Genomic DNA, 57,671 nt, shown 5'->3' on the forward strand with positions numbered 1-57,671 from the left:
CATTTTCTCATTCAATTTTTAAATTCTTAAAATTGAATCCAATCTACTTATTTACAGTTTTTTACTATTTTCTTTGCCTATTTTGCAAACACCTATTTAAACTCTATTTTTAGAATTTTTAGCAAATGCTAATTGAGTATATAACATATTGAGCAATTTTTAAAACTTAATTTTTCATATTTAGGACTTAACTTTAAAGAAGCATAAAAAAAACAGCCCCTGAGAGAGGCTGTTCTATATTTAAAATCAAACATTGATTACCTAGATCAAACAATAGATCATTATTTTTTAAGCTCTGTTATTTCTTATTCTACAAAAGAACCTTTAAGTTTAATCTCTTGATTATGGGCTTTAGCTCTTAAGAAAATTAGTCGACTGTCTTTTTTTAGAGACAGCGAAATTTCTTCTCCTGCTTCTACAAGCAGTCCCTCTCCTGATTCTAAATTATATTCTCCTTCTATCTTGCCTTTTATCAGATAAAGTACTGCAACCTCACCAGAATTCAGATTACGCTGAAAAGCTGTGTCTTTTTTTACTTTGAGATCCAAATATTTGATTTTGGTATTTAATTTTAAATCGGAATTATCTCCTGCAATTTCTCTAATAATCAGATCATCAGTTTCTTCTTCCCGGATCTTATCTGCTTTAATAAACTGATAACTGGGATCTGACTTCTTGCTGTCTTCAGGAAGATTTATCCAGAGCTGAATGCCTCTGCTCAATCCTTCCTCACCAGGTTTTTCAGAATGAGTAATTCCTTTACCGGCATTAAAAGCCTGAATCCCACCTGGACCAACTGTTGCCTTATTATTCAGATTATCCTCATGCGTGAAATGACCTTCAAGCATATAGGTTATTGCTTCAAAACCGCGGTGTTCGTGAGGAGCGAATTCGTTTGGAGGTTCGACAAAAAATTCATCAAGTAAAACAAAAGGATCATGAAACCCATTGTGATTTCTATTTGGAAAAAGTCTTTTTACCTCTGCCCCTGAGCCTTCCGCCTTTAAAACCGCTGAAACTTTTTTTGCTTTCATTTTTTCCCTCCTCGTATAATATACTTAGTGATATTGAATATTTATCACTAATTTAATTAAAATTTAATTGTTTTTATTAAATTTAGATTTAGTCCCTGATATAATGATATTAAAAGATATCCAGGGTAGATTTAGATCCTCCTTGTAGCATGTTTTTGCATGACTACTGGCTAAGTTTGATCCCCTGAAGCTGATATGAACTCCTAACACGTATGTTGTGTCCCATCTGTTTTCTGCTGCTTTAGCAGGCAGCTGCCTCGTATAATATACTTAGTGATATTGAATATTTATCACTAATTTAATTAAAATTTAATTGTTTTTATTAAATTTAGATTTAGTCCCTGATATAATGATATTAAAAGATATCCAGGGTAGATTTAGATCCTCCTTGTAGCATGTTTTTGCATGACTACTGGCTAAGTTTGATCCCCTGAAGCTGATATGAACTCCTAACACGTATGTTGTGTCCCATCTGTTTTCTGCTGCTTTAGCAGGCAGCTGCCTCTGTACTCAAAACTTACTGGTGAACACTAATGGCGAGGCTGTCGAGCTCTCAGTTTTTCAGGGACTAAATCTGGTTATCTTTTTTAGACTCCCAAACCAAAGGAGGTGATTCATATTAATAAAATGTTTGTCGGTATTGATGTTGCCAAAGATTCTCTTGTAGCCTGTGCAATGGATGATCAGGGTGAAGATGTTTTCCACTCCTATTCAGTTGAAAACAACAGACCAGGTTGTTTAAAACTGATTAATCTAATTGCTGATAATGCCAACCTGCTCCAACCAGATATTATTAAAATTGGCATGGAAGCTACTAATGTCTTCTGGGAACACTGTTACCGACTCATTAAAAACCATGAACAGTTAAAATCCAATTTCAATCTTCAAATTTATACAGTCAACCCTAAAGTGATTAGTAATTTTAAAAAATCATATACTGATCTGCCTAAAAATGATAATGTTGATGCCTGGGTAATTGCTGATAGAATACGCTTTGGTAGAGTTAAAAATTCATCTTCTCCCGAAGCTCTTTACAGACCTTTAAGACAGATTACACGCTACAAATTCAACCTGGCTCAGCATGTTAAAGCTGAAAAGGCAAGGGCCTTAAATCTAGTCTTCCTTAAGTTTTCAGACTTCAGTCAAAAATCGCCCTTTGGTACATTTACAAAGGCTTCTATGGCTTTGCTAGAAAACTATACTCTTAAGGAAATTGTTAATACTGAGGTCCAGAAACTAGCTGAATTTCTTTATGAAAACAGCAATAACAGGTTAGGTGGTTCTACCCCAATCGAAAAAATACTCACTGCACTCAAAAAAGCTGCTCGTAATTCATATCGTTTAAAACCCGACTTAGATCAGGCAATCACTCAAACACTTTCCATGACATTTGATAATATTAGATTTTTTCAAAGACAGAATAAAAAACTTAACAAAGTCCTTACCAGACAGCTTAAAGCAATACCTCAAACCCTGACTACAGTAGATGGAATTGGACCAGTTTATGCAGCCGGGATAATCTCTGAAATCGGTGACATTAATCGTTTTGATAAAGAAACTAATCTCGCCTCATATGCCGGTCTTACATGGACCGAGCATCAATCTGGCTCTTTTACTGCTGAGGAAACTCATCTAACTAAAAAGGGTAATAAATATCTTAGATATTACCTGGTAGAAGCTTCTAATTCATTGAGAGTACACAATGATAGGTACAAAAGCTACTACTACAAAAAGTATAATGAAGTTCCAAAGCACAAGCACAAAAGAGCCCTCGTGCTTACAGCACGTAAATTTGTACGTCTCGTTTTTGCTCTGCTAAGCAAAGGCGAAATATATCAACCACGGAGGTAGATAATTATTGCAAATTAGTCTGTTTACTTTATTTTCTATCAAAACTATTATTTAGTCATGGGCTGAATTGGTAAAAATTACTATTCAGGCTAGGCGGATAGGTCTATGCTTAATTTAACTTTTTTGAGTCAAATAAATTAAATTATTTCTTATTTTACCCTTGACATCTTACCGTATTACTTATAATCTGTTTTTCGCCATCTTTTTAAATAATCTATCTGTATCTTCTTTAGTACATAATTCAGTTCCTGGAGTCATTACTGCTGCAGAACCTGCTGCCAGCCCATAGTGGAAAGAATTTTTTAAACTATCACCTCTGGCAAGACTCAATACTAATCCTGCTACCATGCTGTCTCCAGCTCCTACCTTGCTTTTAATGGGCACAGTCGGCGGCCGCATAAATTCTGCTTTCTGATCTGTAACCAGCAGAGCTCCACCGGCACCAATTGAAATCACAATCGCCTGGCATGACTTATTCTCAACCAGTTTTAGAGCTTCCTCTTTTATTTCCTCTTCATTTTTTAATTCTCTTCCAATAAAATCCTGAAACTCTCCCAGATTTGGTTTAATTAAAAAGACACCCTCTTTGATCACTGATTTTAGTGGTGGTCCTGAAACATCAACAATCACTTTCGAATTTTTCTTTTTAGCAAGCTGCGCCATTTCTGCATAAATATTATTACTTACCCCTTCTGGAATACTGCCGCTAATAACCAGATAGTCAGGAAAAGGTTCTAATTCAGCTAATACTTCAAATATTTTTTTATATTCCTGCTCATTAATCTCAGGACCGGGCATCCCAAATCTATACTGGAGACTGGATGTTTTTTCAGTAATTATTAGATTTTCTCTGGTTTCTGCTTCAATTTCTATCGCTTTTTTATTAAGTTCTTCTTCTCCCAGCAGTTTATCCAATTTTTTGCCAGTAAAACCACCAGAAGTATAGAGCAATAAGGAACTTCCTCCGAGTTTTTTAATGGCTCTGGAAACATTAATTCCTCCTCCACCTGGTTCAAAAACAGGTTTATCACAGTACAGTTTATCTTCTGCTTTAACATGGTCAACACTCGAATTTTTATCAATAGTTGGATTCAAAGTAAAAGTAACTATGTTTTTCATATTTTCTCCTTTCTCTAACAGTGATTTTAAGGGCATAGTAGTGTATATAAATATTATTCTTTAAATATTAAATTCTTCCTTTAATTATCTATTATATTATTGCAAAAAAAAAGACCAATATTGCTATCGGCCGTAAATTTGTTAAGATACATATTTCATTTCTTTTCTTTTTTTAACTTTTTCTAATTCTTTTTCTGCCTTTAAAAATTCTTTTAAATAATCTTCTACGACTTCTAAATGCTTTTTTTCTTTAAGCAGATCATCTATTAGTTTCTGTATAGTCTCTAAGCTATCTATATGTTTTAATGAAAGTTTAGTTGCCAATTTTTTATCATTAAATAGTTTGCTGCAGTTTACGAACCTTATCAACTCATCCTTTGAGATCTGACCAGGATTACCACCATCCAGTTCCAGACATTCTCTGGCTTCAACTATTTCGGAAAGACTGTACTTTTCTTTAAGTTTTAAGGCAGTTAAAATTTCTGTGGTGACAATATCAGGGTATAAAGCCTTTCCATCGTTAATTTCCATCTGAGAAATAACGCCTTCTCTAACCCAATCATGCAGGGTTAAATTAGTGTAAATTAAGGGCATCTCTTCGCCTCTAACTTTTTCCACCAGATTTCTAGCATTGCTTAAGGATATCATAATAATCAAACCCTTTCTGTGCTCTTAACACAAAGTCTAAAAACCTCTTTAACTAACTTTTTTGGTCTCTAAAAAAATCCTGCAGATGTCCTTCGGTAACCCTCCATTTTCTGGCAACCTTTTTTGCTTTTAATTCTTTTTTGTTAATCAAATTTAAAACAGTATTTCGGGAGATCTTTAGCATACTGGCTACCTCATCTGTTGTATAAACTTTCATCTAAATCTCTCCTTTCATTACAATTAAAGTATACCATAGAGGCTTGCTTAAATCAAATTTTGAGACCCTTTGAATATGCTTTGAGATATTATCTGATATATATTTAAAAGAAGTTCATTTAATATTCATCATTTCTTATATAAAGTTTTAAACTCTTAAGATAATCAACATCATATCACAGCTTTGATCACAGGTAATATCCATATTTTTACACTCGTTTATTAACTTATAAATTATTATTAATTAATTCACTGCTCAATATGATTATTTTTTCTTCAAATAATATTATAACAAAATTTAATCAAAACTTTAATCAAAACTTTAATCAAAAAACCTATTCTATAATAAAAAATTTAAAAAATCATCACTTTTGTTGCTCATTATTATTTAAATACTATAATTTGAATTTCTTATCTCCAGGATTTATAATAATAGTAATTGAAAGAGGTGATAAACTAATGTATATTAACTTTTTAATTTCTCTGGCTGCATTTACCACCATTTATTTTGTTCTGCTCTATTCAACCAGGTTTATTTTAAAAGATTTAAGTCAAAAACGATATCAACAGATCAGAAGCAAACTTAAAATACCTTTATTTTATTTGTTTCTAAATATAGCACTTTTAATTCCTTTTTATTATCTTGAACAGAGAAATGAAATTTTAAATTTTTTAAATCATTTTTTCAGAATCACAATTATCTTTTTAAGCAGCTGGTTTCTGATGCGGCTAATGCACCTGATCAGACTTTATCTTGACGACACTCATAAAATTGATGCCAGCAATAATTTACGCGCCAGAAAAATACATACTCAATACAGGATTCTGGAGCGGGTAATTAAAGTTTTAATTATTTTTATTGCAGTTTCAGCAGCCTTAATGACTTTTGATTCGATCAGGCAGGTTGGAATCAGTCTTTTTGCCTCTGCTGGAGTTGCCAGTATTATAATCGGTTTTTCCGCTCAAAAAATTATAGCTTCCATTATTGCCGGGATTCAGCTTGCAATTGCTCAGCCAATTAGAGTCCAGGATGTTGTAATCGTTAATGGAGAATGGGGTTGGATCGAAGAAATAAATTTAACTTATGTAGTAGTTAAGGTCTGGGACCGCAGAAGATTAGTAGTGCCTACAACTTATTTTATTGATAATATTTTTCAGAACTGGACCCGAAAGTCTTCCTTTATTCTGGGAACGGTCTTTTTATATACAGATTATACAATTTCAGTTGATGCAGTCAGAGAAGAACTGGATCGACTCTTAGAAGATAATAAACTCTGGGATGGCAAAGTAAAAGTAGTTCAAGTCACAGATGCCAGTGAAAAATCAATGGAACTCAGAATTTTAGTCAGCGCAGATGATTCACCAACAGCCTGGGAATTAAGAGTTTATTTAAGAGAAAAGCTGATCAAATTTATCCAGGAAAATTATCCCCAGAGCCTGCCCAGAACCAGAGTTGAATTTCCAGAAAATCAGCAGCATAATCCAGAAAACAATAAATAAAAAAGAAACCCATACAGGGTATTTTGTATGGGTACACTTTATAATTTAACACTACGCTATTATTTTTGAAAGAGATAGTGGCTGATAAACCACTCATTACCAGCATCAAAGCCAAAAAATTCTGCTGAAGAAATAAAAAACACACGCCAGTAATTCCACCACTTCTCTGCTTGACCAACTCCATAATTAGATTCTAAAATTGGATAAATTTCTTCTTTTTTCTGATCCATAATTTTCAGCCAGACCTCCAGGGTCTTCTGATAATGACTCCCGGAAATAGCCCACTGCTGCTGCAGATTTAAATTACCACTAAAATAATGGAGTAGATCTTGACTGGGCATTGTACCCCCACTGAAAAAATACCGGGCCATCCAGTCTGTATCCTGATTATCCTGATATGTAAAAGGATAATACTGATGAGAAAAAATATGCACAAATAATTTTCCTTCTGCACTTAAAAAACTGCTCAATTTCTGCATCAATTTCTGATAATTCCGCAGATGTTCAAACATTTCTACAGAAACTATCCTTTCAAATTTTGCCTCCGTTTTGAAATCACTGATATCTGCTTTAACCGCTCTCAGATTCTCAATCTTATTCTGAGCTGCCAGCTGATTAATATACTCAATCTGTAAGCTGGAATTAGAAATTGAAATTATTCTGGAATCCGGGAACTTTTTCGCCAGATAAAAAGAAAGTGATCCCCAGCCAGATCCAAGGTCTAAAATATTTTGCCCATTTTCTATTTCAGCTCTATGGGCAGTTAATTCCAGCATCTCAGCTTCTGCCTGATCCAACCTCTGCTGCAGATCGCCCTGCTTTTTTAACTTTTTATAATTAAAGTCATCTGACCAGAAGCAACAGCTATATTTTAAATTCCTCCCTAAAATTTTTTCGAAAAATTGAGGTGGCAGCTCATAATGCTGTTCATTTGCAGCTTCTGTTTCAACAGCAATTGGCTGTTTTTTCAGATTTTCAATAAATTTGCTGAGATATTCAAATCTTCCTTCAATTGATAAACGCTTCTGCTTTTTTATTCTTTTATTTATCTGCCGCCTGATCCCTTTTCTCAACAAAAAATCAGGGACCGTTCCCTGTGCCAGTAATTTATCTAAATTCAAAATATCACCTCATTTAAGATTGCAAATTTTTCAATCAAGCCTTAACTCAAATATTAGAATTTATATTAATTTAAACTCCATTACTGCTGAGATTTTTTATTTAAAATATATCCGGCAATACCGCTGACAATTAGAGCCAGGATCATTGCGGGAATAAAGTTTAGATCGAAATATCTGATTATAAACACAAGAACCAGACCTATACCAAAATAAATAAAATTTTTCTTAGTTTTATCAGTCATATTATCATCCTTTATGAGTTAATATTTTCTAATATTTTATCTAAAAATTCCTGTCCATAGCGAGAAAATTTTACTTCTCCAACTCCACTTACCTTTAGCATTTCTGCTCTACTCTGAGGCAGAATCCTGCACATATCTTTTAAAGTGCTGTCATGAAAAATAATATAGGGTGGAACACCTTCTTTTTGCGAAATTTCTTTTCTTAATTCTTTTAAAATAATAAAAAGTTTGCTGTCCTCACTAACTTTCTGCTGTTCTTTTTCCATCCTTTTTTCAACATTAAGTTCACCATTCATAATTTGATAGGACTTTTTATTCAATTTTAATAGTGGATATTTAGCACCTGATTGACTTAAATAGTCATCAGCAATCAGCAAATTAATTAAATTCTTAATTTCTTTAATCGTATAATCAGACATAATGTTATAGGTAGAAAGCGAATCAAAATTGGATTCTAAAATCTTCTGACTTTTAGATCCAGCCAGAACTTTTGCAGTAACAGTAATTCCCCAGCGCTGATCAAGCCTGTAAACACAGGATAATATTTTTTGGGCTTCTACTGTAATGTCCTTTAACTCCCGGTCATCATTACAATTACTGCAGTTATCACAGTTCTGCGAAACTTCACTGTCTCCAAAATAGTTTAAAATATATGAGCGCAGACATTTACTGGTGTGACAGTAATCCACCAGCTGCTGTAATTTATTAAGATGTTCTTCTTTCCGCTCAGAAGAGGACTCTACCTGCTCAATTAAAAATTTCTGAATATGTTTATCTCCAGGGGAATAAAGCAGAATACAATCTGCAGGCTCCCCATCTCTACCGGCACGTCCTGCTTCCTGATAATATGATTCCATATTTTTGGGCATATTATAATGAATAACAAAACGTACATTGGATTTATCAATCCCCATCCCAAAGGCATTGGTAGCCACTACAATCTTAATCTTATCATAAATAAAATCTTCCTGAGCAGCTGTCCGCTCTTTCTCTGAGAGACCTGCATGATAACGACCGGCCTCATAATTTAAATCCGAAAGCAGCTCATAAATTCTATTGACCTCTTTTCTGGTTGCAGCATAAATTATCCCCGGCTGTTCTGAATTAACTTTAAGATAATCTTTTAAAAACTGATCTTTATCTATCCCTTTCCTCAGTTTGAAGCTCAGATTTGGCCTGTCAAAACCGGTAGAATAAATTTTAGGAGTTTTCATTTTAAGCTGAGTACTGATATCATTTTTCACTGCGGGAGTTGCTGTAGCAGTAAAAGCTGTCACAATAGGTCTGGGATTCAATTGCTCTACAATCCGGGAGATATTTAAATAACTGGGTCTAAAATCATGTCCCCACTGAGATACACAGTGGGCTTCATCAACTGCAATCATTGCAATCTTAAGCTGCTGTAAAAGATTAAGAAAACGAGAGGAGTTTAATCTTTCCGGAGCAATATAAAGCAGCTTATACTCACCGGAGGCTGTCCTGGCAAGTCTCTCCCGCAATTCCTGGTTACCGATAGAACTGTTGATATAGGTAGCTTTAATGCCCATTTCCTTTAGAGCATCTACCTGGTCCTTCATCAGTGAAATCAGAGGAGAAATAACTAATGTCACTCCCTCAAATATCAGAGCGGGTATCTGATAGCAGAGGGATTTTCCCGATCCAGTCGGCATCACTGCAACCGTATCCTTACCCTGTAAAATACTTTCTATAAGTTCTTTTTGTCCTTTTCTAAAAGAACTAAAGCCATAATATTTTTCTAAAATATTTTCAATATCTGCAAGCATAAAAAATCCTTCCTGCTTATCTAATTGATTGGTCAAATTTTTATTAATTCACAAAGATCTTAACTAGATAAATTTTAATCCTTTATAAAAATCTCGTAATCTCGGCCTGATACAGTTAATCCCGAAAAATGATAATCATTAACAGCATTATTAATAATTAAATGGTAGCGGCCGCGTCTGGCATGATAAATGTCATCGGTTAAATCAATAATTTCTAATGGCTGCTGGTTAGAATTTTTTCTTAAATTAATCAATTGATCAAGTTTTTCTTTTAGCCCATATTTAAAATAATCATTCCAGTAAATAACGGCCGGATTATCCTGAAAAAGAATATAGGCATAGCCCAGTTCTTTATTTGTGATAATTGCATCTCGATTAAAATCTCTTTCGTCTCTTTCCAGATCATGATTGGAAAGAAAATTAACCTTATTCTTACTGGAAACAGCTTCTAAACTGCGAATAGGAAACAGAGGGTCCATGCACATTTCTTTAATACTGTAATAAAGAGGGAAATTGAATAAATTTAAATTACTGTAGCCGATAAATTCCTTTAAAATCCGATCATCACCTTCCCAATATTCTCCAACCATAAAGGTGCTATCTCTAAATTCATCTGCAAATTTTTTAGTAAAATCCCAGCGCATATCTTTCAGATTGTCAAGGCGAAAGCTATCAAATCCAATTTCATTTTTGAGCCATTTAGCCCAGTTAATCAATTGATTTTTCATGTAGCCGTCCTCAGAATAATAACAGATAGTTTCGCCAAAACTGCTGCGGCAGCTGCAGTCCCCACATTCATGACAAAAATTCTTGTGATTTTTAGGAAATGTTTTTTCTTCAAATCTAGTGTAAGTTATTTCTTTAAAATGCGGATTCCATTCTTTATCCCCACCCAGCATATGTCCCAGGACCAGGTCTGCCATCACTTCAATTTTATTTTCATGTAATTTATTGATTAACTCTTTTAAAGTATTCTTATTCCCAAATTTAGAATCCAGATTATAGTGTTCTTTAAGATCATAGCCCATTGAGTTTTTACCATTCATCCCTCTGGAAGGAGGTGGCAGCCAGACTGTGTCAAAACCTTTAACTGCTATATCCTCAACAATAGATGCTATTTCTTCCCACCAGTCATCCAGACAATTCCAATAAAACGCCTGTAAAATCAGCATTTTCTTTATCTCCTACTTTATTTGAGTTTGTTTTTATAATAATTCTCATTAGTGTTAAATAATTATAACATAGATTCCTAAATAAAAACAGCAAAACCCCAATCGAGAATAGTCTCAATTAGGGTTATTATGACAGCTGATTAAATTTAAAAATCCTGTAATTAGAACAAGTCAAGCTATATTAATTTTGTAATTTTTAAAAACTGCATTAAGTTCTGCCATTTTTTTCTCAGAAGGCGGCTCAACAGCAGCCAGCTTATATTCAAGCCCTAAATTTTCCCATTTATGTTTTCCAAGTTCGTGGTAGGGCAGCAGTTCAATTTTTTCTAAATATTTTTTCCGCTGTAGATATTTTGCAAACTCCTTCATCTTTTCCAGATCATCAGTAATTCCCGGAACAATAACCTGTCTTACCCAGTAAGGCTGTTTTTCTTTTTCCAGCAGCTCCACCAGATTTAGAGTTTTCTGGTTGCTGACTCCGGTTAAATCTCTGTGGACCAGATCATCCATTGTTTTAATATCCAGCAGCACCAGGTCCAGATATGGAAGCAGTTTTTTGAATTTAGCCGACTCTACAAATCCAGATGTATCAACTGCAGTGTGCAGTCCTTCTGCTTTTGCTTTTTTGAGTAAATCCAGAGTAAAATCAAGCTGCATTGTTGGTTCTCCCCCGGAAATTGTAATTCCTCCACCGGAACGTTCAATATATGGTTTTATTTTTTTTATTTTTTTCATTAATGATTCAGTTGTTACCTTTTTACCCTCTTTTAATTTCCAGGTGTCAGGGTTATGACAGTACTGACAGCGCAGAGGACAGCCCTGAGTGAAAACAACAAAGCGAATCCCGGGGCCATCAACAGTGCCCATACTTTCGGTAGAATGAATATATCCTTCAGCCATAATGACCTCCTTAGATGAGAGGGTACCGAGTGCTTGGAAATAATTTACAAGTACCCGGTACCAACCATTTAAATACTTTTATGGAAAGTTCTTGCTATTACTTCCTGCTGCTGTTCTGGTGTTAATTTAATAAAGTTAACAGCATAACCGGAAACTCTAATTGTCAGCTGAGGATATTCTTCGGGATGCTCAACTGCATCAAGCAGAGTTTCTCTTCGTAAGACATTGACATTTAAGTGATGTGCACCCTGATCAAAATAACCGTCCAGAATTGAGGTTAAATTGTTCTGCTGGGCAGTTTCTGTTTTACCCAGTGCTTCTGGCACAATAGAAAATGTATTAGAAATTCCATCCTGGCAGTATTCGTATGGTATCTTTGCAACCGAATTAAGTGATGCTAAAGCACCTGAGGTATCTCTGCCGTGCATTGGATTAGCTCCAGGAGCAAAGGCTTCTCCAGCTTCGCGACCATCTGGAGTAGCTCCAGTTTTCTTACCATAGACTACATTTGAGGTAATAGTTAGCACCGACATAGAGTGAACTGCGTCTCTATAAAGCTGATGCTGTTTAAGTTTATTAATAAATAGTTTAACTACCTCTACAGCCAGCTGATCAACACGATCATCATCATTACCGTATTTAGGATAATCACCATTGATTTCAAAATCAATAATCATCCCATCTTCATCTCTGATCGGCTTAACCTCTGCATATTTAATAGCACTCAGGGAGTCGGCAATAATTGAAAGTCCTGCCACTCCAAAACCCATTATTCGCTGAACTTCTGTATCATGGAGTGCCATCTGTACTGCCTCATAGGCATATTTATCGTGCATATAATGAATAATATTTAGAGCATCTACATATTTTTCGCTCAACCAGTCAAGAAAGCGGTCAAAATTATCCATGACCTTATCGTATTCTAAAACATCACCTTCATAGGGTTTAAATTCAGGTCCAACCTGAGCACCTGTTTTCTCATCTTTACCACCATTTAAAGAATAAAGAAGTGTTTTAGGCAGATTACATCTGGCACCAAAATACTGGATATCCTTACCTGGTGTCATTGCTGATACACAGCAGGCAATTCCGTAATCGTCAGAAAAGTTAAGGCGCATCAAATCATCATTTTCATACTGCAGAGAGCTTGTATCTTTTGAAACTTTTGTGCAGTAATATTTAAATCTTTCCGGCAGTTTTTCAGACCAGAGTATAGTCAGGTTTGGTTCTGGAGCCGGACCTAGATTATATAAAGTGTTTAAAATTCTGTAGCTGGTCTTAGTTACCAGGGGTCTGGTATCGATTCCAATTCCCCCAAGCACAATTGTTACCCAGAGTGGATCACCACTGAAGAGCTCATTATATTCTGGAGTTCTCAGCTGTCTGGCCAGCCTCAATTTAATTACAAAATCATCGATGATTTCCTGTGCCTCTTTTTCTGTCAGTAATCCTGCTTCTATATCTCTTTCAAAATAAATATCAAAGAACTCTGCTACCCGACCAAAAGACATTGCTGCCCCGTTATTTTCCTGAATCGCAGCCAGATAAGCAAGATAGGTCCACTGAACAGCCTCTTCTGCATTATTAGCTGGACGAGAAAGATCACAGCCGTAAGTTTCTCCGAGTCCCTTTAACTTTTTGAGCGCTCTAATCTGTTCACTTACCTCTTCCCGCAGTCGAATTGTTTCCTCAGTCATCGGACTTTTCAAATTAGATTTATCTTCTTTTTTTGCTTTAATCAATCTATCTACACCGTAAAGTGCTACTCTTCTGTAATCACCAATAATTCTTCCCCTACCATAAGCATCAGGTAAACCGGTAATTACACCAGAGCGTCTAATCTCTCTAATTTCTGGAGTGTAGGCATCATAAACTCCATCATTATGTGTTTTTCTATATTTAGTAAATATCTCATCTATTTCGGGATCGACTTTTTCGCCGTAAGCTTCTGCTGCCTGACGGGCCATCCTAATCCCACCATAGGTATTTAATGTTCTTTTTAAAGGTTGATCAGTCTGCAGACCAACTATTATTTCTTTATCCCGGTCTATATAACCGGCATCATAAGCGTTGATATCTGCAACAGTTTCGGTATCAATAGCAAGCACACCATCATTTTCTCTTTCTTTTTTCAATAAATCGGAAGTCTGCCGCCAGAGGTCCTCTGTCCTTACAGTCGGACCTTCTAAAAAGTCAGCTCCACCTGTATAAGGTGTATAATTCTGCTGCACAAAATTTCTGACATCAATTTCTTCTTCCCATCTTTGACCCTTTAATTCTAAAGTATCAAATTCCATCAAAAATCCTCCTCTTTTAGTCTTATAATCTTATTGGCTGCTTAAAAGATTTTTATAATTTTCCTCTTGAATATTTGATTATTGTAACAGTCTATAATGTAAATTATATTTAATCTTTTAAACGGAATTTCATATTTATTTTAGCAGAAATTATTACCATCGTCAAATCTTGAGTGTTTTACTATGTTTTGAAATTACCGCTTTATTGTAAATTAGATTACATTTACTCCATTTAAGACTAAAATATGCAGCTAAACAAAAAAATCGCCCCCCAGATAAAGATTTAACTCTATATCCAGGCGGGCGATTTATTAAAGATTATATTCCCCTATGGTTAGCTCCATATTTATCCGCCAGTCATATAATCCATCTATTCAAATTTTTAAACTACATTTATAGTTTAGCAGATTCATTTTAAAGTGTCAAATCAATTTGCAGCTACCGTTTACCTGTCTTTTTTGTAAAAAATAATTTAAATTTCGGCTGCCACCCGGCAGGGAGCTGCTTCTGCTCTGACCTTAAGTGGAAATACAAAAAGTTTAAATGATTCTAAACCCAGCAGTTTTTCTAAATTACAGAGATTTTCTAAAATAAAAATATCATTTTCAAATAATTTTTGATGAATTTTAAAGGGGCTGTAATCTGGTGATGGCATATCAAATCCCAGGAGTTTAACTTCTTTAGCTATCAATAAATCTGCCAGTTCTTCCGAAATAACAGGATGCTGTCTATAATACTTCTGATTTCCATACTCCTCTGCAAAACCTGTATAAATAATTACTATATCATTTTTCTCTATTAATTTCTGATAGTCAGGCTTAACTTTTATAATTTTTTGTCCGGCTGCATAGATCAATTTCGTCTGTCCGGAAAGGTTGTTAAGGGAAATGTCAGCGGCATTCCTTACATCTTCCAGCATATGGGCAGGTAAATCTAGATGAGTTCCTGTATGCATTCCCATTTTTAAATTGTGATTACAGTAACCATCCCGCATTATTTTTTTATTATTTATTAATTCAACTTCCCGATCCCCGGGGTAAATCGGCATACCCTGATAAATCTCATAACTTAAATCAATTAGTTCTGACACAATGCACCTCCTTTAAATTTGCTTCAGAATAGCTAAATTCACTTTCTTAATGTCGCCTTTAGTCGGTCAGGATTAGAGATAATTTCTATCACATCATTAATATCTCTACTGATTAATTCAGCCCCTAAAAGAGCCCTTTTTGCCGTACCTTCTGGACCAATCACTGCAATCCCGAGTTCTGCATTTTTCAGCATCTGCGCATCATTATTTCCATTTCCTACAGCAATTACTTTTTTGCGGCCTAATTTTTCTACAAAATCAGCTTTAAACTTACTGCAGTCACAGTCATTAACAACTACCAGCTCTGCCTTTAATTCTTGCAGCAGCTGCTCTGCAGTCCCAAATGTATCAGCAGTTAAAATATATATTTCAAAATCCTCTGCCAGGCTGTTAATCCCCTCTTTTACCCCCTCAATCAATTCGCCGTCACAGGCAATAGTTCCATTGAGATCAAAAACTATTTTTTCTACATTAAAATTTTTACATCCTGGTATATTTATATTCAGCATATCTCCCTCCCCTTTCTCATCAGTAAATCTAAATGCTGGCAGCTGCAATCAATCTTAGTTGGAATTTGTTTGTTTTTAATCAATGAAAATCTTTTGTGCTTGCTCTTTATATACTCTGAAATCACTGCTGCTGTATAAGACAAATCTTATAATTTTAATATTCTCTAATTCTTCCGCTGTAATTTTTATTGTTTCAAGACTAACTGCTGCAGCTTTCTCAATTGGATATCCAAAAGCTCCGGTGGAAATAGCAGGAAAAGCGATACTTTTAATTTGATATTCTTCAGCTAATTTTAATGAGTTTTGATAACATTTTTCCAGGAGTGCAGCTTCCGGTTTATCCCTTCCATAAACTGGACCTAAAGTGTGAATAACATATTGATTGGGCAGATTAAAAGCCTCAGTAATTACTGCCTCACCAGGCTCAATTGGGGCCAGCGGTCTGCAGGCTTTTTCCAGCTCTGAGCCAGCTTTTCTATGGATAGCACCTGCAACTCCACCACCAATTTTTAACTCAGCGTTTGCGGCATTAACCACAGCCTCGATATCCTTTTGAGCTGCTATATCTCCCTGAGTCAATTCTAATTGCAGATCACTTATCTGTAATCTCATTAAAAGCCCCCCTTTTTTTGCTTATCTTTCTTAGTTATTTTAGTTTTGTCCTCTCCTCTCCAAATTTGGATCCTGAAAAAATATCTATTTCTATTTGTTTAATTCTTTAACTCTTGCTATTTTCCTTTTTTTAAGCCTTAATTAAAAGAGAATTAAGGCAATTAAATTTTCAAAAAATTATTAAGATAAAAAATATATTTTTTGATTCAATTAATGAGTTTAAGCAAGTTAAAAGAAGTACATTGGAGTATGAAGCTTTTAAATAGTTTTAAATACCTTTAAAGTCAATAATTGAATCTCTATATCTTGACACTGCTTCTATTCTTTCCTATAATCCATGTTGGAATTGAGAAAGAAAGATTAAAATTAATTCTTTTTTAGGAGGTAATAATCTAGAATGATTGATGAGAATTTAACTAAGGAAATTCAGGATTGGATGCAGAAAGAAGTTGAAAAAAGAAATGCAGATGGTGCTGTTGTTGGATTAAGCGGAGGCATTGACTCCTCTGTCGTTGGAGCTCTGTCTAAAAAAGCTTTTGGTGACAATGTACTGGGAGTTATGCTGCCTGCAAATGGAACAGTAACTAAAGATGTAGAATATTCCGAAATGCTTGCGGATAAATTCGATATTGAAACTCTAAAAGTAAATATGAAAGAAATTAATGAACCTCTGGAAAAAAGACTGCAGAGTATAGATATTGAAGGAAATGAACAGGAACACTGGCCTCAAACTAAGATTCCTACCCCAAATCCGGCAGAACAAAATATTCAAACTAGACTTAGAATGATGACTCTCTACTACATTGCGGAGAAAAAGAATTATGTGGTAATGGGAACCAGCAACAAAAGTGAAATTTTGACCGGATATTATACCCTGCATGGTGATGGTGCAACAGATATGAGACCAATTGGAGACTTAAATAAAACTCAGGTCTGGGAACTGGCAGAGGTTCTGGGGATTCCAGAAGAAATCATCAATCGACCTCCAACTGGCGGCTGCCGTGGAGATGAAAGTGATCGTGATGAAAAAGAATTTGGAATCAGCTATCAGGACTTCGATAAAATTTATGAATCAATTAATAATAATGATGACCTCTCTAAATTTGAAGAGGGAGATGTAAAACGTGTTAAAGAACTGATCGATGCTGCTCAAGAAAAAGATCATATTCCTACTTTTAAGATTGCGGAATAGCATATAATTAAAATCAAATTATTATCTATAAAAAAAACTGACAGGTAAACAATACCTGTCAGTTTTTTTCGTCTTAAGGCATATTATATTGATTCTAATAGGGTTTAGACATACTTCTACATCAACCAGACAATTCCCGGCAGCTGTAATTTAGAATTGATCTTCAAATTCTTCGTAACCCTCTTCTGCCAGATCTTCAGCTGGAATAAACCTGAGTGCAGCTGAGTTAATACAGTAGCGTAATCCTGTTGGTTCAGGACCATCCTCAAATACATGGCCTAAATGAGAATCTGCTTCTTTACTTCTGACCTCTATTCTGGTCATCCAGAGCGTTTTGTCTTCAACTTTTACAATATTTTCTTCGACAAGGGGCCTGGTAAAGCTTGGCCAACCTGAGCCAGACTCAAATTTATCTTTTGAAGAAAAAAGTGGTTCTCCTGAAACAACATCCACATAAATGCCCGCTTCTTTGTTATCCCAGTACTTATTATTAAAAGCAGGTTCTGTAGCATCCAGCTGAGTCACCTTATACTGCAGATCAGTTAATTTCTCTCGTAATTCTGCATCAATAGTCTCTTCATTGATCTGAACATTGTCAGCATCCTCAGTCTTACAGAAAGTTACACATTCTTCCGGATCAATATTATTTAACTTCAGTAATTTTTCCTGGAGTTCGGTTGTCAGTCCTAATTTCCCTATATTTTTTATAATATTATCCCGTTCACCACTGCCTGCAAGATAACCATTTGCTTTGGTTACAGCCGGGGAATTAATAAATTCCTTCATCGACATTTGATCTAAATAATGATTCTTAAAATCTCGCTGCTGCTGAAGTCTATATTTCTGGTGATAGTCTTCAGCCAGATAGAAATGCTCCAGTTCTTTGATCACAGTCTGAATTTCTCTCCCACTTTCAACCTCCAGTTCCTGGCTGACTTCTAAAGCGGTTTCCTGCTGCTTCTTGTTTTGATAAAGAATCAAAGAAGCATACTGTTTGGAATAGGCTGGTGAATAGGGATCATGGATCTCAAAAAAGATTTTTACCAGCTCTCTATAAGAAATTACTTCCGGATTATAATCGATCTCTATTGTTTCAGTGTGATCTCCTATCATCTGATAGGTCGGTCTTTCGGTTGTTCCACCTGCATAACCAACACGGGTCCTGATAACCCCTTCCAGAGCGCCGAAAGATGCATCCGGCCCCCAAAAACACCCGAGTGCAAATGTAGCCGTCTCACTATCTATTTTTTCTAATTCCTGATCCAGTAAGATATCTGCTGCCAGAGCACTGCTGCCAGAGCTGAAAATAGCAAATATTACAATCAGGGCTATCAAAATATAATCCATCTTATCTACCTCCCACTTATTTTAAACACTTAATATTCAAAAGTCCTTACTAAATATATAATAATATTAATTACTAATAAAAGATAGTAAATAGATTACCCAGATAAATTTGATTTTAAGTCTCAAAATAGTTATCATATAACTGGTGTGTAAAATTTATCGAACATAAATATAAATATAAGGATTTGATAAAAAATGACTAAAAAAGATATTCAAAAACCTGATTCAAGGATTGCTGTTATTACTCTAATAACAGTTATTGTAGTTATCTTATTTTCTATTCGAACTGCCTTAGTCCTCGAAACTGCTCTGGTCCTGGGAGCAATGACTGCTGCTTTATTTGCCCTCTATCTGGGATTAAGCTGGAAAGAAATTGAGAGCGGAATGATCAATGGAATTAAAAATGCTCTCGGAGCCTCTTTAATTCTAATTATTATTGGAATGGTGATTGGAAGCTGGATATTATCAGGAACTATCCAGACTATGGTTTATTATGGTCTTGAACTTTTAAGTCCCAGTATATTTTTACCAGCTGCTTTTTTACTGGCTGCAGTTACTTCAATTTTAATTGGAAGTTCTTTTGGAACAATTGCCACCATGGGAATTGTTCTCCTGGGTGTGGCAGAAGGACTGGGTGTACCAAAGGCGATTACTGTTGGGGCAATAGTTTCGGGAGCGATGCTCGGCGATAAAATTTCGCCGATGTCAGATTCGACTAATTTAACTGCTGCAATGAGCAGTACCGATCTTTTTGAGCATATTAAATCAATGCTCTACATATCTCTGCCGGCTGCTTTAATCAGCCTGCTTTTATATACAGTCATCGGCTCCTTTTATTTAGAAAGTGGTGTAGATCTGGCTAATGTTAATCAAATTTTGAGTAATTTAGAGCAGAACTTTAATATAACTTCCTGGACTCTGGTCCCACCGATTCTGATGCTGCTGCTCTCATTATTTAAGGTACCGGCAATTGCGTCTCTTTCGCTTAGCTTTATCACTGCGTCCATTTTTGCAGTCTTAACTCAGGGAGCCTCTTTTGCTGAAATCTTAAATGCAGCAGCTAATGGTTATCAGGCTGATACCGGACTGGAACTCTTAGATAGCCTTTTAACTCAGGGCGGAATCAATAATATGATGAGTACAGTTGCCATTATTATGGCTGGTACTGCAATGGGAGGAATTTTAGAAAAAGCAAGAATTTTAGAAGTTATTTTAGATTCGATGCTTGCTTTTATAAAAAAGCCCAGAGATTTAATCTTAATTTCTTTAAGCTCAGCCTATATTATGCTTTTAGCAACCGGAGAAATGTTTGTCTCAATTGTTATTCCTGGCCGGACCCTGGCTCCTGCTTATCAGAAAATGAAAATTAAAACCAGTGTACTTTCTAGATCATTAGAAACCGCTTCTACCCTCGGCTGTTCAATTCTACCCTGGGGTGTTGTTTCGGTTTATATTCAAAATGTAATGGATATTGGTTTTGGTTATATCCCCTATACATTTTTATCATTTCTGGCTCCAATTATTGCAGTTATTTATGCATTCAGCGGCAGCTTCATTTTTAAAAGTGAATAAATCGAAATAGTTTATAACAGGAGATAAGATAATAATTTGATCTAATAAGAAATTAAGCGCTGTTCCTGAAGCTGGAGCAGCGCTTTTAGTTAAACTCTTATTTGATTTCAATTTATTTTAAATTTTTAGATTTATTATTATTTATCTTTTCCTTTTTAACCACCTTCAATCACCTTAAAATAAGAGTGAGGCAATTGGATTCTGATCACTTGTACTGTAAACTTCTTTAGTTTTTAAATTGACTGCGCTTAAAATTCCACCTTTACCGGCTCCAGTATCTACCAGAATTTTATTGTTTCCAAATCTTACTTCAGCAACTGGAGTATGACCGGCAACTACAGTTCTATTTTCTTTAAAGTCCTCACTTTTCGCTCCCAAAAATGGCTGTCTGATCCAGACGAGATCGTGTTTTGTCTGTTCTTCCAGACTTTTTGAGGGATTAATTCCAGCATGAACAAAAATATAGTCTTCAGTGGCGTGATAATATGGTAGTGAATCAAAATATTGAGCAGCTTTTTTTAGTTCAGAACGATCTGGAAAACCAGACTCTGTTTTTTGACCTCCATTATGATACCAGAGGTCAATGTTATTGTTATTTAAAACAGCATCAATCATCATTTCCTCGTGATTACCTCTTAAAAAAATATTTTTCCCGTTATCCAGTTTTTTGATATATTTATAAACCTGATAGGAATCAGCACCTCGGTCTACATAATCCCCTACGAAAATCAATTTATCCTGGGCAGAATCATAATTAATTTTTTCCATAATTTTCTCCAGTTCATCTATTTCTCCATGAATATCACCAATTACATATTCAGCCATTTTAGCCACCTCCTATTCAATACTTTTAAATTTATTATATCATAAATCTACTAATACCTTTAATTTTACTGAGTATTCGATTTCTGCTGTTTTAATTTAGTTAGCATTTTTTCGGTCTTCTCATAGTGAGAACCACACCAGTATATTTTGTCACACCGGGGACAGTATTTAAAATCATCAAAATATTTTTTTGTTTTAGGCTCCAGTCTCTCTATAATTTTTTCTTTATCAATATCCACTAATTTAGTGTTGCAGTTAACACAGCGGCTTTCTTGGCCCTGATAATATTGAGCAAGCTGAAAGCGGTCAAAAACTTCTTTTAACTGTTTTTTTGGGTCATCACTCCAGATGAATTTAGCCCACTTTACTCGTTTCCGCATCAATAGCCCTCGATCTCTGCTTAAAATAATTCTTTTTTCGCTGACTGCCTGATCAACAATTTCCCGATCTTGATAATCATTTCTGTAGGCTGTGTCAAAACCAAAACGACGAAGATAGCGAGCCAGCCGCCCCAGGTGAACATCTAAAATAAATTTTGGTTTTTCTGAATATTCATTTAATAATTTTACTTCTTCTGGCAGTTTAAAAGTATAAAGATGAGGATAGATTGAAAAAAAATCACCGGACTGAACCAGATATGAAAAGTCAACTGCTCTAGAATTATTCAAAATCAGAGCCACTTCCGGATGGGGGACACCGATACTTTCAATTCTATCTTTAATTGTCTGCCTGCCCCGATAATGGTGTATATAATAGCGTTCATCTATTAATTTTAGATTTTTTTGTGACTCAATTTTAATAAAATCATTTAAGTAAGAATAAATTCTAAATTTAATTTTTTTGATTATAATCACATCCTCCAACAGCTAATTATTCCAGCTGTTTTTCCGTTTGAAATTAAAATTTAAATTTTGTTTAATTTTTTTCTTATTATGATACATTTTTCGATCGGCTGCATTAATCATGGCTTCTAGAGTTTTATAATTCTGGCTGTTATAGATATAACCAAAGGCAATGCTAAAATATTTTTCCGGATGTTTTTTTGCCTTTCTCTTTATTCTTTTAATAATCTGAGAACATTCTTTTTTATTGGTGTCTGGTAAAATTATTGCAAATTCATCTCCACCAATCCTGGAAATTATATCTTTTTCGCGGGTGACTGACTTCAGCAAATCTGCAGTTTCTTTTATATATTGATCCCCTTTTTTATGGCCGTAATTATCATTAATTATTTTCAAATTATTAATATCAGCAATAATCACAGAAAGATTATAACGGCTGGGGTTATTTAATTCTTCCAGTTTATTTTCAAAATATCTTCTGTTATATAAACCCGTCATCTCATCATGAAAACTTAAAAATTTAACTTTTTCATTCTGCTTTTTGAAGTTCATAATCTGCTGAGCACTGGAAAATGCTCCAGCAAGAACCTGATAAAGTATAAAAATTTTGACAATAATGTGGTATTCTAAAAACAAAAATATCGTATAGAAGAATGTCTGACCCATCCAGATAAAAAGAGGTTTTTTATCAAATGTAATTTTAAGCATCATTTCCATAATAAAAAATAAAATAACTAAATAAAATAAACCAAAAATATAGTCATCCAGGCTTTCAACTTCTCCAAATATAAATTTTGCAATTAGAATTAAAAGCAGGATTAAATAGTAAAGATGAATTGTAAGCATTAATTTTTTATTGGGTTGTTCTTCAATTTTTAAATCCATAAGATCATCCTTCAAAATCATTATAGTGATATACCTTTATTAATATAATCATTCAAGATTAAACTGCAAAATCCTCTAAAAATTCTCTAATTTTTGCCAGAATAGCAATAATTATATATAATAATCTTATAGTTGAAGATTAGAAATTAAAATTATTAATAAGGAGCAATAAAAATGGGTGTAAGTAAAAAAGAAATTCTAGAAGAATTACAGTCAATATTTTTAAATAAAACCTTTGATGCTCTGCTGCCACCTCTAATCTATGCTGTCAGCAATTCTCTTTTTGAACTTGTTCCGGCAGTTATTCTGGCTGTGACAGCAGCCATATTTAACTTTGGCAGACGGGTGATCAAAAAAGAAAATTGGAAATATGCTCTCGGAGGCCTGGCTGGGGTAATTTTTGCTTCCTCACTTGCTTATTTAAGCGAAAATGCCAGTAATTATTTTATTCCGGCCCTGAGCTCTTCTGCTTTTTTGCTGCTGGCTGCAGTCATTTCTCTGCTGATCGGTAAACCTCTGGCAGCCTGGGCCAGTCATTTAAGCCACGGCTGGCCCTTAAAATGGTTCTGGCGGGATGATATTAAACCTGCTTACCGGGAGGTTACAATTTTCTGGGCTTTTTACTTTGCTCTGCGGCTTATTATTCAGCTCAACTTATTTTACAATCAGGCTGTTTTAAATTTAGCCTTGGTAAATATTATTCTGAGCTGGCCTGTTATCATAGTAGTATTGGTGATCAGTTATATTTATGGAATCTGGCGTTTAAATAAGCTGGGAGGGCCAGGAGTTGAAGAATTTAAAAATGACAAAAAACCGCCCTGGAATGGTCAAAAGAGGGGCTTTTGATTTAATTATTTGCTGTATTTTTGCTTAATAAAATTAAACAAATTTAAATATAGACCGACAGATCCCGGTAGATGTAGATTAAAAATAAAGGACCTGTATAATTTAAATAGAATATTATTTATAGTGATATTTTTATAGGAGGAGGTAATTAGTTTGGAGACATGGCGTTTGCTTACAAATAGGAGCAGTAATGCTTTTTATAATATGGCAGTTGATGAAGCTATAATGATTTTACACAGTAAAAATAAGGTTCCACCTACTCTGCGCTTTTACAGCTGGAAACCAGCAGCTCTTTCTCTCGGCTATTTTCAAAAGGCTAAAGAAGAAATAAATTATCCAAAGTGTCAGGAAGAAGAAATTGATCTTGTCCGGCGTTTAACTGGGGGAAGAGCCATTCTCCATGATCAGGAATTAACCTACAGTTTAATTATTAGAGAAGATTTTAATCTGCTGGCTGATTCTATAGAAAAAAGTTATCAGCAGATCAGCAGTGGTCTGGTCAGAGGACTGCAGCAGCTGCTGGGTATCCCGGCTGAACTAAAAGCTGTGGAGCGAGGTAAAAAAGCACCTGTTGGCCATTCAGCTGCTTGTTTTGATGCACCTTCCTGGTATGAAGTGATTTTAAATAACAAAAAACTTATCGGCAGTGCTCAGCGGAGAAAAGATGGTACAATCCTGCAGCACGGGTCTCTGCCGCTTGCAATCAATGCAGAAAAAATTTTTAAACTTCTAAATTACAGTTCTGAACAGCAGCGAAAAAAAGCGAGCAGAATTTTTACTTTAAAATCAACATCTCTTAGAAAAGCAGGTTATAATTTTTCGCATTCTGAATTAGAAAATGCTATAGCTGCCGGCCTGTCTCAGTCTCTGGGAATAGAATTAACAGAAGGCAAATTAACAGCGGCAGAGATAAAACTTGCTCAAAAACTGGTTTTAGAAAAATATCAAACTCAAGACTGGAATTTTAAACGATAAATATTAAAAATATATTTTTATACATAATTATAGAAAAAAGGAGTTTTAGAATGACTAATAAAAATAATAATTCTCGCAAAAGACTGCCAGCCTGGCTGCGCCAGAAGGATCCACTGCAGAAAGGTATGCTGGCTACCAGAAATATGCTTAAAGATTTAGAAGTAAATACTGTCTGTAAAAACGCCCGCTGTCCCAATATCGGGGAATGCTACAGCAAAAAAACTGCCACCTTTATGATTCTGGGGCAATACTGTACCCGCAGCTGCCGGTTCTGTTCGGTATCCCATCAGCATAAACCAGAAAAGATAGATCCAGCTGAAGCCGAAAGAGTTGCAGAAGCAGTGGAAAAACTGAAATTAAAACATGCAGTTATTACATCTGTGACCCGGGATGATCTAAAAGATGGAGGAGCGGAACAGTTTGTAAGCGTGATCAAAGCCATCAGAAAAAGAACACCTGAAGTTTCAATCGAAGTTTTAACTCCTGACTTTAATGAATACCAGCCGGCAGTCGATAAGATTATTAAGGCCAAACCGGAAATATTTAATCATAACATTGAGACTGTAGCTTCTCTTTATGATCAGGTTCGACCTCAGGCTGATTATCAGCAGTCACTGAGAGTTTTAAAGAAGGTTGCAGAGGCAGACAAAAATATTTTAGTTAAATCAGGAGTAATGCTCGGTTTGGGAGAAAGTGAAACAGAACTAATTCAACTCTGGGATGATTTATTGACAGCCGGAGTAGAAATTTTAACTATGGGTCAGTACCTCCAGCCATCAAATGAAAATATTGAAGTGGCAGAATATATCAAACCGGAGAAGTTTGCCGAGCTAAAAGAAAAAGCTCTGGCCCGCGGTTTTAAAGCGGTCTCCTCCGGTCCTCATGTTAGAAGTTCTTATTTAGCTGAAGAAGTCTATCAACAGTTAAATTAATTATACTTTTCTCTAATAATACCATCTTTATACGCCTCAAGCAGCTGCATTAAATATTCCACATCTTCACTTAATTTTTTACCAATATCAGTATCAGCTATTTTTTGGGGCTGCTTAAATTTCAATACTTCGGTAGCCGAAATTGTGTCCCTGCTGTCTTTATGCAGGGCATTTTTTTTGCTGATAAACGGTTCATGTGAGATTAATCGCATCTTTGTATTGCTGTAAGTCAGAGTATAGCCTGCTATTCCCGTTTTTTCATGATAGGCGGCAGAAATACCCCCATCAATAACCAGCAGTCTACCATTACCTTTAACTGGACTCTCTCCCTTTTTTTCAGCTACAGGTGTATGACCATTAATAATATGACCTGTTTCTGGATCAAGTCCGAATTCAACCAGAATTTTTTTGCAGATATACTCATTTTCTCTGGCTTGATAATAGGGATTCATATTTTCTTGGTAGAGTTTATCCTCTTCCTCATCAGTAAAATATCGCAAAAAGGTAGTCATTCTATCCTTTCCAAAAAGTGGTGATAATTCTCCCCGCCAGAGATACCAGAGCCAGTCTTTAAACTCAGCCTCCGCTTCCTGATTAGAATAACTGCGGCGAATAATATCATCAAAAAAGTCCATCAGTTTTTTGCCGCTGTATTTTTCTCCATCAACTTCAACCTCAGAAAAATCTCCATTTTCAGCCATTGGTACACAGCCGTGAAATAAAAGATTACCATTATACTTTTTATACATGCTGCCGTTGTTGTATAAAAATCTAACATCTTCCTGTAATTTATCATTATTTTTAAAAGAATAACTCAGCTGTTTAATTACCTCTTCTTCCCATTCACTCAAGCTATAAGGGTCTTCGGGAGAAATTGTAGGTAAATTTTTATCTGTCAGCTGATACTTTTTTTCTCCTAAATTTAAAACTCCCTTTTCATAGTCAATTTTTTCTAAATAAAGGGCCTCATTCATTTCAAATTCAGGCCTCTTTTTAATCAACTGCCCCTCCAATTTAAATTGAATGACCGCAATAGCTTTATGCATCTGGGACATAATCTTAATTTCATTTTCATCTAATTCTCTGTTGATCAAGCGAGGCTGATATATTTCTTCCTCCAAATTTTGATAATGATTCATTGCAAATCTGGCCAGAGGCCGCATATTAATTCCATAACCTTCTTCTAAAAATTCTAGATTCCCATAGCGAAGAGCAACTCTTAAAGCAGTGGCAATCAACGCCTGCTGTCCTAAAGATGCTCCCATCCACAAAATATCGTGATTGCCCCACTGGACATCAACATTATGATGCTCCTTTAAAAAATCCATAATTACATCCGGAGTCGGACCACGATCAAAGATGTCCCCTATAATATGTAGTTTATCAACAGCAAAAGTCTGAATCAGCTCTGACAGCGCAATAATAAACTCTCTTGCCTGACCGACCTCAATAATTGTTGTTAAAATTTTTGCTTTGTAGTCCTTTTTATTGGGATCACCTTCTTTAATATGCAGCAGTTCTTCGATAATATAAGCAAATTTTTCCGGAAGTGCTTTTCTCACTTTGGATCTGGTGTAAATTGAAGATACTTCCTGAGAAATCTGCACCATATAATCAAGTGCTTCTTTGTACCATTCCGGAGGGATTCCTCCTCTTTCTTCCAATTCTTTCATTTTTGTTTTTGGATAAAAAATTAAAGTTGCCAGTTCTCTTTTTTCAGTGTCAGTTAACTTATCTTCAAATATTTGATCAATCTTATACTCAATCACTCCTGAAGCAGTTTTAAGCATATATTTAAATGCTTCGGCTTCTCCATGTAAATCAGTTAAAAAGTGTTCTGTACTCTTCGGTAAGTTCAAAATAGCTTTCAAGTTTATAATTTCTGTACTTACAGCAGGAATATTTGGAAACTGTTCTGATAGTAGTTTTAAATATTTCAGATCTTTCATCTATTACTCCTTTCTTAAGTGTTAGAAATTACTTTTTCATAGGCCAGCCGCTTACTGCCATCACTGGTGTAAATAATTCCGCAGTATTTAAAACTCTCTTTTTCTATGGCCCGGTGCATGGCAAAATTATCAGGATGAGTGTCAATGCGAATACTCTCTGCATTTTCTCTCCTGGCCAGTTTATATGTTTTTTTAAAGATCTCAGCCATGATAGCCTGACCCTTATATTCTGCTGCAACTGCGGCCCGGTGAATAACTCCATACTTTCCCTCAGTAATCCAATCTCCATTCTCAATATAATCATAGGTTGGATCTTTAGCAAAAATAATCGCGGCTGTGGCAACAATTTTATTTCCCTGCTGGATTAAATATGAATTGCCCTGCTTAATATCTTCTTTTATCGTTTCTTGATTGGGATAATTATTCTGCCACTGATCAATTCCCTGTTTACTTAAATAGTTCTGGGCAGCAGTAATAATTTTTATAATTTCTGGAATATCCCTAGTTTCAGCTTTTCTAAAATTCATTTAGCGAAATACCCCTTTCAATATTTTTTGAAACTTTAATTATAATAATCTACACTATTATTTATCTTATATAATAGATTACTCTTAGTTAAAATTATACTTTTCTTCTTCAGCCAGCCACTTAATAATATTTTCTTTAGTATCCGGTCTGGCAAAATAGTAGCCCTGAGCATAATCGCAATTAAGTCCAGTTAAGAAATCAAGCTGTTCTTTAGTCTCAACTCCCTCTGCAACTACCTTTAAGTCAAGCGCATGAGCCATATTTATAATTGAGTTGATAATATTTTCTGTTGCTTTTTCCTCCCCAATATTTTTAATAAAGTAACGATCAATTTTGAGATAATCTACAGGCAGCTCTTTTAAATATTTTAAGGATGAATAGCCTTTACCAAAGTCATCAAGATATATTTTAATTCCTTTTTGTTTTAGCCGCTGCAATTTTTTTATGTTTTCCTTAATTTCCAAAATAAGATCAGTCTCTGTAATCTCAAGGCTCAAACGTTCCGGATTTATCTTAAATAACTCTAAATTTTTGATTAAGCTCTCAGCAAAATTCGGATGCTGCAGATTACGAGCAGAAATGTTGATTGCAATCGAATAATTTTCCTTTTCCTTATTTTGATTAAATTGGTCAATATCACTTAAAACCTGCTTAATCACCCATTCTGTCAGCGGTTCTATCAAACTGCTCTGTTCTACAATTGGAATGAATTTTCCCGGTGACATAAAACCTTTTTGTGGATGATTCCACCTGATTAGAGCCTCTAAGGTTTCCACATTGTTGTTAAGCAGATTAATTTTAGGCTGATAATATATTTCAAAATCATTATTAATAATTGATTGATTTATATCGGCCAGGATCTGGATATTATTATCTTTAAAATTGCTATCTTCCTGCTGATACTGCCAGAACTGAAGTTTTTTACTATTTGCTTTTTTTAAGGCAACAAATGCTTGATCCAGCAGTTCATCTGCTATCTGGCTCTGTTCTGGATAATTACTAATCCCGAGGCTAATATCATTAAATATAGAAAGATGATTAAATTTAACCGCATGGTCCATGTACTCAACAAATTTATTGAGATAAATTAACAGTTCTTCGTTTTCTTCTTTTTTTAAAATTATCCCGTATTTATTTTCATTAATATAATAGATTTTATTTTTGAGATTCTTAAAATTTTTAATATACTGCAGCAGTTCTTTAATATAATTGCTAAAATTCATGAAACCGATAACTTTATAAATATCAATAAAATTATTAATGCTTAAGATAATTAAATAAAAATCATTTTCTGCAGCAATTTCTGTTTCCATAGCCTGCTTTAATTTTATTTTATTTGGAAGTCCGGTTTCTGGATCATAATAGGCAATCTGATTAACCTTTTCCAGCTGACTTTCCAGCAGAGAAAATAAATAACCAGAAAAAGCACCGATAATAATCAACATACTCATACGGAAGCTCCAATTTTCCAGACCCTGACTGACCATAGTATCTGTATTTAAAGGCATAAATGGACCCAGGAACAGCCCGCCTGTAACAGCAGTAATTACTCCTCCCTTTATTTTATAAAAATAAGCAGCTAAAATAATAGGGACATAAATTAGATGGGCATAACTAAATCTGGTTCCACCAGTATAATAAACAATCAAGGCAATTAGTAAGACCAGCAGCAAAATAACACAAATTAAAAGTAAAGTTTTGTCCTCATATAATTTTAATTTTTGGTATATTTTCTGTCTTTTAATTGGCCCGGCTCCCTTCTGTAAACATGATTAAATTCCTTTTGTTTGACTCTACTTAAATAATTCTCTGTCTTAACTTTTTAACCTGCAAAATTTTGCTGTTTTTTTATATTAATTACACTATAATGATAATTTATTATTATCAAGTATCACTTCTCTGATCTCTTCTCTCAGAAATCATCAAATCAGCCTCTGCAATCCAGTCATCACTTAAATATTTACGTCCAACCCAGATTGCTCTCCCAAAAAAGTCAGCCGGTAGAGCTATTAAAATACCAAGTAATCCCAGGTCAAAGAAAACCCCCAGTAAATAACTTAAACCAAGCTTTAATAAAGTTTGAGAAAGCAAATTGCCGTATAATGCTGATTTAGTATTTCCGGCCCCATTTAAGTGACCAGCCAGCACCCCATAAATTGTAATTAAAGGCCCTCCAATACTTAATGCTTTCAAAAAGCGGACTGCAATCTGCAGTGTTTCCGGATTATCTCCAAATAGTCTAACTAAATAAGGAGATGTAAGAAAGATTAAAAGCGAAAAACTACCAATAGAAACCAGGGTCAAAATAAGCATTGCCTCTACTGTTTTTTTGCTTGCTTCAACTTTAGCAGCTCCAATCTTTTGACCGCTCAAAATTGCAGTCACTGTATAATATGAGCGATGCATCGGAGCAATTAACTGCTGAAAAATCCGTCTTGCAATATGATAGGCGGCAGCTACTTCTGTTCCAAAAAGAAGTAAAATGGAGTTAAAAGGGAAGGTAATTAAGCTCTGATAAAGCCCTTCGGTAATTTTGGGAGCACTTACTTTAAATAATTGTTTGATCAGGATAAAATCCCAGTATTTAATTGGATTTTTTAGGTTAAATTCGCTTTTTGAACTTAAAAATATCAGGATAAAGATGACCGCTGAGAGAGTTTTAGCAGTAAAGGTTCCAATACCAACTCCAGGGACACCGATTTCTGGTAAAAAACCAATCCCTAAAGCCAGCCCCACAGAAACCAAAATATTAATTATATTGGAAATAACTTCTACAACCATCGGAGTCCTGGTATCTCCACTTCCCTGCAGAGCCCGGGCCGCAATTATAGAAATAATTCTAAAAGGAGCAGCTGCAAAAATTATCATCAGATACTGTGCTCCTAATTCTATAACTTCCGGAGCAGCTCCAAGCAGAGCAATCATCTGCTCAGCAAAGAAAAGAGCTATAAAAATAAAGGGTATTCCAATAATCAGAGAAACAAAAATAACCTGTGATAAAATTAAATCTTTATTAGCCTTTGCTGCAGCTGTGTTAGTACCGCTTTCCTGGGAAATCAGAGAAATACTCCCACTTCCCAACCCGAGACCAATTCTTAAAATTATACTTTCCCAGACATCTCCCAGTCCAACAGCTGTAACTGCTGCCGGACCAAAATAGCCCATTAAGATCATATCTGTAGTTCTCATTGCTGTCACAAATATATGGTTAAGCATTACCGGCCAGGCAAGGATAAAAGCTTCCTTCCACAGCGGTAAATAAGAAATAAAAATTGCCATCATTACACTCCTAAAATTGATCAATTTAAAATTCTAATATGTATTTAAATATATTCCTAATTTTTTGGGATGATAAAAACCAGCTAAAAAACAGGGCCAAAAACAGGTTAACAAAAAGACTAAAACCAGGATTTAAGAAATAAAATAAATCAAATTTATCCAGGATAATTATTATAAAACCATGTAATAAAAAGGGATAAATACTTCTTGCTCCTCTGCTAGAAATTAATGTTCTTTGAGCAGGGATAATTTTAAAAAACAAAAATAGATTAATTAGAGCAGCATTTAAAAACAAAAATCTGTTTAATAATGCCTGGCTTAGACCCGACCCAAGTCTAAAATAACTAACAGCTCCATATAAGATTTCCAGATTAAGATTATTCAAAAATAAATAAATAAAGATAAGTTCTGCTGTATAAATAAAAAACATAAGTTTGCGGCTAATATAGTTATCTAAATTTTTATATCTAACAGCTATAGAATATTTTTTGAAATAATAACCCAGAATAAAAAAAGGGAAAAATACAACTGTTCTTGATCCCGAAAAAATGCGGCCAAATTCAGCTGTAAAGCCGATTAATAAAGCTGCAGCGACGGCTGCTAAAAAAGTGAAAACTGCAGGAATTTTAAACTTTTCTATAATAAAAATCAGAACTCTCCAGAAAAATAAGGAAAGCAAAAACCATAAAATCCAGAACGGTCTTTTAAAATTCAAAATTAAACTATAGTTATTTAATAGTGAATTAAAAGCCAAATAAAGAAATTGAAAAATAAAATAAGGAATTAACAGCCTTTTGATATTTTTAATTAAGTAGTATTTAAATTCAACATTTACATTACTAAAATAGCCGGCAATGAAGATAAATGCCGGCATGTGAAAACTGTAAATAAAGATATATAAAACCTCTGCCAGAGTATTTTCCTGCAGTAATGGTTCAAAAAAATGGCCTATTAAAACTAGAGTAATTAATATAAATTTTGCATTATCAAAAAAATAGAGTCTTTTTTCAGCCATCAAATTCACCTAATTTTTAAAGTTTTAGAATTTCAGCAACTTTTTCTTTAACAGTATTTTTATCACAGCTGTGCTGATGTCTGCTTTCCATATCTTCTAAGCCCCTTAAACCTCTGTGAACTTCAGCTGCGGTTAGATTATTTAATTCTTCTATAATTCGATATTCATCCTCTTCAATTTTTTCTTCTTTTAATGATTCAAGTACTGCCCGGCTAAACTTATAGGGATTGGCAGTAGAAGCAATAACTGCTATTTTTTGGTCCTTACTTTGCTGACGGTACTTATTTAAAGAGTCAACCCCTACTGCTGTATGAGGATCAAGTAAGTAATTAAAATTATTAAAGGTTGATTTAATTACCTCTCTTGCTTCTTTCTCAGTGCTAAAATGACCACTAAAAAGATTTTGAATTTTTGTTTTGGTCTGCTGATCAACTTCAAATTTATTTTTAGTTTTAAGTTTTTGATACCATTCATTAATTTTGCTGCTGTTATGATCAGTAATTTCAAACAAAAAACGTTCCAGATTTGAAGAAATTAGAATATCCATTGAAGGACTGATTGTTTTCTTAAATTCGCGTTCAATATCATAAATTCCAGTTTCTAAAAAGTCAGCCAGAACTTTATTATCATTGGAAGCACAGATAAATTTGTTGACCGGAAGCCCTATTTGATAGGCATAATACGCCGCCAGAATATTACCGAAATTACCAGTTGGTACAGCAATATTAATTTTATCTCCTGTCTTAATTCCGCCATCCTTAATAATCTCAAAATATGCTTTAAAATAGTAAACTATCTGAGGCAGAAGTCTACCCCAGTTTATAGAATTGGCAGAAGAAAATTGAAAATTATTTGCTTCCAATTTTGCTCTAAATTCTTTATCAGCAAATATGTTTTTAACTGCAGTCTGGCAGTCATCAAAATTGCCTTCTAACGATACAACTTCTGTATTGCTGCCACCGGTGGTTTTCATCTGATCTTCCTGGACTCTGCTGACTCCGTCTTCAGGATAAAATACTATAATTTTTATTCCTTCTACATCTTTAAATCCTTCCAGAGCTGCTTTACCAGTATCTCCAGAAGTTGCAACTAAAATCACAATCTCCTTCTCTACTTCCAGCTTCTTAACTGCCCTCACTAGAAGCTGGGGCAGTATCTGTAGTGCCATATCTTTAAAGGCAGCAGTTGGACCGTGCCATAATTCCAGAATATAGGTATTTTGATCCAGTTTAACCAGCGGCGTTTTTTCTGCCAGGGGAAAACTTTCTTTCTGATAGGCAGCTTTTACAGATTCTTCAATCTCTACTTCAGTAAAATCACTTAAAAACTTATTAAAGATCCAGACTGCCAGTTCCTGATAACTTTGATCCTTCATCTCCATAATTTCTGTTAATTCTAGTTTCGGTATCTCTTCAGGTACAAATAATCCACCTTCGGGCACCATTCCCAGACTTATTGCTTCAGCCGAACTTACATTTTTATAATTTCCTCTAGTACTAATATACTCCATACTCTCTACCTCCACTAAATTATATTCTTAAATTTGATTTACTAATTAATAACTATCTGATGACAAATAACTCTTATTCTTAATTAATAACTATAAATCATTATATCGAAAGTAGTTGTTGATGTCTATTAAATAGCTTATTTCTTTTTAAGTTTATTCAATTTAAATAAAGTTAACTAAATTCCGGATAGAATTATCACTATACAAATAATGTTTTTTTGTGTATAATATAAATGTGTAAAGGAGGAAATAAATTGCTGCAGTTTTTATTTTTATTTCTAATTTTCGTAATTTTCTTTATAATCCTATTATTAGTTTTCCCATACCATTATGCTTTTAATTTCGAATACAAAAAACATTTAAAATTAAGTTTTAGCTGTTCTTTACTTTTTGTGCAGCTTATCTTTTCTGCTGATTCAGAGAGGCGTTCGCTTTTTTTAAAAGTTTTAAATTTTAAAAAAGAACTTAATTTAGAGGATAATAATCTGGCAAAATTTATAGAAAATAAATCCAAAAAAGTAATTAAAGAAAAAATTACTAATAAAATTGCTAAAAACAAAAAAAGAAAGCAGGAAGAATCCAGAACTCAATCTAAATCTAATTTTAACTTTGATTTTAGATTGATTAATAAAAAAAATTTAAAGCATATTTTTAAATTCATTGTAAAACTTCTAAAAATTTTAAAAATGGATTATTTAAAATTGGATATTATCTTCTCCTTTGCTGATCCTTATTATAATGGAATTTTTCTGGCTTATTATTATACTTTAAAAGAATTATTTGATTATCCAGATTTTAAAGTAAGAATAAACTGGCAGGAGGTGATGTTTGAAGCAGAGGGTTCTACAGGTGGTAAAATAATACCGCTACAAATTATTGTTCATTTTTTGAAATTTATTTTTTCAATAAGAAGTCTAAAAATTTTCTGGCAGGTCTATAAATCAAATTCTAAGAAAGGATGATTCAAATGCAAAGTACTGAAAATGTTCTGGAAACCATGTATGAAAAACTTGATCATTTCTTAAAAACCGAAACAGTTGTTGGAGATCCTATTGAAGCTGGAGAAGTTACATTAATTCCAATTATTACTGCTTCTTTTGGTCTTGGCGGTGGCATTGGAGAAGAAGAAAAAGCTGGAGGTGGCGGTGGTGGTGTCGGCTGCAAAATTTCGCCTGATGCGATTTTAGTGATTAGAGGTTCGGAAGTTACAATGATGCCTGTAAAAAACAAAGGCTCACTGGACAAATTAATAGACAAAGTGCCTGAGCTAATTGACAAAATTGAGTCAGTTAAAAAGAAAAAAGAAAAAGCTGCCTCCGGGGAAGAAAAAACAGAGTCTCAAACTGAAGAAGAATAATTTCTGAGACTAAATTAGGGCATTTAAAAACCTGGGTTCATGAACCCAGGTTTTTTAATCAACTTCCACTCTATTTCTACCATTCTGCTTAGCTCTATACAGTGCATCATCTGCCCTTTTTATCAAGTTATCAATATTTTCATCTGCAGATATTTCTGCCACTCCGAAACTGGCAGTTACATTTCTTTCATTAATAAAATTATATTTATCTATCTCTCTTCTTAATTTTTCAGCCAATTTTTCAGCAGACTTCAGATTATTTTCAGGAGCAATGACTACAAATTCTTCTCCACCCCAGCGGCCAAAATAATCACTTTTACGAATATTAGTATTTACTAAATTACTTAATTCCTTTAAAATTCTATCTCCTGTATTATGACCGTAATTATCATTGATAATCTTAAAATGATCAATATCAAAAATTATAAAGGAAAAAGTATTATTATACCTCTGATTGCGTTCATATTCTTTTTCCAGTATATTGGTTAAATCACGCCGGTTGCTTACCCCAGTCAGTTGATCATTGTGGGCCAGAAATCTCAATTTGTTATTGTTAGCAAAAATAATGGTCAGTAAAATAATAGTTAGAACTAAAAAGATAAATGATATTTTAAATGTAGTAAAAAACTTTTGGTTTATAAAGTTAAGAGATTCATCCTGCTGATAGCTAATTAGATAAGCTTTAGTGTTCCCATTAATACCCCTGATATTGATAAAGCTGCCTGTATAATAATTCCCATCAATTCTACTGGAAACTATAAAAGAATTTTCGGCTTCGGTTTGAGTAAGTAGTTCCCTTTTGTTTTCACGATTTATTTTTTTAATGATATTCAGGGGGATCTCATTATCCGGTTCCAGTAAACTATTATAAATTTCCTGGTCATAACTGTAGTTTTCAAAAACAGAAGAAGCTTTATAATTATTCTGTTCTTCAGAATAAGTTATCTCCTCTATCAGTTCATTTTTAATCATAAAGATTTTTGAACCACCAAAATTGCTCTTTAATAATTCAGTTACTGCCTGAAAAGACAAACTTAATTCCACCGAACCAATATGCTGATTATTATAACTTAGAGGATAAATATAACGGTAACCGTCAATAATCCGACCTTCTTCAAAACCTACAAATTTCTTTTGTTCTGTATTTACATATTCCACACTTTCTCGAATTTCAAAAAGCTGATCACCATAGACTTCTGGGTTCTGCATTCTTAAAAAACTTGTACCATCCTTAAAATGAAAATGCAGCTGCCTAATATAGTATTTTTTCAAATCCTGATATAATGAGTCAATCTCAGATTTTAAATACAGGCGGTAGTTATCACGACGATCCTCAAATACCCAGCCATAATAAAATATTCTTTTTAGTTTTGGACTGTTCAAAACATTATTATATACAGCATCTGCAGCAATATTATAAGTATTTAAAATTACATCAACCTCAGAGTTAAGTCTATTTAAACTTCTATTTAGAAAAAAATTTTCTTCATCAATTTTCTCGTAATAATTGTAGGAAACAAAGACAAAAAATATTATAATGACCAAAAATAGAGTCAACAAGTAGTATCTATTAGATAAAAAAACAAATTTTTTCATTATTACCATCCTTAATAAATTGCTTAAATTTAATTTGTAAGCATACATTAATTATATACTAAAAAGACGGTTAACTCAAAAAAAACAGCCCGTAAGGACTGCTTTTAAAAGAAAATCATTTATATAGTATTGAAATACAATACAGAACAAATATTATTTTTAAACAAGATAATTATATTTTTAGATTTTTAATAACTTTATCTGATTCTTGAGTTAAAGCAAGCATCTCTGCTTCAGTAAGTTCAAAATCTGCTGCTGCAGCATTTTCTCGGGCTTGTTTTTCATTTTTAGCCCCAACCAGCGCCGTTGTTATTCCAGGACGGTTTATTGACCAGTTAATCGCTGTCTGAGCAGGTGATTGATTATGCTTTTTAGCAATTTCTTCCAGCAGTCTGATCAGGCTCTGGGTCTGAGGCCAGTTTTCTTTTTTAAAAAATGGATAAAACCCTGATCGTTTATCTTTTTCATCATCAAACTGAGGTCTTTCTTTATATTTAGCACTTAAAATACCACCACCAAGGGTTCCATAACTCAATGCTCCCAGGTTATTATCTATTAAATAAGTTGAAATTTCAGTTTCAATATCTCTCTTAAGTAAAGAATACTGAGGCTGTAAAGAAATTATATCTGTCATCCTGGAAATTTTGTCCAACATATCTATTTCAAAGTTACAGACTCCAAGATATTTGAATTTACCTTCTTTTTTTAATTTTAGCAGCGCTTCTACACTTTTTTCTAAAGGAGTGTCTGGATCCGGCCAGTGAATCTGATAAAGATTAACCTGCTCAACATTTAATCTCTGCAGAGAGGCTTCCAACTCTTTACGGATTCTTTTAGGACTTAAGTCTCTAATATATTTTGGCCCATCCCTGTGGGTTCCACACTTTGTAGCAAGAATAACTTTATCTCGTATTCCTTCTATTGCCTGTCCCACAACTTCTTCTGCATGGCCGGCACCATAGGCAGGAGCAGTATCAATTAAATTTATTCCTGAATCAACAGCTGCTCTAATCGCTCTAATTGACTGCTGATCATCAACCTGACCGAAAGTATCATTTCCATAAGCCCAGGTTCCAAGTCCAACAGCAGAAACTCTCAAATTAGAATTTCCAAGGTATCTGTATTTCATTATTAGCCTCCTAATTAATTTAAAGCCTCAAGTTTCAGTTTATTATAATTGCTTAAAAAATCTTTAATGTTTTCTAAAATTAAAGCTAAACTTTCTTTTTTATCACATTCCACATTTAAAACAACAACCGGATCATGGAGTGACATTCTTAATAAAAACCAGTCATTACCACCACAGTTTACCCGTACTCCCTGATAATTTTTAGGGGCAATCTCCCATTCATCAATTTCTTGAATAAATTTCTTTAAGTCAGCTAAAATCTGCTGACCGTATTCCTTAAATTCATTCAACTGGATTGTCATCCTATATTCCTCTTTGATATTTGCTTCTTCTAAATCTGCAATTAGTTCCCCAATTTTTCGGTTTTCTGCTGCCTTTAAATTGGCCATCTTAATCAGAACTTTGGCCACCAGATAAGCTCCATCATCTAGAAAATAATTTTCTTTAAAAGCAGCATGACCTGAAGTTTCAATAGCCAGAGGTGCAGTAACTCCTTCTGTTTCCAGTCTTTTAGCCTCATTTATTACATTTTTATAACCTCTTTTAAAGCGGTGATGAACTCCACCTAATTTATCTTCAATAAACTGCTTGAGCCCAACCGAAGTTACAGAATCAGTAACAATAGTTGCACCGGGATTATTTTCTAAAACAATTGTTGCAGCCAGAGCAATTAATTTATTGCGATTTATTTCCTGACCACTGCTGTCGACCACTGCTGCCCGATCAACATCAGTATCAAAAATAATTCCTAAATCAGCTTCATTTTCTAAAACTGCTTTCTGAATCGAATGCATCGCTTCTTTATCTTCAGGATTAGGAGCGTGATTGGGGAAATTACCATCAGGTCTTAAAAATTGACTTCCTTTAGTATCTGCACCCAGAGCCTCCAGAATTTTTTCGACAAAAAACCCACCCGAACCATTACCAGCATCAACTATAATTTTAAAATCAGCCAGTGGCTGTTTCTGATCAACATCTGAACTTAAATTTTCTCGGATTACTTCTTTTATATGTTCTGCATAATCAGAAATTAAATCTATTTTATTTAAAGAGTCAATTGTTGGCAGTTCTTTTTCAAAAAATTGATCTTCTTTCTCAGCTGCAATATTCAAGATTTCTATTACATTTTCTTTTTCCAGTCCACCACTGCGGATAAAAAATTTAAAACCATTTTTATCATATGGGAGGTGACTGGCGGTAATCATAATTGCTCCATCATACTGATGCCCATCCAGGACTGTCGACATAAACATTGCTGGAGTTGAAGCCAGACCAGCACTGTAAACATCGGCACCGGCAAGTTTCATTCCTCTGGCAAGTGCAGCTTCAAGTCTATCAGCACTTAACCTGGAATCATGACCAACTGCCAGTTCAATTTCCTGACTTTCTTTATTTAAACTATCTTCAAGCCACTTAACAAAAGAAAATCCAATTCCTACTGCAGCCTCATCTGTCAAATTAGCTTCTTTTCCTTCAGTCGCTATTGCCTTACCTCTAACATCGGTCCCACTAAGAAGTTTTTCCCATTTTATTTTTGACATTATAATCACTCCATTTTATTTTTTCATTTTTAACCTGCTGCATTGTTAAATCTTTTTCATACAACAAATTCTGAAAAGTTTATTTTTCCCTGCAGTTAAAAAACTCTTGTTATTTGAAATTCACTCAAAGGTTTATTTAAAAGAAAGCCCTGCAGATAATCACAGTTATGATCTTCTAAATAATGAAGCTGTTCTACAGTTTCGACCCCTTCAGCAACTACCTTAATCCCCCACTGATGTGCCATTTCGATTATTGGCGGAACCATCATTTTTTCATGATCAGCTTTGTATGAAATTAGATCAATAAAGGCTTTATCAATTTTTAGAACATCAAGTGGGATGTGCTGTAAATAACTTAAGGAAGCATAACCAGTTCCAAAATCATCCATGGCGATACTGATTCCCAGCTCCTTCAGCTTATATAAAACATCAATTACATATTCCTGGTCAGAAATAAAGAGAGATTCCGTAATTTCAAATTCAAGTTTAAACCCATCTATTCTTTCTTTTGTGATTATATCTTTAACTTGATCAACAAAATCAGGATCTGTCAGCTGCACAACAGAAATATTTATCGATAAAACCGGCTCATCTTTAAAGTCAGTTTTCATATTTTTAAATTTATAAATAGCTGTTTTTATAACCCAGTTCCCAATTTTTTTAATCAAACCTGTCTGCTCAGCGACAGGTATAAAACGAACAGGACTAATTGTACCCAGTTCTGGTGAATGCCATCTAATTAATGCCTCAAAACCTCGTAATTTTTTTCCATCAGTTTTATACTGTGGCTGAAATAAAAGATGGAATTCTTCGTTTTGAATTGCCTTTTTCAAAGAATCTTCCATCTGAACACCAGCAACTACATCCTTTTCCATATTTTTTGCAAAATATTCTATTTCATTTTCCATACTATTTTTAGCTTTATACATTGCTATATCTGCACTTCTAATAATTTCCTTGCTGTTTTTACCATCTTCAGGAAAAGATGAAATCCCAAAATTGCTGCTCAAAATTATTTCTCTATTTTCATATTTATATGGTTTTTCCAGCTCTCTTTTAATTTTTCTAATATATCTTTTTAATTCTTTTTGAGATAACTCTCGCTGTACTACTACAGCAAATTCATCACCACCAAGCCGCCCCGTCAGATCATTTTCATTAATATTCTTATGTAATCTGGCAGCTATTTCCTGTAATATAAAATCTCCAATCTCATAACCCCAGGACTCATTAATTTTTTTGAAATTTTTAAAATCAATAAATATTAGTTTGTAGTTAATTGATTCCGATTCTGACATTGAAGAAAGATAATCGAGCCTCTCAATTATCATCTCTCTATTAGCAATCTCAGTTAAGTTATCATAATAAGCCATATATTTTAATTTTTTCTTTTCTTTAGTTAGTTCTTCAACCTTTAAATTTATTTCCTGCTGATAATTATAAATAAAATACATAATAATTAAAACAGTAGTATAAGCTATCACACCAGGCAGATATAAGATTGTTTTTTCAATAATCATATTTGCTGCTATTGAAGAAAAAGAAAAAATATTCAAAATCAGAGCAGCAGTGAATCCTTTTACACCAAAATTCAAAGTCAAATAAAAAAGTATAATTATCTGAAACTGAGCCAGAATTCCCCTCACACTATCAGCCGAAGGGCCAAGAGTAAATAATTTTAAAGAGTTACTGAGTATCAAAGAAATTGCAAAAAGAAGATAAATGCTAATTAAAAAACTAAATAATTTGTTATTTTTACAATCTCTGATTTTTATATTTTTTATTTCATTTTTCAAAAAAGCACTCATCGATTTTTTAGTCATCTTATAACCTGCCTTTAAAAGTAATATCATTCACTTTATAGTATATCTAATCCTGAAGCTTAAATCAATATCATTTAGGGTAAATGTACTTTTTAAAATAAAAAAATCCCCTCAGAAAGGGATTTACTTAAAACCTATTTTCTAAAGGGATTTAAAAAATCTAAATATCTAATTGTTTAATATTGAATATTTTAGGCAAAGTATCTATCTAAAATACCCTGAAGCATTTGAGCATGACGGGCTTCATCTCGAGACGACTCATTAAAATATGAGGCAGCTGCTTCAAGTCCCAACTCTTCTGCTTTATCTGCAGCACCTTTTTTACCTTTATTGGCACCCTGTTCGCCTTTAAGCATTTCTTCGATATTTTCTTTAGTACTCTCAGAAATCATTCCATTTAATTCAGCAAAGTGAGAGGCATGCTCTGCTTCTTCCCAGGCAATTCTTTTCAGCACTTCTGCAACTTCTGCATAACCTTCTCTCTGTGCCTGACGAGCCATAGCCAGATAAAGTCCTGCTTCCTCTGTTTCACCCTCAAAATTCATCTTGACTGAATCTTCAACCTCTGTACCTTCAGTAAGTCCTAATTCAACTTCATGATCAAATTTTAAATCCATTATGTATTCCTCCTCTTAATTTTTGATACTATAAAAAATCTAATTGATAATTATTACTATTAATATTATAAGTAATTATTCTTGATAAGTCAAGAGGATTTTATAATTTTTTTGGATAATTTAAAAAAGGATATTACCCCAGCAGAGTAATATCCTTAACTTGCTTCTATAAAAACTACCGCTTAGTTAATTATATCAGATTTATTACTTCAATTAATAATCTACATAACTAAATAATTATTTTAGCCAATTTCTTTGAAAAGACTTACCATTTCAATCAGCGAAACTGCAGCATCATAACCTTTATTTCCTGATTTCGTTCCGGCTCTGGAAATTGCCTGCTCAATTGTATCAGTTGTCAACACTCCAAAAATTACAGGCTTTTCAGTATCCAGACCCGCTTTAGCAACTCCTTTTGAAACCTCTGCTGAAACATAATCAAAGTGTGGAGTTTCACCTCTAATTACTGCTCCCAGCGCTATAATACCATCATATTCTTCTTTATCTGCCAGCTTTTTTGCAGTTAGCGGAATCTCAAATGCTCCCGGCACCCAGACTACATCAATATTAGCTTCATCCATTCCATGCCTTTTTAGGGCATCTACTGCTCCTTCAAGCAGTTTCCCGGAAATAAATTCATTAAAACGTCCAACAATTATTGCAGTCTTTATTCCCTGTGCATTTAGTTTTCCTTCAATAGTTTTCATTTTTTATCATTCTCCTTTTTATGTGATTAATTTCTTTTGTACCAGGTACCAGAAATCGTTTTCGGTACCTGGTACTTATAAATCGGTAGCTATAAATCTAGAAGGTGGCCCATTTTATCTTTTTTTACTTTAAGATAAAATTCATTCTCTTTGTTAGGATCAATTTCTAAGGGCACTCTCTCACTTACTTTGAGTCCATAACCTTCAAGGCCAACAATTTTAGTTGGGTTATTCGTCAGCAGGCGGATAGTTGAAAGACCAAGATCCGAAAGTATCTGAGCTCCAATTCCATAATTTCTTAAATCAGGGTCAAACCCTAAAGCGACATTTGCTTCTACAGTATCCATTCCCTGATCCTGCAGTTGATAGGCTTTAATTTTATTGACAAGTCCAATACCCCGGCCTTCCTGCCGCATGTAGAGAACAACTCCTTTACCTGCATCTTCAATTAGCTGGAGAGCTGCTGCCAGCTGTTCTCCACAGTCACAGCGTTTAGAGCCAAATATATCACCAGTTATACACTGGGAATGTACCCGAACCAGCACATCATCTTTATTTTTTATATCACCTTTTATAATAGCAATATGTTCTTTATCATCGACTTTAGTTGTATAAACCTTAATTTTAAAATCACCAAATTCAGTTGGTAATTGGGCCTCAGCAGCCAGATTGATCAGTTTATCCTTTTCTTTTCTGTATTTAATTAAGTCTTCAATTGAAATTAGTTTTAAATCATGTTTGCTGGCAAATTCTTCAAGATAAGGTAAGCGCCCCATTTCTCCATCTTCTTTAATAATCTCGCAGATTACCCCTGCTGGTTTTAGTCCTGCCAGTCTGGCTAAATCAACTGCTGCCTCAGTATGACCAGCTCTTCTTAAAACCCCTCCTTTTTTTGCAACTAGAGGAAAAACATGACCGGGACGCATAAAATCTTCCGCCTTCGAGTCTAAATCAACTAATTTCTGGATAGTAAGGGCTCTCTCCTGAGCTGAAATACCAGTTGTTACATTCTGATGATCAACTGAGACAGTAAAGGCAGTCCCATGAGTTTCAGTGTTTTTATCTACCATCATTGGTAAATTAAGATTTTTAATAACTTCTTCTTCCAGGGGAGTACAGACCAGACCTCTTGCTTCTTTAATCATAAAGTTTATAGATTCCTGATCCACTTTTTCGGCAGCCATTAACAGGTCACCCTCATTTTCCCGATCCTCATCATCAACTACCACTACCATTTTTCCCGCTTTAATATCTTCTATTGCAGCTTCTATTTTATCCATCTCAATTCTCCTTTCGGATAAAAAATAATATTTTAATTTTTTTGCTTTCTGTATTTGAATTAATTTTTAAATAAATCCGTTTTCTGCTAAAAAGTTTTTTGACATCTCAGATTTTGACTGCTTTGTCCCCTTAATATTTGCCAGCATTTTATAAACATATTTACCAAGCATATCAGTTTCGATATTAACTCTGTCACCTGCAGCCAGCATTGATAAATTTGTTTCGGACCAACTTTCTGGAATCAGTGATACTTTTAAAATATTATTATCAATCCCCATTACAGTCAAGCTGACTCCATTTAAAGCAATAGAACCCTTATACACAATAAATTTTTCTGTTTCCTGATCTACTTCCAGCTCAATAAGCCGGGCATTATCTTCACTTTTAATTGTCTTTACTACAGCTGTGTCGTCAACATGTCCGGTAACAAAATGACCACCTATAAAATCATCAGGTCTTAATGACTGCTCTAAATTTACAACTGAACCCTGATGCAGTCCACCTAAATTGGTTGCCTTAAGTGTCTCCGGCATCACATCTGCTCTAAAATAATCACTGCCAAAATCAACTACAGTCAAACAGATCCCATTAACTGCAATGCTGTCTCCTTTTTTTAGACTGGATAAAACTTTTTCTGCCCGAATTTCCAGCTGATATTTGCTGCTGCCTTTATATTTTCTTAAAAATTTCCCTTTTTCCTGAATTATACCGGTAAACAAATTTTCCACCCCCAGGTTAAAATAACAAATCTAAAAAAGTATTATGACCTTATTAATTTCGTTCAGGCTCCGCAATTAATAATATATTATCGCCAAGATTTTTCTGTTCAATTATTCTTAAGTCAACTGAATCTGACATTAATTCCGGTCCACTACCACAAAAAGAGGCTATTCCATCACTACCTCCATAAATTTTAGGCGCAATAAAATAATAAAATTTGTCAATTAAATCTTCTTTTAAAAAAGTATGACTTAATTTTGCTCCTCCTTCTATTAATATACTGCTTATATTCTTATTGTGTAGTTTTTTTAGTATTTTATTTATCTCAAAATAATTATCACTGCCGCTGTCACAACTCATAATTTCTACCTTTTCTTTTTTTAATAACTTTTCTTTTTTCTTCAAAGAAGCTGCTGCAGCTGCAGGAGGAAAATCAATGGAAGTAATAATCAGAGTATTGGCTTTAGAATCCTGATTTATTATTTTTGCATCCAGCGGAATTTCCAGTAAAGGATCCAGAATAATACGCAGAGGATCAATCCCCTCTTTTTCTTCCAGTCTGGCTGTTAAAGATGGATCGTCAGCCAGAACAGTTCCAATTCCAACCATGATTGCATCAACCCGGTGACGAAGTTTATGACCTTCCAGTCTGGCTGCAGTATTGGTAATCCATTTAGAATCACCACTTTTGCTGGCAATATAACCATCAAGAGTTTGAGCTTTCTTTAAATAAATAAAAGGATAATCGCTCTCAATATATTTCAGAAATATCTCATTTAAAGCCTGTGCTTCTTCTTTAAAAAGTCCTATTTCAACCTTTATCCCAGCTTCTCTAAGCATTTCAATTCCTCTTCCAGCTACTTCAGGATTAGGATCAACCATTGCCACTACAGCTCGTTTAATTCCGGAATCAATTAATTTTTGAGCACAGGGAGGTGTTTTACCATAATGACTGCAGGGTTCTAAAGTTATATAGATATCTGCACCAGGGCCCTCTTTTCCTGCTTCCTCCAGCGCAAATACTTCTGCATGTGGTCCCCCATATTGCTGATGATATCCCTCGCCAATAATTTCTCCATCTTTGACAACAACTGCTCCAACCATTGGATTGGGAGAAGTTCTACCCTCACCCTGCTGAGCTAGATACAAAGCTCTTGCCATAAATTTTTGATCAGCCATAGTAAAATTCTCCATCTTTTGCCTCCCCAGTGTTTTAATTTTATTAATTAAGAATATTATTAGTAGTAATCTTTGCTTTTAAATTTATTTAAAAATATATGGAAAAAGAAAAAGTCCCTCCAAAATTGGAAGGACTTTAATAATTAAAGATTATAATATATCTCACTAATCAAATTATTTTGTAGTTAAAAAATAACAACAAAACAAATTAGATTAATAAATATATAACCTAACTCCCTTCCAGACTTTACTGTCGGTTCTGCATTTCATCAGATCAATCCAAAATGGACTTGTGGACTATTACCACCGGTAGGGAATTGCACCCATCCTCGTTAGTTTTATTAAATTTTCTATTTATATTTTAGCATCTTAAATCAAACTTGTAAAGTTATTTTTATCAAAATTAATCTTTAAGCTTTAAGCTTCCTCTATTTTCAAATAAAATCTGATTTATTCAAAATTCAAATCATCAATGTCTCCCCAGAATTCAAGTTCGTAATATCCCTGCTCATCCTGTCTTAATCTTTGATTTAAAACAAGCTGCAAAAATGAATTAAATTGTTCTGCAGTAGCGGTCTGGGGCTGATATCTTAAAGTACCAGTACTGATATATGGTATTTCCTCACTATAATTATATTCTGCTTCAAGTTCAGCTCTAACTAAAGAAGAATCAAGACTTGACTGACTGTTACCACTGGGATAACTGTAATCCTGCTGATAACTAAAATTATCAATTGATAGCTCAAAGTTACTATCTGCCGCCAGAATACCAAAAGTATTTTGATTTAACTGCTGGCTTAAAGTTTCTGCCAGTAAAAGCTCAAAACTGCTGAGATTTAAATTAAAATCAAGCTGGTTGGCCTGAAAAGCCTCCTCTTTTCTTACTAAATCAAGACTACCCTTGAAGTCAAACTGATTAAAGTTGAGTTTTTGAAAATAAGAATTAGCTTCAAACTCAAGCTCCTCAGCAGCCAAAAGAAAATCATAATCTCCCTGCAGCTGGGTAAATGATATTTTTTCATTTTGCTGATTATAATTTAAACCTGATTCTAAATTAAAAATAACCTTTAAAAGATCACCACTTAAATTAAATTCTTCAATATTTAATTGTTGGTTTTTCTGATTATAATTTGCTCTCATAATAAAATTATTGAAAGTAGATAATCGATTCCAATTTTTATTATTCAAACCATAACTTCGATAATAAGGAAAATCATATTTTACTTCAGCAGCCTTTAAAACTAAATTATGATTATCTTCCAGTAAAAGATGTAAGTCATCAACTGAGTTTATCTCTGAAAGAACTTCTCCAGGAAGATTTCCCTGATAATTAATTTCGGTATCAGTTAAATTCAGCTGATAATTGTCCTGTAAATTAGAATAATTTATCTGTTCTACTGTACTGACAAAGTTCTTATCCAGCTGAAAGTTCTGCTGACGAATATAATTTAAAATTTGCTGCCAGCTAAGATTTATTTCTGCCAGATTAACTATTAGGTTAAAACTATCAGCTCTGACTAAATTTAAATTTTGCAGACTCATTTCCTGTAATAAAGGATTTGTTTCAACCTCAACAAAACGAAGCTGATAATTATTATTTTCTGCCATTTCAGCAATTTCAGCCTCAATATCCTCAGATATTCTCTGCCCATAATAATAATTCAGACTAAAAATTATTGCTGCAGCTAAAACCATTATTAAAATGTAGATTGAGGCTTTTTTCAAAAATTTTTTCATCCTGTGGCCTCCCTTTTCATTAATTTTCTTCTTCAGAAATATTCTTTTTCATAATCTCCTGCATATAGTTAATTACATTAAGCATTCTTTCTTTTTCTGTCTCTGGTAAAGAAACTTCTTCCGTATTTTCATTTTTTAAAGCAACCCGCCTAAATTCACTTTCTTTTTCTGGCCCTTTAGGCATTCGCAAAAACAAATTATTATGATAAAGAATTTGAGGTATCTCATGCAAAAAGAGAACCGGATTTTCTGTTTCTTTTAAGAGTGATACTCCTAAAAAACCTTCCGGTTTTTCCCTGTCTCCCATTATATCCAGGATTGTTGTTGCAATATCAGCATGAGTTCCAGTTTTGTGAATAGTCTCTGCTTCAAGTTCCGGATGAAAAAGCATCATAGTAATATTTTCAGGCTCTTTTGTATTTGTATTGCCTTTCATATAAAAGTTATTACCAGAGTTATAACTTTCTTTTTTTATATCAGAACTATGATCTGCATAAAATACAAAGAGGGTATCCTCATATAATCCTCTTTCTTTTAGACCAGCAAAAAAGTTTTTTAGAGACTGATCTGTAAAGTAAACAGAATTTAAATAATCTTTTACAATTGTCGGATTTAAATCAGAAAATTCTTCCTGTCCATATTCTTCTGGATAAAAATCAAAAGGAGTATGGCTGGTCACTGTAATATAAAAAGCAAAAAATGGTTCTTCACTCTGCTCCAAATATTGAAATGACTGATCAAAAAAATCATAATCATTGATACCCAGATAGCTTTCTTTACCAATCTCAGCATTTTCTATACTAAAATCTTCTCTGGAATAAAAGTGATCAAATCCCATTTCTGAATACCCTTTATTTCTATAAAAGAAGTCGCCATCATTTCCGTGAAAAGCCAGAATTTGATAATCTCTCTTCTTTAATACTTTTACTAAAGAATTAAACTCTGTCATGTCATTTGTTTTAAATACATAATTTTTATTTATAGGATATAAAGAAGTTAAAAATGAAAATTCAGCATCAAAACTACCGTTAACATGCTGGGCATATATATTATCAAAATAAAGCGAATGTTGTTTTATTTTGTTTAAGAATGGAGTAACCGGCTGACCATTATGCTGAAAATCGATTATTTTTTCATCAAATGATTCCAGCTGAATCACAATAATATTTTTTATATTTTCTATCTCATATTCCTGACTCAACTCTTCTTCTCCAACAATTTCTTCTTCACTGGCCTGTTTAATGTTTTCTGGTTCTTTGGTCTGCATACTAATAAATTCGGCTATATAAAGTGGTATTATCCCATAAACACTTACAAAAGCAGGAGTGCTGTGCTCGTATAATTTAAGAAAACCATTAACTGCATAAAGATTACTTATATGATAAATATGTGCTCCCAACAGTACAATTATCAAAAGCAGTATAATTAAAACTTTTTTTCTGTAATTCCGATTATTAGAAATAGACTTTGTTTCTTTACTAAAATCACCGTTAAAAAATATCAAATAAACTAAAACTGGCAATTCAAAAATAAAAAGCAGATCAATCCAGCCAATAAGCTGTCTAAATAAAACTTTAAATGGTCGTATCCCCTGGCCCATTGTCATATCTGCAATACTTAAATAATTACCAAAATACCTATTATACCAGTAATTAGCAAAAAAGAATGTTGTAAATATTAAGTAGAAGAAAAAAACTTGATATAATTTTTTTTTGCTTTTCAATAACAAGTTTAAACTGAGCAGAAAAATTAAAATAACCACTATATTTTTAATTAATAATGTATATATTGAAATAGTTTGAAATATATACCAGTAAAAGTAATTGTATTTTAACAAAAATCCTAAAAGCAGCAAGAAAAATATTGATTTTTCCTTTTTGCTTAAATCACTAAAATATTTCAACTTCATCATCCTCCAGCAAAATCATCTTTTATTCTCTACTTTAATATTATGCTTTTTTTAGCAGTGATGCAATATTATAAGAGAATTATTTTTTGAAGTTTTTGTGATAAAGGATTTAGAAGTTTAAAACAGCTGGTTTAGGTTAACATATCCTGATAGATACTATCTTCACTATCTTCAATCACCTGAGCCTTACAAACTTTTTTATAATACTCGACAGGGCCAGCTCCACCAATAAAAGCATAGGCATAACCACTTTCTCTTAGAGCTGCCAATGATCTGAGTAATAAAACCGTACCAAGACCATTACCCCTGGCTTCTTTACAGACTCCAGTTGGACCAAAAAAACCTTTAGCAGTTGTATCATAACAGGCAAAACCTAAAATTTTATCTTCCTGATAAGCAATAAAGATAGTTAAAGGAGATTTTGCAAAAGCAACATCTGCCTCAGAACTCCAGGCTCTTTCAAAATGCTTTTCAATCCAGTCTAAAACTCTTGCTTTTTCTGGAGGAATCGCTCGTTTAATTTTAATTCCTTTTTCCTCTAATTCACTTTCTTTTTGCTGCCAATCAGGTAAATCATATAATTTAACCAGCATATCCGGCATTTAATTTTACCTCCCAGTTTATTTTTTATTATCTTTTCTCAAAATCATTTCTTCCAGACTGCCACCTGCCGAAACCATAGGAAATACATTTTCTTCTTCCTCAATCATAAAATTGAGCAGATAACTTCCCTCTGCCTGAATTGCATTCTTGAGAGCAGTTTTAATCTCGCTGCGCTCTGTTACTGTCTCTCCCTTAATCCCATAACCTTTTGCAACCTGAATAAAATCAGGAATCATCTCCGGACAATCATCATTTGGAGCTGAACAATGGGGAGGGCAGTCACTCTGACGGCGGAGGCAGGTAGCAGAATATCGCTTATCATAAAATAATTCCTGCCACTGGCGCACCATTCCCAGATATTGATTATTAAAAAGTATTATTTTAACTGAAATATGATTTTTTGCTGCAGTTGCAAGTTCCTGAATATTCATCTGAAAACTACCATCACCAACCAGGGCAAAGACATCTCGATCAGGATTTGCCAGTTTAGCACCAATCGCAGCAGGAAATCCATAACCCATCGTCCCCAGACCACCGGAGCTAATAAATGTTCTCGGTTTTGAATACTTATAATATTGAGCTGCCCACATCTGATGCTGTCCTACTCCAGCTGTAATTATCGCTTTTCCTGCAGTTAGTTCATATAGATTTTCAATAATCTCGGACGGCAGTAATTTATCTGCCTTTTCGGGATCAGCCGATTGATCAATATTTTTCCATTCTTTGATCTTTTTAATCCAGGCCGGACGTTTAACTTCTTTTATTTTTGGCAGCAGTTCTTTTAAAGCTAGTTTAACATCGGCGGTAATTGGGACTTTAGTCTCTACAATTTTTCCAATCTCTGCCGGATCTATATCAATATGAATTACCTCAGCTTCAACTGCAAATTCCTCAATTTTTCCGGTCACTCTGTCATCAAAACGGGCTCCCAGAGCAATTATCAAATCAGAATTTGTGATTGCCAGATTGGCCTCTGTAGTCCCGTGCATCCCCAGCATCCCCAGGGAAAGATAGTTATTTTCATCAAAAATACCAATTCCATTTAAGGTGGTAGTTACAGGAATCTCTGCTTTCTGAGCCAGCTCATAAATTTCCTGATCTGCACCCGAAATTATGGTGCCTCCCCCTGCATAAATTACCGGTTTATTAGCCTGATTAATTAATTCAGCTGCCCTTTTTAGCTGCAGTTTATTAGCCTGATAGGTAGGACTATAGCCAGGTAGATCTACCTGCTCCGGATAGTAAAATTCAGCTTTATCCTTTAGAATATTTGAAGGAATATCAACAAGTACCGGTCCTGGTCGCCCAGTAGAAGCAATATGAAACGCTTCTTTAATTATCCGGGAGAGATCTTCAATATCATTAACAATATAATTGTTTTTAGTTATAGGCATTGTAATTCCTTTTATATCAGCCTCCTGAAAACCATCTGTTCCAATCATAGTATTTGGAACCTGACCGGTAAAAGCAACAAGGGGAACTGAATCCATACTTGCCGTGGCCAGAGCAGTTACCATATTTGCTGCTCCCGGTCCTGAAGTTGCAATACAAACCCCGGTCTTTCCACTGGAACGAGCATAACCATCAGCAGCATGAACTCCACCCTGCTCATGATGGGGCATAATATGTCTAATTTTCGAATCATAAAGTTCATCATAAATATCAATAACTTTAGCTCCTATATATCCAAATACTGTATCAACACCTTCTGCTTCCAGTGATTTAACAAAAATTTTAGCTCCTGTTATTTCATTATTTTGATTCCTACTCATCCTACTCACTCCTTTTAAATGAAATAAATGTAGACACTTACTTAAAAATCATCAATAAAGTTTAGCCTTTAAAAAGAAAAAAACTCTCATCTTAACTAATAGCTAAACTATTAATCAGGACGAGAGTTCTCTCACGCGGTACCACCCAACTTGCTGTTTAAACAGCCTCTTAAAGTACTGATTTCTTTAAAAAATCAATACCATTGCACTTGATAACGGATGCATTTTAAATTATTATGCCGGCAGTACCTATTTTAATTCAGAACCGCAGTTTAAGGGCTACAAAAATATTTTTTAGATCTCGGTTCTCAGCTGATCCGATTCTCTGTAATCGATTAAAAATATCTTACTCCCTCTCATAACTTTTATTTTATTTATTTTTTATATTATATATTATTTTTTGAAAATTGTCAAGAATCTAGCAATATAACACAATCCAGCTGATCATTTTAAGCCAAACTCTTAAAAGACTAAATTACCAGCAGTAAAATTAGCTTTTATGAATTCAGTCAGAGTTGAATTTTGCAGCAATTGGCATTCTTCTCCCCATCCCAAATGCTTTAGAAGTAACTTTAAGACCGGGGGCTGCCTGACGTCTTTTATACTCATTTCCATCCACCAGTCGAATAACTTCTTTTACTGTTTGCGAATCAAAACCTGATTCTATTATTTCGGAAGCAGAGTAACCTTCTTCAATATAATAATAAAGTATTTGATCTAAAATTTCGTATGGAGGCAGACTATCTTCATCTTTTTGTTCAGGCCGCAGTTCTGCTGAAGGAGCTTTATTGATAATACTGGCAGGTATTATTTCTCCTCTGCTGTTGATATATTCTGCCAGCTGATAAACCATTGTTTTAGGAACATCAGAAATAATGCTTAAACCACCACTCATATCTCCATATAAAGTACAGTAACCAACTGCCAGCTCACTTTTGTTTCCAGGACTGAGAACAAGATGTCCAAATTTGTTAGAAAAAGCCATCAGGATATCGCCTCTAATCCTGGCCTGAATATTTTCTTCTGCGACTCCAGCTTCTGTACCCTGAAAGTCATCTTTTAACACACTCAGATATGAATTATTAATCTTGGAAATAGATATTTCTTTTAATTCAATCCCCAGATTCTTAGCTAATTCTTTTGAATCTTCAACACTGCCAGCAGAAGAATATGGACCGGGCATAGTAACAGCCAGTACATTCTCTTTCCCCAGAGCTTCTTTTGCCAGACAGCAGCTAACTGAAGAGTCAATTCCTCCAGAAAGACCAATTACTGCCTTTTTAAATCCGCATTTATCAAGGTAATCTCTAATTCCAAGCACCAGAGCCTGATAAAGTCCCTTAATTTCTGGCAGGAACTTATATTCTTTACTGCTTTCTTTTTTTAAGTCCACAGTCTTAATATCTTCAGAAAAAGAAGCTAACTCCGCAATTATTTCTCCAGCCTTGTCAACTACCAGACTGCTGCCGTCAAAAATTAACTCATCATTACTACCAACCTGATTGACCATTATAAAAGGTAAATTATAATTTTGAACATGATTTTTTATTATCTTGTATCTTGTTTTATCTTTGCCAATACTAAATGGGGAGGCAGAAATATTGATTAAAACCTCAGCTTCCATTGCTGCCAGTTCCTCAATTGGATTACGAGCATATCTGTTCTGCTGCCAGCGTTCTTCTACATTCCACATATCCTCACAAATTGAAATACCCAGGGTTTTCCCTTTAAAATTAACAATCCCAATTTTTTCGGCAGAGTCAAAATAACGCGCTTCATCAAAAACATCATAGGTCGGTAAAAGTGATTTGTTTTGACAATAAATGATCTCCCCCTGATAAATTAAAACTGCAGAATTATATAAACCTCTACCATATTTTTTAGTAGTAGGCATTGGTGTCCCCAGCAAAATTCCAGCCTCTACTTTCCGGGACATCTTTTTAATCTCTGCCAGCGCTGATTTAATTTTTTTAATAAACCAGGGTTTCACCAGCAAATCACGAGGAGGATATCCTGTTAAAAACAGTTCAGAAAAAATTACTAAATCTGTCCCATTTTCCAACTTAGAAACAGTCTGCTGCAGCTTATTTAAGTTCCCTTCAATATCACCAATTATTGGATTTAATTGAGCTATTTTTATTTTCATAATTTATCACTCCTAAAAAATTATTGACTGAGTTCAATTTAAGGCAATTATATGCCATCTATCTCCAGAGTGTCAAATAGAAGCTCTATTTTTTAAAATTTATCACCCTATTATTAATTATTATATTACAAAAAAACAGATTAATAGTCTATTATATCTGTATACAGGTATTTAAAATACACTATTTTTATTTAATTATATAACTAATCATTGAAATAACAGGGCCCATAGGCTTTATTTTGTAATATAAAGCTCTATTGACGAAACTCAGAAAAGACACTATACTGAAATCAGAACTTGAAAATGAAAAATTATTAGGAGAGTGATTTATGATGTCAAAGTACAGCAAAGCAGATATTTTGAAGATGGCCGAAGAAAAGAATGTTAAGTTTATCAGAATGCAGTTCACTGATATTCTGGGAATAGTTAAAAATGTTGCAATTACAGCCAAACAGCTGGAAGATGCCCTGGATAACAAGATTATGTTTGATGGATCTTCAATTGATGGTTTTACCAGGATTCAGGAATCAGATATGTATTTAAGACCCGATTATGATACATTTACTATTTTTCCCTGGCGTCCAGAAGAAGGTGGAGCAGTTGCCCGCTTGATCTGTGATGTTTATATGCCTGATGGAACTCCTTTCTCTGGTGGGCCCCGTAATGTATTAAAAGAAGCTTTAAAAGAGGCTGAAGAAATGGGTTATGATATGAATGTTGGTCCTGAACCCGAATTTTTCCTTTTTCAGTTAGATGAAAATGGTGATGCTACAACTAAAACTCATGATGAAGGTGGCTATTTTGATTTAGGTCCAATTGATAAAGGAATTAACGCTCGCCGGAGTATTGTTCTGGCCTTAGAAGAAATGGATTTTGAAGTAGAAGCTTCCCACCACGAGGTAGCTCCAGGACAACATGAAATTGACTTTAAATATGCCCCAGCTTTAAAAACAGCTGATAATATAGCTACTTTTAAATTTGTGACCAAATCAATTGCTCACGAACATGGGCTGCATGCAACATTTATGCCTAAACCAATTTTTGGTGAAAACGGTTCTGGAATGCATGTCCACCAGTCACTATATAAAGATGGAGAAAATGCATTTTATGATGAAAATGATCGCCTTGGTTTAAGTAAAACTGCTTATCACTATATCGGCGGCTTACTAAAACATGCACAGGCAATTACAGCAATTACTAACCCTTCTGTTAATTCCTATAAACGACTGGTACCCGGTTATGAAGCTCCTGTTTATTTAGCCTGGTCAAGTGCCAACAGAAGTGCCTTAATTAGAATTCCAGCTGCCCGTGGTGCCGGTACAAGATTGGAATTAAGAAATCCTGATCCAACCGCTAACCCGTATCTGGCAATTGCAGTAATGCTCAAGGCAGGTCTGGATGGAATTAAAAATGAAATCGAACCACCTGCAGAAGTATTAGAAAATATTTATGAAATGTCAGCTGATAGAAAAGCAGAACTTGATATTGAAAGTCTACCTGCTAATATCAATGACGCCGTTAAATTGCTTTTAGAGGACGAAGTCATCACAGATGTTTTAGGTGAACATGTTTTAGAACACTTTGTTGCAGCTAAAAAAGTAGAATGGGATGATTACAGGACTCAGGTTAGTCAATGGGAATTAGATAAATATCTAACAACCTTTTAATAGCATTTACTCTAATTTAATAATTTAAATTAGATATTAAAAAGTTAGTATTTTTAAAAATAAAATATTAATTAATCATTGGAGAAAAAACTTCTTCTAAGAATTGAGAAGCTAGAAGCATTAACTCCCCTATAATTTGAAGCCTCCCAGTTTAATCCTGGGAGGCTAATGCTTTTAATATACTTTTTACTTCCTATTGAATTACTGTATACGGTTATATAAACTGTTAAAGCCTTGCTTTTTATGTAAGCTCTATATATAATTTACTCATAGTTAACACTTACCTAACACAAGGAGGAAATTATTATGAGTAGTAGAGTAACGAGAAGCAAGTTTATGCAAACAATTTTAATGACATTAACGCTGGTGGGGTTATTTAGCGGTCTGGCTCTGGCCCAGGATGGACAGGCAGCAGCCAATGCAGTCGCTATTGACACCATCTGGACTTTAATTGCAGCTTTTCTGGTCTTTTTTATGCAGGCTGGTTTTGCTATGGTTGAGGCCGGTTTTACCAGAGCCAAAAATGCGGGTAATATCATCATGAAAAACATGATGGATTTTGCCTCCGGTTCTTTAGTCTTCTGGGCTGTTGGATTTGCCTTTATGTTTGGCAGTGGCAACAGCTTTATTGGTTCAACCGGTTATTTTCTGCAGGATTCATTTGCCAATTTAGGACTTGATATTCCGATAGCAGCCTTTTTTATCTTCCAGACAGTTTTTGCAGCAACAGCAGCAACAATTGTTTCTGGAGCCATGGCCGAAAGAACTAATTTTTCCGGTTACTTAGCCTACAGTGTCGTAATTACTGCATTTATATATCCTGTTGTTGGACACTGGATCTGGGGTGGTGGCTGGTTAGCCGAAATGGGTATTGTCGATTTCGCCGGTTCTACTGTTGTTCACTCTGTTGGCGGCTGGGCTGCTCTAGCCGGTGCCATTGTTTTAGGACCCCGAATTGGTAAATATAATGAAGATGGAAGTGCCAATGCACTGCCCGGACACAACCTTTTAATGGCAGCACTTGGTGTTTTTATTCTCTGGTTTGGCTGGTTTGGATTTAACCCCGGTTCTACAGTAGCTGGTACTGATTTATCCATAGCTTCAATTGCTGTAACAACCAACCTGGCGGCAGCTGCAGGTGCAGTAATGGCTATGATAGTCAGCTGGATTAAATATGGTAAGGCAGATGTAAGTATGACTTTAAACGGTGCTTTAGCCGGTCTGGTAGGTATTACTGCTGGTACAGCAGCAGTTGGAAACTTATCAGCTGTTATAATTGGAGGTATTGCAGGGATTATAGTTATCTATGCGGTTGAATTTTTTGATAAACTGCAGATTGACGATCCTGTGGGTGCTGTTTCTGTGCACGGTGTTTGTGGAGCCTTTGGTACCATTGCAGTTGGATTTTTTGCAACAGAAGGCGGCCTTCTTTTTGGAGGCGGAGTTAGTTTATTAATTACTCAGATTATTGGTGTAGTAACTGTTTTCATCTGGGCCTTTGGACTTGGATTTGCCCTGTTTAAGGTAATCGATGCAGTTATCGGCCTCAGAGTCTCCGAAGAAGATGAGATTGAAGGTCTTGATTACTCAGAACATGGTGCTGATTCCTATCCAGATTTCATGATAAATGTGAAGGCTGAAAAGTAAATTTAATTCCAAAATCCAAAACAGAGGTGTTGAGATAAAATGAAAAAAATAGAAGCTATTATCAGACCGAATAAAGCTGATAATTTAATAGATAAACTCGAATCAATTGGAATTAGTGGTTTAAATATTACCGAAATTAAAGGTTATGGTTCTCAAAAAGGTCATTCCGAAACCTATAGAGGTGTAACTTATAGAATTAGACTTCGCAAAAAAATCAAGGTAGAAATAATTGTCGAATATACTGAGGTTGATAAGATTGTTGAAGCAATTAAAGAAGCAGTTCAAACTGGTGAGGTCGGAGATGGAAAAATATTTATTTCTGATGTAGAAAATGCAGTTAGAATTAGAACCGGTGAAGAAGGAACTGCAGCTCTTTAATTAAATCTGATAATATTATTAAACTATCACATAATAATATTATAATATAAGAAAACCCTGCCTGGTTGAT

General features: G+C 34.3%; 49 protein-coding genes, 2 riboswitches and 1 other annotated feature. Of the genes, 12 read left to right on the top strand and 37 right to left on the bottom strand.

What is annotated here, in order from left to right; translation table 11 throughout:
* Positions 1-305: 305 nt before the first annotated feature.
* Positions 306-1,034: a pirin family protein gene (locus tag C7958_RS06255; protein ID WP_111571817.1), complete on the bottom strand. Its 729-nt coding sequence runs from the start codon at positions 1,032-1,034 to the stop codon at positions 306-308.
* A 627-nt stretch (positions 1,035-1,661) separates the two neighbouring features.
* On the opposite strand from C7958_RS06255, the gene C7958_RS06260 reads away from it, so the two are divergent.
* Positions 1,662-2,885, top strand: a complete 1,224-nt coding sequence (locus C7958_RS06260) for an IS110 family transposase (protein WP_111571818.1) — start codon at positions 1,662-1,664, stop codon at positions 2,883-2,885.
* A 180-nt stretch (positions 2,886-3,065) separates the two neighbouring features.
* Here the strand turns inward: C7958_RS06260 and C7958_RS06265 are convergent, their stop codons facing one another.
* The 3 genes from C7958_RS06265 to C7958_RS06275 form a co-directional block, all read right to left on the bottom strand.
* The gene (locus C7958_RS06265) at positions 3,066-4,004 is read right to left on the bottom strand and encodes a 1-phosphofructokinase family hexose kinase (protein ID WP_111571819.1); all 939 of its coding nucleotides are present in this window, start codon (positions 4,002-4,004) and stop codon (positions 3,066-3,068) included.
* Positions 4,005-4,145: 141 nt separating this feature from the next.
* Positions 4,146-4,652 (bottom strand): hypothetical protein, encoded by a 507-nt coding sequence (locus tag C7958_RS06270; protein ID WP_111571820.1) that lies wholly within the window; start codon positions 4,650-4,652, stop codon positions 4,146-4,148.
* A 52-nt stretch (positions 4,653-4,704) separates the two neighbouring features.
* Positions 4,705-4,869: a helix-turn-helix domain-containing protein gene (locus C7958_RS06275; protein ID WP_111571821.1), complete on the bottom strand. Its 165-nt coding sequence runs from the start codon at positions 4,867-4,869 to the stop codon at positions 4,705-4,707.
* Between the two features lie 458 nt (positions 4,870-5,327).
* Between C7958_RS06275 and C7958_RS06280 the strand changes: the two genes are divergently transcribed.
* Positions 5,328-6,368 (top strand): mechanosensitive ion channel family protein, encoded by a 1,041-nt coding sequence (locus C7958_RS06280; RefSeq protein WP_111571822.1) that lies wholly within the window; start codon positions 5,328-5,330, stop codon positions 6,366-6,368.
* Between the two features lie 59 nt (positions 6,369-6,427).
* Here the strand turns inward: C7958_RS06280 and C7958_RS06285 are convergent, their stop codons facing one another.
* The 9 genes from C7958_RS06285 to C7958_RS06320 all read right to left on the bottom strand — a co-directional run bounded on the left by C7958_RS06285 (position 6,428) and on the right by C7958_RS06320 (position 16,095).
* Positions 6,428-7,489, bottom strand: a complete 1,062-nt coding sequence (locus tag C7958_RS06285) for an SAM-dependent methyltransferase (RefSeq protein WP_111571823.1) — start codon at positions 7,487-7,489, stop codon at positions 6,428-6,430.
* An 80-nt stretch (positions 7,490-7,569) separates the two neighbouring features.
* The gene (locus tag C7958_RS15620) at positions 7,570-7,731 is read right to left on the bottom strand and encodes a hypothetical protein (protein ID WP_166668484.1); all 162 of its coding nucleotides are present in this window, start codon (positions 7,729-7,731) and stop codon (positions 7,570-7,572) included.
* An 11-nt stretch (positions 7,732-7,742) separates the two neighbouring features.
* Positions 7,743-9,515, bottom strand: coding sequence for a DNA helicase RecQ (gene recQ, locus C7958_RS06290; RefSeq protein WP_111571824.1), 1,773 nt, complete (start codon positions 9,513-9,515; stop codon positions 7,743-7,745).
* A 74-nt stretch (positions 9,516-9,589) separates the two neighbouring features.
* Positions 9,590-10,687, bottom strand: coding sequence for an alpha-amylase family glycosyl hydrolase (locus C7958_RS06295; protein WP_111571825.1), 1,098 nt, complete (start codon positions 10,685-10,687; stop codon positions 9,590-9,592).
* 171 nt (positions 10,688-10,858) lie between these two features.
* Positions 10,859-11,587 carry a pyruvate formate-lyase-activating protein gene (gene pflA, locus C7958_RS06300; protein WP_111571826.1) on the bottom strand — a complete coding sequence of 243 codons (729 nt, stop codon included), beginning with the start codon at positions 11,585-11,587 and terminating at the stop codon, positions 10,859-10,861.
* Between the two features lie 68 nt (positions 11,588-11,655).
* Complete coding sequence (pflB, locus tag C7958_RS06305) at positions 11,656-13,884, bottom strand: formate C-acetyltransferase (RefSeq protein WP_111571827.1); 2,229 nt, start codon at positions 13,882-13,884, stop codon at positions 11,656-11,658.
* Between the two features lie 286 nt (positions 13,885-14,170).
* Positions 14,171-14,255: riboswitch (ZMP/ZTP riboswitch) on the bottom strand.
* 101 nt (positions 14,256-14,356) lie between these two features.
* The gene (locus tag C7958_RS06310; RefSeq protein ID WP_111571828.1) at positions 14,357-14,974 is read right to left on the bottom strand and encodes a cyclase family protein; all 618 of its coding nucleotides are present in this window, start codon (positions 14,972-14,974) and stop codon (positions 14,357-14,359) included.
* A 38-nt stretch (positions 14,975-15,012) separates the two neighbouring features.
* Positions 15,013-15,483: an HAD family hydrolase gene (locus C7958_RS06315; protein WP_111571829.1), complete on the bottom strand. Its 471-nt coding sequence runs from the start codon at positions 15,481-15,483 to the stop codon at positions 15,013-15,015.
* Between the two features lie 75 nt (positions 15,484-15,558).
* On the bottom strand, positions 15,559-16,095 hold the full coding sequence (locus C7958_RS06320; RefSeq protein WP_111571830.1) for a macro domain-containing protein: 537 nt from the start codon (positions 16,093-16,095) through the stop codon (positions 15,559-15,561).
* A gap of 397 nt (positions 16,096-16,492) precedes the next feature.
* On the opposite strand from C7958_RS06320, the gene nadE reads away from it, so the two are divergent.
* Complete coding sequence (nadE, locus tag C7958_RS06325; RefSeq protein ID WP_111571831.1) at positions 16,493-17,287, top strand: NAD(+) synthase; 795 nt, start codon at positions 16,493-16,495, stop codon at positions 17,285-17,287.
* Positions 17,288-17,437: 150 nt separating this feature from the next.
* Here the strand turns inward: nadE and msrB are convergent, their stop codons facing one another.
* Positions 17,438-18,634 (bottom strand): peptide-methionine (R)-S-oxide reductase MsrB, encoded by a 1,197-nt coding sequence (gene msrB / locus C7958_RS06330; RefSeq protein WP_111571832.1) that lies wholly within the window; start codon positions 18,632-18,634, stop codon positions 17,438-17,440.
* A 195-nt stretch (positions 18,635-18,829) separates the two neighbouring features.
* Here msrB and nhaC point away from each other — a divergent pair, with 195 nt between their 5' ends.
* Positions 18,830-20,206, top strand: coding sequence for a Na+/H+ antiporter NhaC (nhaC, locus tag C7958_RS06335; protein ID WP_111571833.1), 1,377 nt, complete (start codon positions 18,830-18,832; stop codon positions 20,204-20,206).
* A gap of 174 nt (positions 20,207-20,380) precedes the next feature.
* Here nhaC and C7958_RS06340 read toward each other — a convergent pair whose 3' ends face one another.
* The 3 genes from C7958_RS06340 to C7958_RS06350 form a co-directional block, all read right to left on the bottom strand.
* A complete protein-coding gene (locus tag C7958_RS06340; protein WP_111571834.1) occupies positions 20,381-21,031 on the bottom strand; it encodes a metallophosphoesterase family protein in 651 nt (216 codons plus the stop codon).
* Between the two features lie 65 nt (positions 21,032-21,096).
* Positions 21,097-21,885 carry a Mut7-C RNAse domain-containing protein gene (locus tag C7958_RS06345; protein ID WP_133960276.1) on the bottom strand — a complete coding sequence of 263 codons (789 nt, stop codon included), beginning with the start codon at positions 21,883-21,885 and terminating at the stop codon, positions 21,097-21,099.
* 12 nt (positions 21,886-21,897) lie between these two features.
* The gene (locus tag C7958_RS06350) at positions 21,898-22,758 is read right to left on the bottom strand and encodes a GGDEF domain-containing protein (RefSeq protein WP_166668485.1); all 861 of its coding nucleotides are present in this window, start codon (positions 22,756-22,758) and stop codon (positions 21,898-21,900) included.
* A gap of 174 nt (positions 22,759-22,932) precedes the next feature.
* Between C7958_RS06350 and C7958_RS06355 the strand changes: the two genes are divergently transcribed.
* From C7958_RS06355 to lipA, 3 genes are all read left to right on the top strand, one after another.
* Positions 22,933-23,604 carry a DUF3159 domain-containing protein gene (locus C7958_RS06355; protein WP_111571837.1) on the top strand — a complete coding sequence of 224 codons (672 nt, stop codon included), beginning with the start codon at positions 22,933-22,935 and terminating at the stop codon, positions 23,602-23,604.
* Between the two features lie 153 nt (positions 23,605-23,757).
* A complete protein-coding gene (locus C7958_RS06360; protein ID WP_111571838.1) occupies positions 23,758-24,579 on the top strand; it encodes a lipoate--protein ligase family protein in 822 nt (273 codons plus the stop codon).
* A 50-nt stretch (positions 24,580-24,629) separates the two neighbouring features.
* Positions 24,630-25,511, top strand: a complete 882-nt coding sequence (gene lipA, locus C7958_RS06365) for a lipoyl synthase (protein WP_111571839.1) — start codon at positions 24,630-24,632, stop codon at positions 25,509-25,511.
* Here the strand turns inward: lipA and C7958_RS06370 are convergent.
* From C7958_RS06370 to thrC, 6 genes are all read right to left on the bottom strand, one after another.
* Positions 25,508-27,460, bottom strand: coding sequence for a fructose-1,6-bisphosphatase (locus C7958_RS06370; protein ID WP_111571840.1), 1,953 nt, complete (start codon positions 27,458-27,460; stop codon positions 25,508-25,510). The two genes, lipA and C7958_RS06370, sit on opposite strands and share 4 nt — an antisense overlap.
* Before the next feature lie 14 nt (positions 27,461-27,474).
* Positions 27,475-27,987: a GNAT family N-acetyltransferase gene (locus tag C7958_RS06375; RefSeq protein WP_111571841.1), complete on the bottom strand. Its 513-nt coding sequence runs from the start codon at positions 27,985-27,987 to the stop codon at positions 27,475-27,477.
* Between the two features lie 84 nt (positions 27,988-28,071).
* Positions 28,072-29,637 (bottom strand): putative bifunctional diguanylate cyclase/phosphodiesterase, encoded by a 1,566-nt coding sequence (locus C7958_RS06380; protein ID WP_133960277.1) that lies wholly within the window; start codon positions 29,635-29,637, stop codon positions 28,072-28,074.
* A 235-nt stretch (positions 29,638-29,872) separates the two neighbouring features.
* On the bottom strand, positions 29,873-31,267 hold the full coding sequence (locus tag C7958_RS06385) for an MATE family efflux transporter (RefSeq protein ID WP_166668486.1): 1,395 nt from the start codon (positions 31,265-31,267) through the stop codon (positions 29,873-29,875).
* Between the two features lie 25 nt (positions 31,268-31,292).
* Positions 31,293-32,282 carry an acyltransferase family protein gene (locus tag C7958_RS06390; protein WP_111571844.1) on the bottom strand — a complete coding sequence of 330 codons (990 nt, stop codon included), beginning with the start codon at positions 32,280-32,282 and terminating at the stop codon, positions 31,293-31,295.
* A 16-nt stretch (positions 32,283-32,298) separates the two neighbouring features.
* Complete coding sequence (gene thrC, locus C7958_RS06395) at positions 32,299-33,792, bottom strand: threonine synthase (RefSeq protein ID WP_111571845.1); 1,494 nt, start codon at positions 33,790-33,792, stop codon at positions 32,299-32,301.
* A gap of 254 nt (positions 33,793-34,046) precedes the next feature.
* Between thrC and C7958_RS06400 the strand changes: the two genes are divergently transcribed.
* The gene (locus C7958_RS06400) at positions 34,047-34,754 is read left to right on the top strand and encodes a hypothetical protein (protein ID WP_111571846.1); all 708 of its coding nucleotides are present in this window, start codon (positions 34,047-34,049) and stop codon (positions 34,752-34,754) included.
* A gap of 5 nt (positions 34,755-34,759) precedes the next feature.
* Entirely contained in the window at positions 34,760-35,149 is a 390-nt protein-coding gene (locus C7958_RS06405; protein ID WP_111571847.1) for a GerW family sporulation protein, read from the top strand.
* 54 nt (positions 35,150-35,203) lie between these two features.
* Here the strand turns inward: C7958_RS06405 and C7958_RS06410 are convergent, their stop codons facing one another.
* The 14 genes from C7958_RS06410 to C7958_RS06475 form a co-directional block, all read right to left on the bottom strand.
* A complete protein-coding gene (locus C7958_RS06410; RefSeq protein WP_166668487.1) occupies positions 35,204-36,745 on the bottom strand; it encodes a sensor domain-containing diguanylate cyclase in 1,542 nt (513 codons plus the stop codon).
* 172 nt (positions 36,746-36,917) lie between these two features.
* Positions 36,918-37,874, bottom strand: a complete 957-nt coding sequence (locus C7958_RS06415) for an aldo/keto reductase (RefSeq protein WP_111571849.1) — start codon at positions 37,872-37,874, stop codon at positions 36,918-36,920.
* Between the two features lie 14 nt (positions 37,875-37,888).
* A complete protein-coding gene (locus C7958_RS06420) occupies positions 37,889-39,415 on the bottom strand; it encodes a phosphomannomutase/phosphoglucomutase (protein ID WP_111571850.1) in 1,527 nt (508 codons plus the stop codon).
* Positions 39,416-39,510: 95 nt separating this feature from the next.
* Positions 39,511-41,238, bottom strand: a complete 1,728-nt coding sequence (locus C7958_RS06425; protein ID WP_166668488.1) for a putative bifunctional diguanylate cyclase/phosphodiesterase — start codon at positions 41,236-41,238, stop codon at positions 39,511-39,513.
* A 191-nt stretch (positions 41,239-41,429) separates the two neighbouring features.
* Positions 41,430-41,855 carry a ferritin-like domain-containing protein gene (locus C7958_RS06430; protein WP_111571852.1) on the bottom strand — a complete coding sequence of 142 codons (426 nt, stop codon included), beginning with the start codon at positions 41,853-41,855 and terminating at the stop codon, positions 41,430-41,432.
* A gap of 242 nt (positions 41,856-42,097) precedes the next feature.
* Positions 42,098-42,562 carry a 6,7-dimethyl-8-ribityllumazine synthase gene (ribH, locus tag C7958_RS06435; RefSeq protein WP_111571853.1) on the bottom strand — a complete coding sequence of 155 codons (465 nt, stop codon included), beginning with the start codon at positions 42,560-42,562 and terminating at the stop codon, positions 42,098-42,100.
* A gap of 89 nt (positions 42,563-42,651) precedes the next feature.
* Entirely contained in the window at positions 42,652-43,842 is a 1,191-nt protein-coding gene (locus tag C7958_RS06440) for a bifunctional 3,4-dihydroxy-2-butanone-4-phosphate synthase/GTP cyclohydrolase II (protein WP_111571854.1), read from the bottom strand.
* A 66-nt stretch (positions 43,843-43,908) separates the two neighbouring features.
* Positions 43,909-44,562 carry a riboflavin synthase gene (gene ribE / locus C7958_RS06445; RefSeq protein WP_111571855.1) on the bottom strand — a complete coding sequence of 218 codons (654 nt, stop codon included), beginning with the start codon at positions 44,560-44,562 and terminating at the stop codon, positions 43,909-43,911.
* Positions 44,563-44,614: 52 nt separating this feature from the next.
* Complete coding sequence (gene ribD / locus C7958_RS06450) at positions 44,615-45,757, bottom strand: bifunctional diaminohydroxyphosphoribosylaminopyrimidine deaminase/5-amino-6-(5-phosphoribosylamino)uracil reductase RibD (RefSeq protein WP_111571856.1); 1,143 nt, start codon at positions 45,755-45,757, stop codon at positions 44,615-44,617.
* A gap of 209 nt (positions 45,758-45,966) precedes the next feature.
* Positions 45,967-46,083: riboswitch (FMN riboswitch) on the bottom strand.
* Positions 46,084-46,192: 109 nt separating this feature from the next.
* Complete coding sequence (locus C7958_RS06455; protein ID WP_111571857.1) at positions 46,193-47,479, bottom strand: hypothetical protein; 1,287 nt, start codon at positions 47,477-47,479, stop codon at positions 46,193-46,195.
* A gap of 19 nt (positions 47,480-47,498) precedes the next feature.
* Positions 47,499-49,382, bottom strand: coding sequence for an LTA synthase family protein (locus tag C7958_RS06460; RefSeq protein ID WP_111571858.1), 1,884 nt, complete (start codon positions 49,380-49,382; stop codon positions 47,499-47,501).
* A 137-nt stretch (positions 49,383-49,519) separates the two neighbouring features.
* Positions 49,520-49,990: a GNAT family N-acetyltransferase gene (locus C7958_RS06465; RefSeq protein ID WP_111571859.1), complete on the bottom strand. Its 471-nt coding sequence runs from the start codon at positions 49,988-49,990 to the stop codon at positions 49,520-49,522.
* Between the two features lie 18 nt (positions 49,991-50,008).
* Positions 50,009-51,763, bottom strand: coding sequence for a biosynthetic-type acetolactate synthase large subunit (gene ilvB / locus C7958_RS06470; RefSeq protein WP_111571860.1), 1,755 nt, complete (start codon positions 51,761-51,763; stop codon positions 50,009-50,011).
* A 112-nt stretch (positions 51,764-51,875) separates the two neighbouring features.
* Positions 51,876-52,132 (bottom strand) — a binding site (T-box leader).
* 136 nt (positions 52,133-52,268) lie between these two features.
* On the bottom strand, positions 52,269-53,909 hold the full coding sequence (locus C7958_RS06475) for an NAD+ synthase (protein WP_111571861.1): 1,641 nt from the start codon (positions 53,907-53,909) through the stop codon (positions 52,269-52,271).
* Positions 53,910-54,241: 332 nt separating this feature from the next.
* Between C7958_RS06475 and glnA the strand changes: the two genes are divergently transcribed.
* From glnA to C7958_RS06490, 3 genes are all read left to right on the top strand, one after another.
* Positions 54,242-55,576, top strand: coding sequence for a type I glutamate--ammonia ligase (gene glnA, locus C7958_RS06480; protein ID WP_111571934.1), 1,335 nt, complete (start codon positions 54,242-54,244; stop codon positions 55,574-55,576).
* A 306-nt stretch (positions 55,577-55,882) separates the two neighbouring features.
* Entirely contained in the window at positions 55,883-57,223 is a 1,341-nt protein-coding gene (locus tag C7958_RS06485) for an ammonium transporter (RefSeq protein WP_111571862.1), read from the top strand.
* A gap of 39 nt (positions 57,224-57,262) precedes the next feature.
* Positions 57,263-57,601 (top strand): P-II family nitrogen regulator, encoded by a 339-nt coding sequence (locus C7958_RS06490; RefSeq protein WP_111571863.1) that lies wholly within the window; start codon positions 57,263-57,265, stop codon positions 57,599-57,601.
* The last annotated feature ends 70 nt before the right edge of the window (positions 57,602-57,671 follow it).

This window comes from Halanaerobium saccharolyticum (genome assembly GCF_003259895.1).
Lineage (GTDB): Bacteria > Bacillota > Halanaerobiia > Halanaerobiales > Halanaerobiaceae > Halanaerobium > Halanaerobium saccharolyticum_A.

Excerpts from the sequence above, each read along its gene's own strand:
- C7958_RS06370 (WP_111571840.1), bottom strand. The coding sequence starts at position 27,460 with ATGAAAGATCTGAAATATTTAAAACTACTATCAGAACAGTTTCCAAAT.
- thrC (WP_111571845.1), bottom strand. The coding sequence starts at position 33,792 with ATGGAGTATATTAGTACTAGAGGAAATTATAAAAATGTAAGTTCGGCT.
- lipA (WP_111571839.1), top strand. The coding sequence starts at position 24,630 with ATGACTAATAAAAATAATAATTCTCGCAAAAGACTGCCAGCCTGGCTG.
- C7958_RS06315 (WP_111571829.1), bottom strand. The coding sequence starts at position 15,483 with ATGCTGAATATAAATATACCAGGATGTAAAAATTTTAATGTAGAAAAA.
- nhaC (WP_111571833.1), top strand. The coding sequence starts at position 18,830 with ATGACTAAAAAAGATATTCAAAAACCTGATTCAAGGATTGCTGTTATT.
- glnA (WP_111571934.1), top strand. The coding sequence starts at position 54,242 with ATGTCAAAGTACAGCAAAGCAGATATTTTGAAGATGGCCGAAGAAAAG.
- C7958_RS06390 (WP_111571844.1), bottom strand. The coding sequence starts at position 32,282 with ATGGCTGAAAAAAGACTCTATTTTTTTGATAATGCAAAATTTATATTA.
- C7958_RS06415 (WP_111571849.1), bottom strand. The coding sequence starts at position 37,874 with ATGAAATACAGATACCTTGGAAATTCTAATTTGAGAGTTTCTGCTGTT.
- C7958_RS06260 (WP_111571818.1), top strand. The coding sequence starts at position 1,662 with ATGTTTGTCGGTATTGATGTTGCCAAAGATTCTCTTGTAGCCTGTGCA.
- C7958_RS06270 (WP_111571820.1), bottom strand. The coding sequence starts at position 4,652 with ATGATATCCTTAAGCAATGCTAGAAATCTGGTGGAAAAAGTTAGAGGC.
- C7958_RS06425 (WP_166668488.1), bottom strand. The coding sequence starts at position 41,238 with ATGACTAAAAAATCGATGAGTGCTTTTTTGAAAAATGAAATAAAAAAT.
- nadE (WP_111571831.1), top strand. The coding sequence starts at position 16,493 with ATGATTGATGAGAATTTAACTAAGGAAATTCAGGATTGGATGCAGAAA.
- C7958_RS06430 (WP_111571852.1), bottom strand. The coding sequence starts at position 41,855 with ATGGATTTAAAATTTGATCATGAAGTTGAATTAGGACTTACTGAAGGT.
- C7958_RS06375 (WP_111571841.1), bottom strand. The coding sequence starts at position 27,987 with ATGAATTTTAGAAAAGCTGAAACTAGGGATATTCCAGAAATTATAAAA.
- C7958_RS06490 (WP_111571863.1), top strand. The coding sequence starts at position 57,263 with ATGAAAAAAATAGAAGCTATTATCAGACCGAATAAAGCTGATAATTTA.
- recQ (WP_111571824.1), bottom strand. The coding sequence starts at position 9,515 with ATGCTTGCAGATATTGAAAATATTTTAGAAAAATATTATGGCTTTAGT.
- C7958_RS06410 (WP_166668487.1), bottom strand. The coding sequence starts at position 36,745 with ATGAAAAAATTTGTTTTTTTATCTAATAGATACTACTTGTTGACTCTA.
- C7958_RS06440 (WP_111571854.1), bottom strand. The coding sequence starts at position 43,842 with ATGGATAAAATAGAAGCTGCAATAGAAGATATTAAAGCGGGAAAAATG.
- C7958_RS06405 (WP_111571847.1), top strand. The coding sequence starts at position 34,760 with ATGCAAAGTACTGAAAATGTTCTGGAAACCATGTATGAAAAACTTGAT.
- pflB (WP_111571827.1), bottom strand. The coding sequence starts at position 13,884 with ATGGAATTTGATACTTTAGAATTAAAGGGTCAAAGATGGGAAGAAGAA.
- ribH (WP_111571853.1), bottom strand. The coding sequence starts at position 42,562 with ATGAAAACTATTGAAGGAAAACTAAATGCACAGGGAATAAAGACTGCA.
- C7958_RS06355 (WP_111571837.1), top strand. The coding sequence starts at position 22,933 with ATGGGTGTAAGTAAAAAAGAAATTCTAGAAGAATTACAGTCAATATTT.
- ilvB (WP_111571860.1), bottom strand. The coding sequence starts at position 51,763 with ATGAGTAGGAATCAAAATAATGAAATAACAGGAGCTAAAATTTTTGTT.
- C7958_RS06265 (WP_111571819.1), bottom strand. The coding sequence starts at position 4,004 with ATGAAAAACATAGTTACTTTTACTTTGAATCCAACTATTGATAAAAAT.
- C7958_RS06485 (WP_111571862.1), top strand. The coding sequence starts at position 55,883 with ATGAGTAGTAGAGTAACGAGAAGCAAGTTTATGCAAACAATTTTAATG.
- C7958_RS06350 (WP_166668485.1), bottom strand. The coding sequence starts at position 22,758 with ATGGATTTAAAAATTGAAGAACAACCCAATAAAAAATTAATGCTTACA.
- C7958_RS06385 (WP_166668486.1), bottom strand. The coding sequence starts at position 31,267 with ATGGCAATTTTTATTTCTTATTTACCGCTGTGGAAGGAAGCTTTTATC.
- pflA (WP_111571826.1), bottom strand. The coding sequence starts at position 11,587 with ATGGCTGAAGGATATATTCATTCTACCGAAAGTATGGGCACTGTTGAT.
- C7958_RS06420 (WP_111571850.1), bottom strand. The coding sequence starts at position 39,415 with ATGTCAAAAATAAAATGGGAAAAACTTCTTAGTGGGACCGATGTTAGA.
- C7958_RS06280 (WP_111571822.1), top strand. The coding sequence starts at position 5,328 with ATGTATATTAACTTTTTAATTTCTCTGGCTGCATTTACCACCATTTAT.
- C7958_RS06465 (WP_111571859.1), bottom strand. The coding sequence starts at position 49,990 with ATGCCGGATATGCTGGTTAAATTATATGATTTACCTGATTGGCAGCAA.
- C7958_RS06255 (WP_111571817.1), bottom strand. The coding sequence starts at position 1,034 with ATGAAAGCAAAAAAAGTTTCAGCGGTTTTAAAGGCGGAAGGCTCAGGG.
- C7958_RS06275 (WP_111571821.1), bottom strand. The coding sequence starts at position 4,869 with ATGAAAGTTTATACAACAGATGAGGTAGCCAGTATGCTAAAGATCTCC.
- C7958_RS06455 (WP_111571857.1), bottom strand. The coding sequence starts at position 47,479 with ATGAAAAAATTTTTGAAAAAAGCCTCAATCTACATTTTAATAATGGTT.
- C7958_RS15620 (WP_166668484.1), bottom strand. The coding sequence starts at position 7,731 with ATGACTGATAAAACTAAGAAAAATTTTATTTATTTTGGTATAGGTCTG.
- C7958_RS06340 (WP_111571834.1), bottom strand. The coding sequence starts at position 21,031 with ATGGCTGAATATGTAATTGGTGATATTCATGGAGAAATAGATGAACTG.
- C7958_RS06475 (WP_111571861.1), bottom strand. The coding sequence starts at position 53,909 with ATGAAAATAAAAATAGCTCAATTAAATCCAATAATTGGTGATATTGAA.
- msrB (WP_111571832.1), bottom strand. The coding sequence starts at position 18,634 with ATGGATTATATTTTGATAGCCCTGATTGTAATATTTGCTATTTTCAGC.
- C7958_RS06295 (WP_111571825.1), bottom strand. The coding sequence starts at position 10,687 with ATGCTGATTTTACAGGCGTTTTATTGGAATTGTCTGGATGACTGGTGG.
- C7958_RS06320 (WP_111571830.1), bottom strand. The coding sequence starts at position 16,095 with ATGAGATTACAGATAAGTGATCTGCAATTAGAATTGACTCAGGGAGAT.
- ribD (WP_111571856.1), bottom strand. The coding sequence starts at position 45,757 with ATGGAGAATTTTACTATGGCTGATCAAAAATTTATGGCAAGAGCTTTG.